The sequence below is a fragment of the Rathayibacter festucae DSM 15932 genome, assembly GCF_004011135.1.
Classification (GTDB): Bacteria; Actinomycetota; Actinomycetes; order Actinomycetales; family Microbacteriaceae; genus Rathayibacter; species Rathayibacter festucae.
In genome coordinates this window covers 2428029-2485699 of the sequence record NZ_CP028137.1, presented here as the reverse complement: position 1 = coordinate 2485699, position 57671 = coordinate 2428029, and the positions used below count along the sequence as shown (strand labels likewise).

Genomic DNA, 57671 nt, shown 5'->3' with positions numbered 1-57671 from the left:
GCCTGTCGGCGGTGCCGCGTAGCCTCGGCCCGTGAGCGACACCGCATCAGTTCGAGAGCCCATCGCTGGCAGACCCGTATGGGAGGTGGCCGACAGCGGCAAGGAGTGGATTGGCCTCGGCGGCAACCTCGAAGTACCGATGGCCGTCAACATCTCGCGGATCTCCGACGAGGAGTGGGACTACTACGTCGACGCCTCGGTGACTTTCGATGTCGCATCGATGCGCTACGAGATCACGACGGTCGCGCTGCACTCGTATCGAGTCGACGGTCGGCCCACTCCGGTGACCGCTCGTGCGCTGCGGTCGATGCTGCTGAGCAAGCTAGAGGCGAAGATCTTCACCGAGGGCTTCCCGATCATCGTCGGCCCCAACCAGGAGCCGGGATTCGGCCAGTTCGGATGGAAGGGACTCGACCGCGTTGGCGACGATCTGCGCGGAAACGGCCCGACTCCGCAGGCACTCGAGGCCGCTGCGGCGATCTACTGCGCCTACTTCGCAATCCGCGGAAACCCAACTCAGAAGATCTCGGAGGCATTCGGCCTACCGCATCGCACGGCCAGTCACTGGGTCAAGCTCGCTCGCGAACGCGGGCACCTGAGCAAAGACCCGACGAAGAGCATCGACACGCCCAAGCGATGGATAGTAAGTGGCTAGCTCGCCCGGCAGGCGCGCGAATAACGCAGGAACGGTCGCCAGCTACACGACTACCGCCGGGCGTGTCTTATGGCGCTTGGCGTACTGGGTGGAGCTCGAGAACGGCGAGCGGGCGCGGAAGTTCAAGCGCGGCTTCGAGAGCGAGCAGGACGCGCACACGGCGCTCGAGGACATCCGCGTCGACATGCGCCGCGGCTCGCACGTCGAGGAGATTCGCGACAAGCTCGACGACTACGCGGGGGAGTACCTCGCGACTATCCGCGTCCGTCCGACGACGCTGGCCGGCTACCGGAAGCACTACCGGGTGCACGTGCAGGGGTCGACGATCGGCAAGATGCCAATCTCGGCGATCACGAAGGATCACCTGAATCGGTTCTACCGCGTTCTCGAGCAGTCGGGGCGTAAAGACAAGGGGCACGAGGGGGAGCCGCTGGGGCTGGCGACTGTCCGGCATGTGCATGTGCTGCTCTCGCAGATCCTCTCTCACGCTCTCGACGACGGGAAGATCAAGACCAACCCCGCTAAGAAAGCGTCGCCGCCGCGAAAGGTCGACGCTGCACCGCCAGAAATGCATGTGTGGACTGCGCAGGAGACGAAGCAATTCCTCGACTGGTCCCGCGAGAGTGGGGACTACCTGTATCTCGCGTGGCGCACGCTACTCGCCACGGGTTTACGCCGGGGGGAGATCCTGGCGCTGCGCTGGCGGGACATCGACTTCTCGGCAGGGACGATCGTCGTGCGGCGCGCCATGCAGTACGTGAAAGAGGCTGGGACGGCCCCTGTGACGACGTTCGGACCGCCGAAGAACGGGAAGCCGCGGAACGTCGACATCGACCCGCAGCTCGTCACTGAGCTTCGCGTGCGACGCGACGGCATCCGGTCGGTCGCCCCGGAGCACGCCGCGGCCGACTCGCTGGTGTTCTCGAACCGGTACGGCCGGCCGCACAATCCGGTGCAGTTCTCTCGGCAGTGGCGCGAGCGGGTCGTGAAGGCGCAGGAGAGCCTGCCTGACCTGCCGACGATCAAGCTGCACGAGGGGCGCCACACCCACGCGACGACGCTGCTCAGCGCGGGCGTGAACGTGCGGGTCGTTTCGGAGCGACTGGGGCACACGTCCGCCGCGGTCACGTTGACGATCTACGCGCACGCGATCAAGTCGCTGCAGCGCGCTGCCGCGGACATGATGGGCGACCTGTTCGCCTGACTGTGCCTCCTGCTGTGCCACTAGCGCTGCGCGAGGCCGCCAGGGTAAAAGAAAACGGTGCCCATGCTGGCGAGAGCAATGGGCACCGTTCGCGGAGGATGGGGGATTCGAACCCCCGAGGGCTTGCACCCAACACGCTTTCCAAGCGTGCGCCATAGGCCACTAGGCGAATCCTCCTGGCGCGACCGTGGCCGCGACTCATCGATACTAGCCGGTGCCGGCGCCCTCCGCTGACCACGGCCCCGCGACGGCCGTGCCCGCCCCGCCGCCGGCGTCGGTTAGACTGTCTCCCGGCTCCCCGCGTGGCGCCATCCAGGCCAACTCCCCCAGGGCGGAAACGCAGCAAGGGTAACCGGGCTCTGGCGGGTGCGCGGGGGGTCTTTCCTTTTAACGGGTCGCGCACTCAGCCCACCTCTCCTCCACAGCCCGCCGCTCCTGCACGCTCTCCCATCCGGGGCACCCGCCCAGCCTCCGGAGGGCGCCCGTCGCTAGGCTTGCGCCGATGGTTCAGAGCATCTACATCTCGTCCGCCGAAGGTCATTCGGGCAAGTCCACGGTCGCCCTCGGCGTCCTCGACCTGCTCAGCAGTCAGGTGCAGCGGGTCGGCGTCTTCCGCCCGATCGCCCGCTCCACCTCCGAGCGCGACTACGTGCTCGAGATGCTGCTCGGCCACTCCGACTCGGGTCTCGCCTACGACGACTGCATCGGCGTCACCTACGAGGACGTGCACGCCGACGGCGAGGCCGCCCTCTCCCGCATCGTCGAGCGCTACAAGGCCGTCGAGGCGCAGTGCGACACGGTCGTGATCCTCGGCTCCGACTACACCGACGTCGGCAGCCCGACGGAGCTCGGCTACAACGCCCGCATCGCGGCGAACCTCGGCGCGCCCGTCCTCCTCGTCCTCACCGGTCGCGACCCGTCGCGGAGCGAGCAGCTCGGCCAGGCCCCCGCTCGCACGCCCGACGAGATGCGGCAGATCACCGAGCTCGCCGCGGTCGAGCTGCGCACCGCGCACGCGAGCCTCATCGGCGTCGTCGCCAACCGCGCCGACCCGGGCACCTCGGAGCAGGCCGTCGCCGCGATCCGCGAGGCTCTGCCCTCCGGCGCCCCGGTCTGGGCGATCCACGAGGACCCGTCCCTGGTCGCCCCGAGTGTCTCCCGCATCATCGACGCCGTCGACGGCGTCTTCGTCGCGGGCGACCCGGAGCTGCTCGGCCGCGAGGCCCTCGGCGTGGTCGTCGCGGGCATGTCGATGGTCAACGTCCTGCCGCGCCTGATGGAGGGCGGTGTCGTCATCGTCCCCGGCGACCGCCCCGAGGTCGTGCTCGCCGTGATCATGGCGCACGCCTCGGGCAACTTCCCGACGGTCTCCGCGATCATCCTCAACGGCGGCTTCGAGCTGCAGGAGCCGATCGTCCGCCTGATCGAGGGCGTCGACAACCGCCTGCCGATCGTGATGACCGAGCTCGGCACCTACGACACCGCGGTGCGGGTCACCGCCGCACGCGGTCGCCTCGCCGCCGACTCGCCGCGCAAGCGCGACACCTCCCTCGCCCTGTTCGCCGAGGCGATCGACCCGGTCGAGCTGCTCACCCTCCTCGACGTCGGCCGCTCCGAGGTCGTCACCCCGCTGATGTTCGAGTACGGCCTGATCGAGCGCGCCCGCATCGCCGACCGGCACATCGTGCTGCCCGAGGGCGGCGACGACCGCATCCTCCGTGCCGCCGCGACCGTGCTCAAGCGTGGCATCGCCCGCCTGACGATCCTCGGCGAGGAGGTCGAGGTGCGCTCCCGCGCCGCGAGCCTCGGCCTGGACATCGACGGCGCCCGCGTCCTCAGCGTCCTCGACCCGGAGCACCGCAACCGCTTCGCCGAGGAGTACGCCCGCATCCGCGCGCACAAGGGCATCACCTTCGACCACGCCTACGACACCGTCACCGACGTCTCCTACTTCGGCACGATGATGGTGCAGCTCGGCCTCGCCGACGGCATGGTCTCGGGCGCCGCGCACACCACCGCGCACACCATCCGCCCCGGCTTCGAGATCATCAAGACCAGCCCCGGCGTCTCCGTCGTCTCGAGCGTGTTCCTGATGGCGCTCGCCGACCGCGTCCTCGTCTACGGCGACTGCGCCGTGAACCCCGACCCGACCGAGGCGCAGCTGGCCGACATCGCGATCTCCTCCGCCGAGACGGCGCAGCAGTTCGGCATCGACCCGCGGATCGCGATGCTCTCCTACTCCACCGGCGAGAGCGGAGCGGGCGCCGACGTCGAGAAGGTCCGCGCCGCCACCGCGCTGGTTCGCGAGCGCCGCCCCGACCTGCTCGTCGAGGGCCCGATCCAGTACGACGCCGCAGCGGACGCGGCCGTCGCCGCCTCGAAGATGCCCGGCTCGCAGGTCGCAGGACGTGCGACGGTGTTCATCTTCCCCGACCTCAACACGGGCAACAACACCTACAAGGCCGTGCAGCGCTCGGCCGGCGCCGTCGCCATCGGGCCGGTCCTGCAGGGCCTGCGGAAGCCGGTCAACGACCTCTCCCGCGGCGCCCTCGTGCAGGACATCGTCAACACCGTCGCGATCACCGCGATCCAGGCGGCGACGCAGGCCATCGTCCCGCCGACCTCCGCCATCCCCGTCGTGCGCTGAGGGCCACCCGCCCGAGCGCTCCGTCCGACCCCGAACCCCCAGGAGTCCCACCGTGTCCGTCGTCCTCGTCGTCAACAGCGGCTCGTCGTCCTTCAAGTACCAGCTCATCGAGATGACGACGGAGGAGACGCTCGCCAGCGGCCTCGTCGAGCGGATCGGCGAGGAGACCGGCCGCACGAAGCACAGTCACGACGGCGACACCGTCGAGTTCGAGACGCCGATCCCGGATCACACGGCCGGCTTCGACGCGATGATCCGCGCCTTCGCCGAGCACGGCCCGAGCCTCGACGAGTTCCCGCCGATCGCCGTCGGCCACCGCGTCGTGCACGGCGGCAAGCGCTTCTACGAGCCGACCGTCGTCACCGACCTCGTCAAGATCAACATCGAGGACCTCAGCGACCTCGCTCCGTTGCACAACCCCGCCAACCTCGAGGGCATCGAGGCCGCGCAGAAGGCCTTCCCGAGCGTCCCGCACGTCGCCGTCTTCGACACCGCGTTCCACCACACCATCCCCGCGGCGGCCTCCACCTACGCGATCCCCGCCGAGCTCGCCGACAAGCACCGCATCCGCCGCTACGGCTTCCACGGCACCTCGCACAAGTTCGTCTCCGAGGCGGCCGCCGCGTTCCTCGGCCGCCGCCGCTCCGACCTCAAGACGATCGTCCTGCACCTCGGCAACGGCGCCTCCGCCTGCGCGATCGACGGCGGCGCCTCCGTCGAGACCTCGATGGGCATGACCCCGCTCGAGGGCCTCGTGATGGGCACCCGCTCCGGCGACCTCGACCCCGCCGTCGTCTTCCACCTCGCCCGCAAGGCCGGCCTGTCCACCGACGAGCTCGACACCGTGCTCAACCGCCGCAGCGGACTCCTCGGCCTCTCCGGCCGCGGCGACATGCGCGACGTGCAGGACGCGGCCGAAGCCGGCGACGAGACCGCCGTCGCCGCGCTCGAGGTCTACTACCACCGCCTCCGCCACTACGTCGGCGCCTACTACGCCCAGCTCGGCCGCGTCGACGCGATCGTCTTCACCGCCGGAGTCGGCGAGAACGTCCCCGCCGTCCGCGCCGGCGCCCTCCGCGGCCTCGAGGGCCTCGGCATCGAGCTCGACCCCGAGCGCAACACCGCCCGCGACCGCGGCCCCCGCCGCATCTCCACCGACGACTCCCGCGTCGCCGTCCTCGTCATCCCCACCAACGAGGAGCTTGAGATCGCGCGGCAGTCCTTGTCCGTCGTCTAGCAGCTTCGCTGCTAGACGACTCGCGGTCGGCTTGCACGGGTGGGAGCGTTCTGTGGAGCGGGTCGCGTCGGGCTGCCCTGAATCGCTGCCACGCGATTCCGGGTCGTGCCCTCTGCCCTGCCCGTGCAAGCCCGGTGCGGCCGACGCCTTCGGTGGTCCCCTGAGCAGCGGTGGGGCCGCGCTGGCGCGCGAGCTGCTCTCGGAGACGGCGCCGAACGTGCGAGCTGCGGAAGGGCCGCGCTGACGCGCGAGCCACCACCCCATGTTGGTCGAGTAGCCCCGCAGGGGCGTATCGAGACCCGCCGTTCAAAGCAGGGCGGGTCTGCAGACTCAGGTTCTGACGTGGGTGGATCTCGATACGCCCGCTGCGCGGGCTACTCGATCAGCGGAGGGGGCCGCGCTGGCGCGCGAGCTGCCGAGTCCCGCGGCCACCGCGCCCTGCATGCTGGTCGAGGAGCCGCGGAACGCGGCGTATCGAGACCCGCCCGCGTCAGTCCGCGAGGCGGGCGTCGCCCGCGTAGACGTTGAAGCCCGCGCCGCGGCTGAAGCCGATGAGGGTGAGACCCGAGTCGCGGGCGAGGTCGACGGCGAGCGAGGACGGGGCGCCGACCGCCGCGAGGAGGGGGACGCCCGCCATCACGGCCTTCTGCACGAGCTCGAACGAGGCGCGGCCCGACACCTGCAGCAGCGCGCCGCGCAGCGGCAGCCGGCCCTCGCGCAGGCCCCAGCCGACGACCTTGTCGACGGCGTTGTGCCGCCCCACGTCCTCCCGCAGGGCCAGCAGCGAGCCGTCGGCGTCGAAGAGGCCGGCCGCGTGCAGGCCGCCGGTCCGCTCGAACACCGCCTGCGCCTCGCGCAGCCGGTCCGGCAGCGACACGAGCAGCTCGGTCGAGACCCGCAGCGGATCCTCCGCCACGCTCCACGCCGACTCCGTCGCGACGGCCTCGAGCGACGCCAGCCCGCACACCCCGCAGGAGCTCGACGTGTACACCGAGCGCTCGCGGTCGAGCAGGATCTCCGCGCGGCCCCCGCGCACCGTCGCGTCGATCACGTTGTAGGTGTTCTCGCTCGGCCCCGCGCCGCTCGCGCAGTAGCGCATCGCGGCGAGCTGCTCCGTCGAGGTGAGCACCCCCTCCGACACCAGGAACCCGGCGACCAGGTCGAAGTCCTCCCCGGGCGTGCGCATGGTGACGCTGAGGCGCCGCCCGCCCACGCGGATCTCGAGCGGCTCCTCGACGGCGAGCACGTCCTCGCGGCGCCGGGTCGGCTCCCCGGCGCGGACGGCGATCAGGCGGGTCCGGGCGACGGCACGGCTCATGGGGTCCTCCTCGACGCGACTGGCGCACCGCCCCACGACCTGAGAGCCCGGACGGCAGGCGCTCATCCTCCCACCCGCTCCCCGACGTACGATGCAGGAATGGTCGATGACGCCGAAGCCCGCGAGAACCCGATCGACGAGAGCGCCGTCACGGTCGGCGCCCCGAAGCGGAGGGCCGTCGGCATCCCCGGCGTGGCACACGCGCTGCAGATCTCGCTCAAGCAGATGGGTCCGCTGCGCAGCGCCGAGACGCTCCTGCGGGTGAACCAGAAGACCGGCTTCGACTGCCCCGGCTGCGCCTGGCCCGAGGCCGACAAGCGGCACGTCGCCGAGTTCTGCGAGAACGGCGCGAAGGCGGTCGCCGAGGAGGCGACGCTGCGCACCGTCACGGCCGACTTCTTCGCCGCGCACTCGATGATCGAGCTCGAGGGCTGGGACGACTACCAGCTCGGCCAGCAGGGCCGCCTCACCGAGCCGATGCTCCTGGACGAGGGCGCGACGCACTACCGCCCGGTCGGCTGGGACGAGGCCCTCGACGTCGTGGCGGACGAGCTGCGCGCCTGCGCCGACCCGGACGAGGCGATCTTCTACACCTCCGGCCGCACCTCCAACGAGGCCGCGTTCGTCTACCAGCTGCTGGTGCGCGGCTTCGGCACCAACAACCTGCCCGACTGCTCCAACATGTGCCACGAGTCCAGCGGCTCGGCGCTGACCGAGACGATCGGCATCGGCAAGGGCACGGTCAGCCTCCGCGACGTCGAGCGGGCACCGCTGCTGATCATCGCCGGCCAGAACCCCGGCACTAACCACCCGCGGATGCTCACCGCGCTCGAGCGGGCGAAGCGCGCGGGCAGCACCATCGTCGCCATCAACCCGCTGCCCGAGGCGGGCCTGCTGCGCTTCGAGAACCCGCAGACCGTCCGCGGGATGATCGGCGGCGGCACGGCCCTCGCCGACCACTTCCTCCAGGTGCGGCTCGGCGGCGACCAGGCGCTCTTCCAGGGCTTCGGCAAGGCGCTCCTCGACGCGGAGGAGGCGAGGGGCGGCGTCTTCGACCGCGCCTTCATCGCCGAGAGCACCGACGGCCTCGAGGGCTACCTCGACGAGATCCGCGGCACCGAATGGTCCGAGATCGAGCGGGCGAGCGGGATCGACGAGGCACGGATCCGCGCGATCGCCGAGCTGATCGCCGCGAGCGAGGGCACCATCGTCTGCTGGGCGATGGGGCTCACCCAGCACGCGCACTCCGTCGCGACGCTCAAGGACGTCGTCAACGTCCTGCTGCTGACCGGCAGCATCGGAAAGCCGGGCGCGGGCGTCTGCCCGGTCCGCGGCCACTCCAATGTGCAGGGCGACCGCACGATGGGCATCTTCGAGCGGATGCCCGACTCCTTCCACGACGCCCTCGACCGCGAGTTCTCCTTCACCTCGCCGCGCGAGCACGGCACCGACACGGTCGCCGCGATCCGCGCCATGCGCGACGGCAAGGCCCGCGTCTTCATGGGCCTCGGCGGCAACTTCGCCCGCGCGACGCCCGACACCGGCGTCACCGAGGCCGCGATGCGCTCGCTCGCGCTCACGGTGCACGTCTCGACCAAGCTCAACCGCTCGCACGTCGTCACCGGCCGTCGCGCGCTGATCCTGCCGACCCTCGGCCGCACCGACTCCGACAGGCGCGCCACGGGGGAGCAGCGGGTCACCGTCGAGGACTCGATGAGCGCCGTGCACGCCTCCCGCGGGCGGCTCGCGCCGCCGAGTCCGGTCCTGCAGTCCGAGGTCGCCATCCTCACCGGTATCGCCCAGCGCCTGCTCGCCGACCGCCCGAACGCACCGGTCGTCGACTGGGCGGCGTTGCGCGAGGACTACCGCCTGATCCGCCGGCACATCGCCGCGGTCGTCCCCGGCTTCGAGGACTTCGAGCGCCGCGTCAACGAGCCAGGCGGCTTCGTCCTGCCGAACCCGCCGCGCGACGAGCGGCGCTTCGCCACCGCGACCGGCCTCGCCCGCTTCACCGCGAATCCGCTGCAGTACCCGAAGGTCCCTGAGGGGCGCCTGCTGCTGCAGACGCTGCGCTCGCACGACCAGTTCAACACCACGATCTACGGCAAGGACGACCGCTACCGCGGCATCCACGGCGGCCGTCGCGTCGTCTTCGTGCACGCCGACGACATCGCCGAGCAGGGCCTCGCCGACGGCGCGATGGTCGACCTGGTCTCGGAGTGGGAGGACGGCCTCGAGCGCCGGGCCCCGTCCTTCCGCGTCGTCGCCTACGACACCCCGCGCGGCTGCATCGCGGCCTACTACCCCGAGACGAACGTGCTCGTCCCGCTCGACTCCACGGCGGCCGTCAGCGGCACCCCCACCTCGAAGTCCGTCGTCGTCCGCCTTGAGCCGGCCGCCTGACCCGCCGGCCGCCCGTTCTGGTCGAGCGGCTGCGCTGCATGCTGGTCGAGTAGCCGCGCAGCGGCGTATCGAGACCCACCCTTCCTGACGGTGGTGGATCTCGATACGCCCGCTGCGCGGCCTACTCGATCAGCATGGATCGCCCGCCGGGCGAGCTGCTGACGGAACATGCTGGTCGAGTAGCCGCGGAGCGGCGTATCGAGACCCGCCCCGTCAGCAGTCCGGTCGCGCTCACCACGGCAGCCGCAGCAGCCGCAGCCGCTCGCCGGCCGCGGCACCGCCCGCCGGAACGACGGCGACCGCCTCCGCCACCGTGAGCCCCGAGAGCATGTGCGAGCGGATCCCGTGCACCGCCCGCCAGACGCCGTCCGCCTCGACGACCGGCACGAGCACGGTCGACCCGGCGCGGCCGAGCGGCTCGCCCAGCACGCCCTGACGCGGCACCGGCGCGGCGGCCCCGCTCGCCGCGTCCAGCGCCGGCGGCAGGAACGACAGCGCCGCGAGGAACGCGGCGAGCGGATTCCCGGGCAGCGCGAGCACGACCGCCCCGCCGGGCAGCGACGCGATCACCGTCGGATGCCCCGGCCGCATCGCGACCCCGTCGACGACGAGGGTCGCTCCCGCGATCCGGAGCGCCCGCCGCACCGCGTCCACCCGCGACCGCCCGGTCCCGCCCGTCGTGATCTGCAGCGGAGCCGTGCTCGCGAGCAGCGCGCGGGCGATCGCCTCATCGTCGTCGCCGAGCCGCCGCACCGATCCCACCGCACCCCCGCCGCGCGAGACGAGCGGCGGCAGCAGCGGCGTGAACGCGTCGCGGACGCGGCCGGACCCCGGCATCCCCGCCGTGTCGACCTCGTCACCGGTGAAGAGCAGATCGACCGTCGCCGGCCTCCGCACGACGAGCTCGTCGAATCCCGCGATCGCGAGCAGCGCCAGGTGCGCCGGCCGCAGCCGCACGCCGGAGTCGACGAGCGCGGTTCCGGCCGGGGCCTCGTCCCCCGCGTTGCGGATGTGCCGCCCGAGCGGCACCGGATGCTCCGAGGAGAGCACGTCCCCGGTCACCCGGCCGCGCTCGCTCGGGAGGACGCTTTCGCACCACTCCGGCACGACCCCGCCGGTGACGATCGGCTCGGCGCTGCCCGGTCCGAGCCGCCAGGGCGACGTGCCGCGGACCGCCCAGCCGTCCATCGCCGAGGAGTCGTAGTGGGGGAGCGGTCGCGGCGCGAGCACGGCGCCCGCCGTGACGCAGCCCTCCGCCTCGAGCAGCGGGACCGTCGCGAGCGGCCCGGGAGCGGTCGCCGCGGCGATGCGCGCGCGAGCGCCGTCCCAGTCGATGTCGCTCATCCGTCCATTCTGGTCGCGCCCAGGGCGGGCGAGCGACGGCGCCGGATCCGAGGACCCGGCGCCGTCGACGGGCTCAGCCGAGGTACCCGTTCGGGTTGAGCACGAACTTCTTCGCGGCGCCCTTGTCGAAGTCGGCGTAGCCCTGCGGCGCCTCGTCCAGCGTGATCGCCGTGGCCTGCACCGCCTTCGCGATCTGCACCTTGTCGTGCAGGATCGCCATCATCAGCGAGCGGTTGTACTTCATCACCGGGCACTGGCCGGTCGTGAAGGACAGCGACTTCGCCCAGCCCAGCCCGAGGCGGATCGAGAGCGAGCCCTCCTGCGCGGCCTCGTCCACTCCGCCCGGGTCACCGGTGACGTAGAGCCCCGGGATGCCGAGCGCGCCGCCCGCCGCGGTGATCGACATCAGCGAGTTCAGCACCGTGGCCGGCGCCTCGGTGCCCGAGTCGGCGCCGTTGCCGTGCGCCTCGAAGCCCACGGCGTCCACGCCGCAGTCGACCTCCGGCACGCCGAGGATCTGCTCGATCTGCCCGGCCGGGTCGCCCTTGGAGACGTCGACGGTCTCGCAGCCGAACGAGCGGGCCTGCACGAGCCTCTCCTCGTTGAGGTCCGCGACGATCACGACGGCCGCGCCGAGCAGCTGCGCGCCGACGGCCGCGGCGAGTCCGACCGGGCCCGCTCCGGCGACGTACACGGTCGAGCCGACCCCGACGCCCGCGGTGACCGCGCCGTGGAAGCCGGTCGGGAAGATGTCCGAGAGCATCGTGAGGTCGAGGATCTTCTCGAGCGCCTGGTCGCGGTCGGGGAAGACGAGCAGGTTCCAGTCCGCGTAGGGGACCATCACGTACTCGGCCTGGCCGCCGACCCAGCCGCCCATGTCGACGTAGCCGTAGGCGCTGCCCGGGCGGTCCGGGTTCACGTTCAGGCAGATGCCGGTCTTGCGCTCCTTGCAGTTGCGACAGCGGCCGCAGGCGATGTTGAACGGCACGGAGACGATGTCGCCGACCTTGACGAACTCGACGTCCGGCCCCACCTCGACGACCTCGCCCGTGATCTCGTGCCCGAGGACGAGGTCGGCGGGAGCGGTGGTGCGCCCGCGGACCATGTGCTGGTCCGAGCCGCAGATGTTGGTCGAGACGGTGCGGAGGATCGCGCCGTGCGGCAGCTTCCTGCCGATGTTCGCCGGGTTCACGCCCGGCCCGTCCTTCAGCTCGAAAGTCGGGTAGTCGATGTCGATGACCTCGACGACGCCGGGGCTCTTGTAGGCGACTGCTCTGTTGCCTGACATGCGGTTCTCCTTCACGGGATGCGACCGCGGTGCGTGAGTGCCCGCGGGAGCCGCGCCGCGATCGTCCGGAGGAGCGCCGCGGCGTCGAGGCTCGAGCGAAACGTACGCCCGAAGCCTGGTGCCGGATCGAGGGGGAGGGAGTAGCGTCTCAGGATTCGTGCGTTCGCATGCGAATGGCCTCGAGCGACGTCCGCACCGCCCCGTCGAGCGCCGCCCGGTCGCCGCCCTGCAGTCCCGCCGCGTAGCCGGCGAGGAACGTCGTCAGCGGAGCGGCCGGCCGCACCACGCCGTGCGCCGCGTCGCCGGCCAGGGAGAGCAGGGCGTCGCGCTCGACCGGAACGTCGGCGAGGCCGAGGGCGGCGCTCAGCTCGTCCCACCAGGCGGCGAGCAGTGCGGCGGTGTCCTCGCGGGCGTCCGGGGCGGAGGAAGGGGTCGCGTTCGTGTCGTGGGTCACGCGTTCAGTCTGCGCCCGGTTCGGATCCTGCGCCCGGCGCGCTCTCCGCGCCCGGCACGGCGATGCCGTGGCGGCGGGCGTCGGCGCGGTCGTCGACGTCCGCGGTCGATCCGGCCGGCACCTCGACGAGCCGCACGGCCAGCCCCGCCAGGAGTGCGCGGACGGAGGCGCCGTCGACCGAGGGGAGCCGGGTCACGGCGGCGGTCAGTGCGGTTCGGCGGTGCAGACCCAGCAGGAGCTGCGCGCGGCCGTCCCCGTCGACGGCGAGCAGGGCGTCGGTCGCGGGATCGGCGGAGGCGGCGTCCGCCAGCAGTCGGTCGAGCGCGGGGGCCGGATCGACCAGGTCGGCCGCGAGCACGGCGATCCAGTCGGCCGCGTCGTCCCGCGCGAGCAGGGGCAGCGCCGCCGCGAGACCGGCAACCGGTCCGCCGAACGCCGGCTCCTCCTGGACGAGGAGCGCCGCTCCGACGCCGCCGCGGAGCTCCGGCGGTCCCGCGACCACGACGCGCCGGGCGCCGACGACTGCGGTCAGGGCGTGCTCGAGCAGCGTCGAGCCGCCGTGCTCGAGCAGCGGCTTGGCCGCGCCGCCGAGGCGCTCGCCGCGTCCGCCGGCGAGGATCACGGCGTCGAACGGGGGAGTGCTCGTGCGGTCGGTCACGGCCTCGAGGCTACGGGAGGCGGCGGCTCCGGCGACCCGCGTCCGGTGTCGGAGGTCGCGGCTACTCTTGTCGGGTGGTAGCAGCCCTGTATCGCCGGTACCGGCCGGAGACGTTCGCCGAGATGATCGGCCAGTCCCAGGTGACCGATCCGCTGATGACGGCGCTGCGCACCAACCGCGTCAATCACGCCTACCTCTTCAGCGGTCCGCGCGGCTGCGGCAAGACGACCTCGGCGCGCATCCTCGCCCGCTGCCTCAACTGCGCCCAGGGCCCGACGGACACCCCGTGCGGCGTCTGCGACAGCTGCGTCGAGCTCAGCCGCGACGGCCAGGGCTCGCTCGACGTCGTCGAGATCGACGCCGCGAGCCACAACGGCGTCGACGACGCGCGCGACCTGCGCGAGCGGGCGATCTTCGCCCCGGCCCGCGACCGCTTCAAGATCTTCATCCTCGACGAGGCGCACATGGTGACGCCGCAGGGCTTCAACGCGCTGCTCAAGATCGTCGAGGAGCCGCCGGAGCACGTGAAGTTCATCTTCGCGACGACCGAGCCCGACAAGGTCATCGGCACGATCCGATCGCGCACGCACCACTACCCGTTCCGGCTCGTCCCGCCGGCGCAGATGCTCGACTACACGCAGGAGCTCTGCGAGCGCGAGAAGGTGGGCGTCGCCGCGGGCGTGCTCCCGCTGGTCGTCCGGGCGGGTGGCGGCTCGGTCCGCGACACGCTGTCCCTCCTCGATCAGCTGATGGCCGGCTCCGAGAACGAGACGGTCGAGTACGAGCGCGCGGTCGCCCTCCTCGGCTACACCCACGGCGCGCTGCTCGACGAGGTCGTCGACGCCCTCGCCGAGCACGACTCCGCCGAGGCGTTCGGCGCCGTCGACCGGGTCATCCAGACCGGTCAGGACCCGCGCCGCTTCGTCGAGGACCTGCTCGAGAAGCTCCGCGACCTCATCGTCGTCGCCGCCACCGGAGGCGCGGCCTCCGCGGTCCTGCGCGGCGTCTCCCAGGACGAGCTCGACCGGATGGCCGGCCAGTCGCGCGCCCTCGGCCTCGGCGAGCTCTCCCGCATCGCCGACATCGTCAACGACGCGCTCACCGAGATGACGGGCGCGACCTCGCCGCGGCTGCACCTCGAGCTGATGATCGCGCGCACGCTGGTGCACGGCTCCGGCGCCGCGGCCGCTCCGGCGTCCGTCGTGGTGCCGGCGCCGTCGCAGGCCGCCCCGGCACCGACGCGGCCGTCCGCCGACTCGCGTGCTCCGGAGCCGCGCGCGCCCGAGCCCCGTGCCGCCGCCTCCCGCGCACCCGAGACCCGCGCACCCGAGTCGCGCATGCCCGAGCCGCACCTCCCGTCGCACGCCGCGACGCCGGAGTCGGTGCCGGAGTCGATCGCGGCGGCCCCGCGCGTCGAGGCCCCGGTCGTCTCCGCGACGTCGGTCGAGGCCGGCTCCGGCACGCCCGACGCCGCCCCGAGCGAAGCCGCCGACGCGACTCCCGCTGACTCGACTCCCGCCGACACCACGGCGTCCCGCCCGGCCGCCCCGGCCCCGGCGACCCACCCCTCCGCGGCCGATGAGCCCGGCGGCGTCACCCTCCAGCGGATGAAGGACAGCTGGCCCGAGATCCTCGAGGTCGTGCAGAAGGCCCGGATGACGGCCTGGCTCGTCGCCTACACCGCGCAGGTGCGGGCGCTGAAGGACGACGTCCTCACCCTCTCCTTCCCGAGCCAGAACGACGTCGACTCGTTCAAGATGGCCGGCAGCGCCGGTCAGCCCGGCGTGAGCGAGCACCTGCGCCAGGCGATCCAGCAGGTCCTCGGCCTCCGGGTGAAGTACATCGCCCGCGTCGAGCCCCGCGCGACCGCGCCCGAGGCCGAGCGCGCCGCGGTCGAGGCGGCCCCGCCGCCCGCCGCCGAGCAGCCCGCAGCGCAGCAGCCCGCGGCGGCGTCCACCCCCAGCGACCCCGACGAGTGGGCGACGGTCGCCATCCCGGCCGACCCGGCCCCCGCCGAGGTCGCCGCCGAGCCCGCGATCGAGTCGGTCGTCGCCCCGGAGCCGACCGACGTGCCGGTCCTCGCCCCGTCGCCGCGCTCGGCGCCGGTCGTCCCCGAGCAGGAGCCGCCGGTCCGCGCGGCCGCCGCGTCGGCCGGACCCTCGGACGACGAGCCGCCGTTCGACGAGGAGCCGCCCGAGGAGGACATGCCGCCGGTCGAGCCGCCGATGCCCGACTCCTGGGCCACCGTCGCGCCCCCCGGCGAGCCGTCCGCACCCCCTGCCCCCGTCGCACCCGCGCCGGTCCGCGCTCGCGAGCGGCCCGAGCCGGCCCCCGCCCGGTCACCCGCACCACCCGCTCGGCCACGGCCGACGGCCGCCAGCGCTACGGCGAGGCGGTGGTGCGCGAGATCCTCGGCGCCCAGTTCATCGAGGAGCAGCCGCACGTCCCGCGCGGTCCCCGGGTGACCGGCGCATGACCGCCGCCCCGCTCCTCGCTCCCGCTCTCCTCACCACTGAACCCGCATCCCGAGAGGAGGCGACCGCATGTACGAAGGCATCGTCCAGGAGCTGATCGACGAGCTCGGCCGGCTCCCCGGCATCGGCCCGAAGTCGGCCCAGCGCATCGCGTTCCACATCCTGCAGACCGAGACCTTCGACGTGACGCGCCTCGCCGAGATCCTGCTGGAGCTGCGCAACCGCGTGCACTTCTGCGACATCTGCGGCAACGTCGCGGAGGAGGCCACCTGCGGCATCTGCCGCGACCCGCGCCGCAGCCGCGCCGTCATCTGCGTGGTCGAGGAGGCGAAGGACGTCCCCGCCATCGAGCGCACCCGCGAGTTCCGCGGCCTGTACCACGTGCTCGGCGGCGCGATCAGCCCGATCGACGGCATCGGCCCCGACCAGCTCCGCATCCGCCAGCTGCTGCAGCGCCTGGCCGACGGCGAGGTCCAGGAGGTCATCATCGCGACCGACCCCAACCTCGAGGGCGAGGCCACCGCGACCTACCTCTCTCGCATGCTGAGCACCCTCGGCATCCGCATTACCCGCCTCGCCTCCGGCCTCCCCGTCGGCGGCGACCTCGAGTACGCCGACGAGATCACCCTCGGCCGCGCCTTCGAGGGCCGCCGCCTCGTCGAGAACTGACGCGGACCCGCCCCTCCCTTCTCCACCTCCGGCTCGCGGACTCACCTCCGGCTCGTGGTTTCGGTCGGTTCCGGCGTGCCGGGCCTGTTTCCGCGTGCCAGACGTCTCCGGATCGGACCTCCGGCTCGCGCAATCACCTTCGGCTCGTCGAATCCGCCCGTTCCCGCGTGCCGGAGCCGGTTCCGCGTGCCGGACGCGCCCCGCCGTGCTCGGAGGACACCCGCACAGTCGCCGCCGCAACATGACCCCTCGCGCATGCGCCCGCCGGTAGACTCCTGCGTCGGGTCGCCACGGCCCGAGCCACTGACCCGGGAGTAGCGCGTGAGCCTGATCGTCCAGAAGTTCGGCGGGTCCTCCGTCGCCGACGCGGAGAGCATCAAGCGGGTCGCGAAGCGCATCGTCGCGACGAAGCAGGCGGGCAACGACGTGGTCGTCGCCGTCTCCGCGATGGGCGACACCACCGACGACCTGCTCGAGCTGGCGCACCAGGTCACGCCGATCCCGGCGCCGCGCGAGCTCGACATGCTGCTCTCCTCCGGCGAGCGGATCTCGATGGCGCTGCTCGCCATGGCGATCAAGAGCATGGGCTACGACGCCCGCTCCTTCACCGGCAGCCAGGCCGGCATGATCACCGACGCCCAGCACGGCGCCGCCCGCATCGTCGACATCACCCCGGTCCGCCTGCGCGCCGCGCTCGATGAGAACGCGGTCGTCATCGTCGCCGGCTTCCAGGGCTTCAACCGCGACACCAAGGACATCACCACGCTCGGCCGCGGCGGCTCGGACACCACCGCCGTCGCGCTCGCCGCCGGCCTCGGCGCCGACACCTGCGAGATCTACACCGACGTCGACGGCGTCTTCACCGCCGACCCGCGGGTGGTCAAGAAGGCCCGCAAGCTCGACCGCATCTCCAGCGAGGAGATGCTCGAGCTCGCCGCCGCCGGCGCGAAGGTCCTGCACATCCGCGCCGTCGAGTTCGCCCGCCGCCACGGCGTCACCCTGCACGTGCGCTCGTCGTTCAGCCCCAACGAGGGCACCATCGTCTACAACGCCGTGCCCGGCGAGGACGCCCCCGGAAGCACCGAGAAGAATGGACAGCCCGTGGAAGAGCCGATCATCGCCGGAGTCGCCGCCGATCTCAACGAGGCCAAGATCACCGTCGTCGGCGTGCCCGACATCCCGGGCAAGGCCGCGCAGATCTTCACGATCGTCGCCAAGACCGGCTCGAACATCGACATGATCGTGCAGAACGTCTCCGCCGCCGCGACCGGCCGCACCGACATCTCCTTCACGCTGCCCAAGGCCGACGGCCAGACCGTCCTCACGGCGCTCAACGCCGAGAAGGACGAGGTCGGCTTCGAGTCGCTGCAGTACGACGACCAGATCGCCAAGCTCGCGCTCGTCGGCGCCGGCATGCGCACCAACGCGGGCGTCTCGGCCAAGCTGTTCCGCTCGCTCTACGAGGCGGGGATCAACATCGAGATGATCTCCACGAGCGAGATCCGCATCTCGGTCGTGACCCGCGCCGACACGGTGAACGACGCCCTCCGCGTCGTGCACACCGCCTTCGGCCTCGACGCCGAGGACGAGGCCGTCGTCTACGCCGGCACCGGGCGCTGACCGCCGAACGCCCTCGCGATCCCGCCGATCGCATACTCCGGCCCCGTCGACTCCGCCGTCGTTCGGTACCGTCTCCGGGGAGCCCGCCCCGGCCCTCCCGCCAGCACCCCTTCGTGCCGCTCCTCCCGCGAGCGGCCCACGGACGAAAGAGCCCAGCATGAGCAGCACCCCCCTCCACGTCGGAGTCGTCGGCGCCACCGGCCAGGTCGGCACCGTCATGCGCCGCCTCCTCGAGGAGCGCGACTTCCCGATCGCGTCGATCCGCTTCTTCGCGACCGCCCGCTCGGCCGGCACGACCCTGCCGTTCCGCGGCGAGGACATCGTCGTCGAGGACACCGAGACCGCCGATCCCTCGGGCCTCGACATCGCGCTCTTCTCGGCCGGAGCGACGGGGTCGCGCGCGCAGGCGCCCCGCTTCGCCGCCGCGGGCGCCCTGGTCATCGACAACTCCAGCGCCTGGCGGATGGACCCCGAGGTCCCGCTGGTCGTCAGCGAGGTGAACCCGCACGCGATCGAGCAGGCCGTGAAGGGCATCATCGCGAACCCCAACTGCACCACGATGGCCGCGATGCCGATCCTCAAGGTCCTCGACCATGAGGCCGGGCTCACCCGCCTCATCGTCAGCACCTACCAGGCCGTCTCGGGCAGCGGGCTCGCCGGAGCGAACGAGCTGGCCGGCCAGGTCCGCGCCGCCGTCGCCGACGAGCACCTGCTCGACCTCGTGCACGACGGCTCGGCGGTCGCCTTCCCGGCGCCGGACAAGTACGTCGCGCCGATCGCCTTCGACGTCATCCCCTTCGCCGGCAGCCTCGTCGAGGACGGCCTGAACGAGACCGACGAGGAGAAGAAGCTCCGCAACGAGAGCCGCAAGATCCTCGAGCTCCCCGGCCTGCTGGTCTCGGGGACCTGCGTGCGCGTGCCGGTCTTCACCGGCCACTCGCTCTCGGTCAACGTCGAGTTCTCCGCGCCGCTCAGCCCCGAGCGTGCCCGCGAGCTGCTCGCCGACGCCCCCGGAGTCGCGCTGCGCGAGGTGCCGACGCCGCTCGAGGCCGCCGGCAGCGACCCGAGCTACGTCGGCCGCATCCGCGCCGACGAGGGAGCCCCCGAGGGCCGCGGCCTCGCCCTCTTCATCAGCAACGACAACCTCCGCAAGGGCGCGGCGCTCAACGCCGTGCAGATCGCCGAGCTGATCGCGGCGAAGCAGCCCGTCGCCTGACCCGGCGGAGCGCCATGCCGGTCGAGTAGCCGCGGAGCGGCGTATCGAGACCCACGCCTTCAGGACGGTGGCTTCCGGCCGCCGTCTCTCCGACGGTGGATCTCGATACGCCCTCTGCGAGGGCTACTCGATCAGCATGGGGCGCCCGCCTGCGCGCCGCGGCACCTGCATGGGGTGCGCCCCCGCGCGCCGCGGCACCTGCAGGGGGTGCTCCCGCCTGCGCGCCGCGGCACCTGCATGGGGTCCGCCCGCCTGCGCGCCGCGGCGGTTGCATGGGGTGCGCCCGCCTGCGCGCCGCGGTGGTTGCATGCTGGTCGAGTAGCCGCGCAGCGGCGTATCGAGACCCACGTGTCCGAGCAGCGGCCGCCGCCGCCGCCCCACGACGGGAAAAGCCGTCAATTTGATGGGCGAGCGACCCCCCGGCCCGCCTCCCGCCCGGCGCCCGACGGTAAACTCGACTCTCGTGAACTCCTCGGAACCGGTCGACGTCGCCCTCATCGGTGGGGGCATCATGAGTGCCACCCTCGGTGCACTCCTCACCAAGCTCCAGCCCGACTGGACCATCGCCGCGTACGAGCGCCTCGGCGACGTGGCGCAGGAGTCGTCGAACCCCTGGAACAACGCGGGCACGGGCCACGCCGCCCTCTGCGAGCTGAACTACATGCCCGAGGCGGCCGACGGCTCCGTCGACCCCGCCAAGGCGATCCAGATCAACGAGCAGTTCCAGATCTCGCGGCAGTTCTGGTCGAGCCTGGTCGAGGCCGGCGACATCCGCGAGCCCTCGAGCTTCATCAACTCCGCTCCGCACATGACCTTCGTGCACGGCGAGGCCAACGTCGAGTACCTCCGGAAGCGCTACGAGGCGCTGAAGGACCAGCCGCTCTTCGCCGGCATGGAGTTCACCGAGAGCACGAAGACCATCCACGAGTGGGCGCCGCTGCTGATGGAGCAGCGCCCCGCCGGCGGTGGACCCTACGCCGCGACGCGCATCCCGGCCGGCACCGACGTCGACTTCGGCGCGCTCACCCACCAGCTCTTCGACCACGTCGTCGCGCACGGCGGCACGCTCGACACCGGCCACGAGGTCACCGGCATCACCCGGCAGAAGGACGGCACCTGGCGCCTGGACCTCAAGCAGAAGGTCGGCGGCACGCCCAAGAAGGTCGTCGCCCGCTTCGTCTTCGTCGGCGCCGGCGGCGGTGCGCTGCACCTGCTGCAGAAGTCCGGCATCCCCGAGATCAAGGGCTTCGGCGGCTTCCCCATCTCGGGGCAGTTCCTCCGGACCGACAACCCGGCGATCGTCGCCCGGCACCAGGCGAAGGTCTACGGCAAGGCCGCCGTCGGCGCCCCGCCGATGTCGGTCCCGCACCTCGACACCCGCGTCGTCGACGGCCAGGCCTCGCTGCTGTTCGGCCCGTACGCCGGCTTCACCCCCAAGTTCCTCAAGCGCGGCTCGTGGCTCGACCTGCCGCTGTCGATCCGCCCGCACAACATCGGCCCGATGCTCGCCGTCGCCCGCGACAACCTCGACCTGATGAAGTACCTGCTCGGCGAGGTGCTGGCCGGCCGCGACAAGAAGATGAAGGCGCTGCGGGAGTTCCTGCCCACCGCCCGCTCCGAGGACTGGTACCTGATCACCGCCGGCCAGCGCGTCCAGGTGATGAAGAAGGACGAGAAGAAGGGCGGCGTGCTGCAGTTCGGCACCGAGGTCATCACCGGCGCGGACGGCACGATCGCCGGCCTGCTCGGCGCCTCGCCCGGCGCCTCGACGGCCGTGCCGATCATGCTCGACATCGTCAAACGCTGCTTCCCCGACCGGATGAAGGCCTGGGAGCCGCGGATCCGCTCGCTCGTCCCCAGCTACGGCTCGACTCTCAACGACGCCCCGGAGACGGCCGAGCGCACCGTCGCCGCCACCTCCGAGGCGCTCGCGCTCCGCGCCTCCGTCTGAGCACCGAGGGCGCGAAGCCGCATGCTGATCGAGTAGCCCGCGCAGCGGGCGTATCGAGATCCGCCATCGTCAGAAGAAGGGTCTGCAGACCCGACCGGCTGGGGACGGCGGGTCTCGATACGCCGCTTCGCGGCTACTCGACCAACATGCGTCCACCGGAAACGTTCGAACACATGTTCTAATGGACGCATGAGGTGGAGCGGACAGGCGATCGGCGCGGCGGACGAGGCCGCGCTCCCGGGCCTGGTGAAGCTCACCGAGCTGGTCCGCACCGTCCGCACCCCCGAGTTCGACGGCATCACCTTCTACGAGGTGCTCGCCAAGTCGGCGCTGAACCGGGTGCACTCCTCGTCGAAGATGCCGTTCGGCTGGACGATCAACCCGATGCGCGGCTGCACCCACGCCTGCACCTACTGCTTCGCCCGGCCCACCCACGAGTACCTCGAGTTCGACGGCGGGCGCGACTTCGACTCGCAGATCGTCGTGAAGGTGAACGTCGCCGAGGTGCTCACCCGGGAGCTCGCCCGGCCGAGCTGGGAGCGGCACCCCGTCGCGCTCGGCACCAACACCGACCCGTACCAGCGGGCGGAGGGCCGCTACCGGCTGATGCCCGGCATCATCGCCGCGCTGGCCGCCTCCGGCACCCCGATCTCGATCCTGACCAAGGGCTCGCTGCTCCGGCGCGACCTGCCGCTGCTGCGCGAGGCGGCCGAGCACGTGCCCGTCGACCTCGGCGTCTCGATCGCCGTGTTCGACGAGGATCTGCAGCGCTCGATCGAGCCCGGCGCTCCGTCGGCCGCGGCCCGGCTGGCGACCGTCACGGCCGCCCGCGAGGCGGGCTTCGAGTGCTCGGTCTTCCTGATGCCGATCCTGCCGTTCCTCACCGACACCCGCGCCCACCTCGACGCCTCGCTCCGCGCCTGCCGCGAGGCGGGGGCGAGCACGATCATGTACTCGACCCTCTACCTCAAGCCCGGGGTCAAGGAGTGGTTCCTGCAGTGGCTCGCGCAGGAGCACCCCGAGCTGCTCGACCGCTACCGCTCCCTCTATCCCGGGCGCTCCGCCTACGCGCCCGCCGAGTACCGCCGCTGGCTGTCCGCGCGGATCCGCCCGCTGATGCGCGACCACCGGCTGGAGGAGGGGGAGGCCGACCCGGCGACCGGCTCGATGCGCTCCTCCGCGCTCGGGCCGACCGCGCGCGGCGCCTCGGCGCTGCCCTCGCTCGGCGTGCTGCGGACCCTGGGCGGCGAGCACGGCCGCCCGCAGGACGGCGACGAGCCGGCCCGGCACCTCGGTCTCCGCGGCGGCGGTCTGATCCTCCGCGAGCTGGGCGAGGACGGCGCCTCGATGCTGCCCGGCGTGGGCCAGCCGACGCTGTTCTGAGAGGGCCGCGGAGGCGATCCGGCCCCGCGGCTAGGATCGTCGCATGCTCCCTCGCCCCGGTGAGCCGACGTCCGGCTCCTCCGCCCGGGCCGCCGAGTCCCGGTCCGTCGAGGCCCGGTCCGCCGAGACCCCCTCCGCCGACGGCGGCCCGCGACCGGTCCGGCTCGGCATCCTCGACGACCACGAGCTGCTCCTGGACAGCATGAGCAGCTGGATCGCCGCCAACGCCCCGGACTTCGAGCTCGTCGTCAGCGCCGGCACCTGGATGGAGCTGGTCACCAGCACGGTGTTCCCGACGCAGGTCGTCCTGATGGACTTCGAGCTGAGCGAGCCGATCTCGATCGAGGCGCGGATCCGCACCTGCCGTGCCGCGGGCGCGACCGTGATCGTCCTCGCCGAGCGCGAGGACGACGAGATCCGCGAGCGCTCGCTGCGGGCCGGCGCCGCCAGGCATCTCACGAAGGCGCAGTCGATGCAGGACGTGATGGAGGCGGCGCGCTCGGCCATGGCCATGCGCTCCACCGCGGGGTCCGCCTCGCAGTGGCGCCCGCTGCCGATCGGGGTGGCCGCGCAGCAGCGTCCGCGCCTGAGTGCGGGGGAGCTCGAGGCGCTGCGCCACTACGTCGCCGGCGCCAGCACTCCCGAGGTCGCCGCGAGAATGAACGTCCAGTTCGAGACGGCGAAGACCTATCTGCGCCGCGTCCGGCAGAAGTACGCCAAGATCGGCCGCCCGGCCAGCCGGCGCGCCGACCTGATTCGGCGGGCGGCGGAGGACGGCCTCCTCGAGTGACCGGCACGACCGCGGCCGGCACGACGATCACCACGACCATCACGACCACGACCACGACCACGAGGACCGCGCCGGGCGCGGTCCGCGGGCACCGCCCGCCCACGAGCAGAGACAGGACCTGATGGCGAAGCTCTACTTCCGCTACGGCGCGATGAACAGCGGCAAGAGCACCTCGCTCCTGCAGGCCGCGCACAACTACGAGGAGCGCGGGCACCGGGTGCTGCTCGCGAAGCCGGCCGTCGACACCAAGGGCGACGAGCTCATCGTGTCCCGCCTCGGCGTGACCCGTCCGGTGGACATCCTGTTCGAGCCCGACGGCGATCCGGTCGCCGTCTTCTCCGCCGCGCGCGCCCGCGTGCTCGCCGAGACGGCTCGCGACGTCAGCGCGCTGCTCGTCGACGAGGCGCAGTTCCTGCCCGAGTCGCACGTCGACGATCTGCTCCGGATCGCAATCCTCGAGAACGTCCCCGTCCTCGCCTACGGCATCCGGACCGACTTCCGGACCGCCGCGTTCCCCGGAAGCAGGCGGCTTCTCGAGATCGCGCACAGCCTCGAGGAGCTCAAGACGATCTGCCGCTGCGGGCGGAAGGCGATCTTCAACGGCCGGGTGGTCGACGGCCGATTCGTCTTCGACGGCGACCAGGTCGCCATCGACGGGGCCGAGGTCACCTACGAGTCGCTCTGCGGCTCGTGCTACCTGCAGGAGAGCCGCGGCCGACTGCGCGGCTAGCAGTGTCGAGCAGTGCTCATCAGGCGTGACCCGAATGAAACAGGGAAGTGGGTAGCCTTGCGGGCGTGACATCACCGGAAACGCACGCAGGCCTTCCGACGCAGCACGCGAGACCGGGGGGTTCGATGGCTTCGCAGGAGACTCCGCCGAAGCGCCGTCCGTCCTGGGAGCAGGACTACCGCCGGCGCCTCCTCGCCACCGACGTCGTCGCGATCCTCGTCTCGGTCTTCGGCACGCAGCTGTTCTGGTTCGATCTCAACCTGAACTCCGACGTGGGCTTCAACAACCCCGTGGACATCGCCGTCAGCTACACCTGGGTCTCGGTCGTCCTCTCGATCGGCTGGCTCCTCGCCCTGCAGGTCTTCGACACCCGCGACCGCCGCATCGTCGGCACCGGCTACGTGGAGTACCGGCGGATCGTCGACGCCTCCATCTGGCTGTTCGGCATCGTCGCGATCATCGCCTACCTCCTGCAGATCCTGCTGGCGCGCGGCTACATCATCACGGCGTTCCCCGCCGGGATCCTGCTGATCTGCGTCGGCCGCCTCGTCTGGCGCTCCTGGCTGACCCGGCAGCGCAAGGTCGGTCGCTTCTCCAGCCAGGTCGTCCTGCTCGGCTCCCGAGCGAGCGTGCTGCACACGGCGCGCGAGCTCCGCCGCGGCACCGAGGCCGGCTACAAGCTGGTCGGCGCGGTCTCCACCTCCGTCGGCGGCGCCGAGGCGCTCACCAGCGAGGCGGAGCTCGCGGGCCTCTCGCTGCACGGCTTCTCCGGGATCGACGGCGTGCGCGCCGTGATGGACGCGACCGGCGCCGACACCGTCGTGGTCACGAGCTCCGACGAGCTGGCGCCGCAGCGGATCCGCGAGCTCAGCTGGACCCTCGAGCCCGGCCGCGAGCACCTCGTCGTGGCGCCGAGCCTCACCGACATCGGCGGCCCGCGCATCCACACCCGGCCGGTCGCCGGCCTGCCGCTGATCCACGTCGAGACCCCGCGCTTCGACGGCCGCCAGCGCTTCGCGAAGCGGCTCTTCGACATCGCCGCATCGACGATGCTGATCATCCTCAGCGCTCCCGTGCTGATCGTCGTCGCGGTGCTGGTGAAGACGACCAGCCCGGGCCCGATCCTGTTCCGCCAGGAGCGCATCGGGCTGAACGGCTCGACCTTCGAGATGCTGAAGTTCCGCTCGATGGTGGTCGACGCCGAGGCGCGCCTGGCCGAGCTCGCTGCCCAGCAGCGCGACGAGGGCAACAGCATCCTGTTCAAGATGGCGAAGGACCCCCGGGTCACCAAGGTCGGCACCGTCCTCCGCCGCTTCAGCCTCGACGAGCTGCCGCAGTTCCTCAACGTCTTCCGCGGCGACATGTCGCTGATCGGACCCCGCCCGCCGCTGGCGCGCGAGGTGGAGCAGTACGAGGAGCACGTGCACCGCCGCTTCCTGATGAAGCCCGGCATCACCGGCCTCTGGCAGGTGAGCGGACGCTCCAACCTGTCGTGGGAGGACACCGTCCGCCTCGACCTCTACTACGTCGAGAACTGGTCGATGACCGGCGACATCGTCATCCTCTTCAAGACCGCGCGCGCGGTCCTGGCGAGGGACGGGGCGTATTGAGCTCCTCCGTGCAGACGGGTGCCGACCGGCCCGGTGACGAGCGATCCGGGCCGGAGCGATCCGGACCGCGCAGCATGTCGCTGGCGATCCTCGAGGTCCCGTTCCGCGTCGAGTTCGGGCCCGAACTGTCCGACGAGGACGTCGCCCGGATCCGGAGCAGCTGGCGCTCCTGCGCCGCCGCCGACAGCGCCGACGCTCGCGTGATCTCGGCCGAGGTGTCGCTCCCCGGCGCGGTCCCGCCGGGCGGTGTGCGGGTCGTCTCGCACTCCGTCGCGCAGCTCGAGGAGTCGCTCACGTCGACGCTCACGCTCGAGGCCATCGGTGAGCGCCGCAGCGACCTCCTGATGCTGCACGCCTGCGGCGTCGCCGCCGACGACGGCCGCGTGCTGGCGTTCGTGGCCGCCTCCGGCACCGGCAAGACGACCGCCTCGCGGGTGCTGGGGGAGCGCTTCGGCTACGTGACGGACGAGACGGTCGCCGTGACTCCCTCCGGCGCCGTGCTGCCCTATCCGAAGCCGCTGTCCGTGAAGCCCGCGAGCGGAAGCGCACCGAAGGCCCAGCTCTCGCCGGTCGACCTCGGTCTGCGCCCCGTTCCGCAGGCGCCGCTCGTGCTGGCCGGGATCGTCCTGCTCGAGCGCCGTGACGGCGTCGACGCGCCCCGCCTCGAGCAGGTCGAGCCGACCGTGGCGATCGACGCCCTGGTGCCCCAGACCTCCTACCTCGCCGCCCGGCCGAGGGCGCTCTCCGCGCTGGTCCGCACGATCACCTCGGTCGGTGGCGCGAAACGACTGGTCTACTCCGAGGCGGCCGACGCGCTCGATCTCGTCGACGGTCTGCTCGCCGCTCCGGTCGAGCCGGCGCCGGCGGTCTGGCAGGACGTCGTCGCGCTCCCGCTCGAGGCGGAGGACGCTGCCCCCGGCGGCTCCCTGCGCCGAGCGGACGTCGACGACGCGCTCGCGCTGCCCAGCGGCGAGCTGCTCGTCTTCCGCCAGAACACGGTGATCCGGCTCGCCGGCATCGGTCCGGTCCTCTGGCGCTCCGCCGCCGGCGGCGCCGATCTGCCCGACCTCGTCGCCGCGGTGCTGGCCGAGCTCGGCGGACCGCCGGAGGGGATCGACGCCTCGGCCGCGGTGTCCGCCGCCGTCGACGAGCTGCTCGGGCTCGGCGTGATCGCGAGAGCGACTCCGCTCCCGCCCACCCCGGAAGGGGTGCACGTCTGACGGTCCCCGAAACGGGGTCGATACACCGGCGTGCAATGATTCTGAAGCCCGTCTCCGGCAGTCGCCGATCGGTCCGGACCAGTGAAGGAACTTGACACTGTGGAACTTAGAGACGTCCTCCGACTTCTCCGCGATCACTGGATCGCCATCGTCGCAGCCGTGCTCCTGGGCACCCTCGTCGCCTACGGCTGGTCGCTGACCCAGAAGCCGCGCTACGCCGCGGAGGCGCAGGGCCTCGTCTCGGCGGCGGTCGCCGACGCCGGGGGAGACCCGAGCCAGGCGATCTACCTCCGCCAGATCGCGGACTCCGTCGCGAAGTCGAGCACCCTCACCTACGTCCCGATCGCGAAGTCGCGGAACGTCGCCGAGATCGTCATCGGCAACCTCGGGCTCGACGTGACCGCGGAGTCGCTGATCACCGCCGTCCAGGTCACTCCCGACCCGGAGTCGCCGATCCTCAACGTCCGCGCGACGGCGTCCACCCCGGAGGGCGCCCGCACCCTCGCCGACGCCTGGATCGACGCGATCGCCGTCCGCATCCAGCAGGTGAACCAGGAGTCGGGAGCGGGCGACACCGTCAGCCTCTCCGGCGTCCAGTCCGCTGCTCTGCCGTCCTCCCCGGAGTTCCCGAACGTGCGCCTGGTGCTCGGCGTCGGCGCACTGGCCGGCCTCGTGCTGGGCCTCGTCTACGCCTTCGTCCGCAACACCCTCGACCGCCGCATCCGCACCGCCGAGGTGGTCGAGCGGCTGTTCGACCTCCCCGTCGTCGGCACGCTCCCCGTCGACAAGCGCCTGAACGAGACCAACCGCATCGTGCCCGAGGCGGACACGACCGACTACGTGAAGTCCGACGGCAAGCACGCGCTCGCCGAGGCGCTGCGCGAGCTGCGCACGAACCTGCAGTTCATGAACGTCGACAGCCCGCCGCGGATCATCGTCGTGACCAGCCCGCTGCCCTCCGACGGCAAATCGACCGTGACAGCGAACCTCGCGGTGACGCTCGCCGCCTCCGGTCAGCGCACGGTCGTCGTCGACGGCGACCTCCGCAAGCCCACCGTCGCGAAGTCCTTCGGTCTCGTCCCCGGTGTCGGCCTCACCGACCTGCTGATCGGCAAGGCGGAGCTGCAGGACGTGCTCCAGCCCTGGGGTCCCTCCGGCAACCTCTGGATCCTCGGTGCGGGCTCGATCCCGCCGAACCCGAGCGAGCTGCTCGGCTCGAACGGCATGGACATGCTCCTGCACGAGATCGCCCGCGAGGCCATCGTGCTCGTGGACGCCCCGCCGCTGCTGCCCGTGACCGACGGCGCGATCCTCACCGCCCGCACCGACGGCGCCCTCGTCGTCATCTCGGCGGGCCGGACGACGACCGACGAGCTCGGCAAGGCGATCCAGAACCTCGAGCGCGTCAGCGGCCACACCCTCGGCGTCATCCTCAACCGCGTCCCCCCGCGGGGCCAGGTCGGCCGGGGCTACGGCTACTACTACACGAGCTACTACGGCTCGCAGAAGTCGGGCGCGCGTCCGGACGCGGCAGCCGCTCCGGCTCCTGCTCCGGCCCCCAGCGCGGTCTGAGCGGCCGCGGATGACGTTCCCGGGGGACGACGGCCTGCGGCGCGCCCGGCGCGGGTGGCGCCCCGGTGAGGCGGCCTCGGCGCCCGCCGCTCCGGTCTTCACCGTCCTCTCGGTCTGCACCGGCAACATCTGCCGGTCGCCGATGGCGGAGCAGCTCCTGCGGGCGCAGCTGGGCGACCTCACTGCACCGAGCGGAGCGGCGCTCCTCGCCTTCCGCAGCGCGGGCGTGCAGACGCGGGACGGCTACCCGATGGAGCCGACCTCCGCGCGCCTGTCCGCCGAGCTCGGCGGCGACCCGTCCGGTCACCTCAGCGCGAAGCTCTCCGACGCCGTCGCGGGCGAGGCCGACCTGATGCTCGCGATGACCCGCGACCACCTCGTCGACGCGTCGCGGAGCCACCCGCCGCTCCTGCTGCGGGGCTTCACCCTGCGCGAGTTCGCCCGCGTGCTCCCCTTCGTCCTCGCCGAGGTGCCGATCCCCGCGGTCGAGGACCCCGCCGCTCGACTGCGCTCGGTGGTGCGGCTGGCCGCGGCGAACCGGGGCCGGGCGCCCCGCGGCGAGGGCGACGACATCGACGATCCGATCGGCCGCAGCGAGAGCACGCACGTCCGCGTCGCTCAGGAGATCGCCGCGGCCGTCCACGACATCTCCCGGGATCTGAGAGCATTGGCGCGGAGCTGACCTCGCGCGTGCCGCGCGGGCTCCCTCCGCTCCACCCGTTCCTTCCTCCTGCAGTCGCCGACGCGACATCGACCCGCCTACGATTCGGAGAAATCCCGTGAAGCTTTCTGTCATTGGTTGCGGCTACCTCGGAGCCGTCCACGCCGCCGCGATGGCCGAGCTCGGCCACGACGTCATCGGCATCGACGTGGACCCCGCGAAGATCGAGGCGCTCTCCGCCGGCACCGCTCCGTTCTTCGAGCCAGGTCTGCCCGAGCTGCTCTCCTCGGGCGTGGCCTCCGGCCGCCTCCGCTTCTCGACCGACACGGCCGACGCCGCCGACGCCGCCGTGCACTTCATCGCGGTGGGAACGCCGCAGAAGAAGGGCGAGAACGCGGCCGACATGGCCTACGTCGACGCCGCGATCGACGGCATCCTGCCGCTGCTGACGGCGGACTCGCTCGTCGTCGGCAAGTCGACCGTCCCGGTCGGCACCGCCGCCCGCCTCGCCGAGCGGATCGCCGCCAGCGGCGCGACGCTCGCCTGGAACCCGGAGTTCCTCCGCGAGGGCTTCGCCGTCGAGGACACGATCAGCCCGGACCGCCTCGTCTACGGCGTGCCCGCCGGTGCGGCCGGCGAGGCCGCCAAGGCGACCCTCGACGAGGTCTACGCGACGGCTCTGGCCGCCGAGACCCCGCTCGTGGTCACCGACTACGCGACCGCGGAGCTCGTCAAGGTCTCGGCCAACGCCTTCCTCGCCACCAAGATCTCGTTCATCAACGCCATCGCCGAGATCGCCGAGGTCACCGGCGCCGACGTCACCCAGCTGGCCGACGCCATCGGCTACGACGTCCGCATCGGCCGCCGCTTCCTGAACGCCGGCATCGGCTTCGGCGGCGGCTGCCTGCCCAAGGACATCCGCGCCTTCTCCGCCCGCGCCGACGAGCTCGGCGTGGGCGACTCGGTCGCCTTCCTCAAGGAGGTCGACGCGATCAACCTGCGCCGCCGCCAGCGCGTGGTCGACCTCGTCACCGAGGGCCTCGGGGGCTCGGTCGAGGGCAAGAAGATCGCCGTTCTCGGCCTCGCGTTCAAGCCGGAGTCGGACGACGTCCGCGACTCGCCGTCGCTCGACGTGGCGACCCGCTTCCACGACCTCGGCGCCGACGTGGTGGCGACCGACCCCGAGGCGATCGAGAACGCCCGCCGTCGCTACCCCGACCTCACCTACACGACCGACGTCGACGAGGCCCTGCGCGATGCCGACGCCGTCGTGGTCGTCACCGAGTGGAAGCAGTTCCGCGCGATCGACCCCGTCGCCGCGGGCGAGAAGGTGGCCGGGAAGCTCGTGGTCGACGGCCGCAACTGCCTCGACCAGGACGCCTGGCGCGCCGCAGGCTGGGAGTACCGCGGCCTCGGCCGCTGATCCACGGCGAGTGACGGCCGCCCGCTGACCGGCGGCCGCTCCGTTCCACCCGGGGGATCGACCCCCGTCACGCCGGAGGGCGGCGGAGCGGGACACGTGCGCGAGCGCGGTCCCGCTCCGCCGCCCTCCGGCGTCGTCGTGCCAGGACTCGTCGGCGCAGGACGACGCCGAGGACCGCGCCGATCGCGGCGCCCGCGGTGTTCGCCAGCACGTCGTGCACGTCCGCGTGGCGCTGGGGCAGCAGCAGGAGCTGCACGGTCTCCACGGCGGCGCTCGTCGCCGCGCCGAGCAGGACGGCGAGCCACGCCCGGTGCCCGCGGAGGTGCAGCGCCGCGAGCAGTCCGAGCGGGACGAAGAGCAGCACGTTCGCCGTCGCCTCGATCCCGCCGTAGCCGGGGAGCCCGAGGCCGTCGGCGCGGGGCTGTGCGAGGACCTGCTTCAGCTCGCCCGCGTGCCCGCCGTCGACCGGTGTCGGCCAGAAGACCACGGCGGCCAGGACCAGGGCGTAGGCGAGGGCGACGACGACGGTGAGCCGGGTCGGGGGTCGAGGCATGGTGCTCGTCTCGGCGAGGGTCGCTGCGGCGACGGGAGGGAGCGCGTCGGCAGCGACGGCGAGAGCGCCCCAGTCTTCCCGGCTGCGTCGGGCCCCGACGGCCCTGGCGCCGGAACACCGGCGCTCTGGCGCCGCCCGTCCGTCCGCACCGCGGCGTCGCCTGCCCGCCCGCACTGCGACGTCGCCTATCCGTCCGCACTGCGACGTCGCTCTGTCCGTCCGCACCGCGGAAACGACGAAGCCCGGCCGGATCATCGATCCTGGCCGGGCTTCTCACCGGTCGGGGTAGCGGGATTCGAACCCACGACCTCCTCGTCCCGAACGAGGCGCGCTACCAAGCTGCGCCACACCCCGGTGGACTCTTCGCGGTGAACCGCTCACGAGCCTCGTCAATAGTAGCCGATTTCCGCGGCGGTGTCGGACACCGGTCGCGGCGCCTCGAGCCTGACCGCTCAGGCCACCGGCTCGAGCGTCAGCAGGCTGACCTCGGGTCGGCAGGCGAAGCGCACCGGCGCGTAGATCGAGGTGCCCACTCCCGCGGAGACGTTGAGGAAGGAGCTGTGCAGGCCGTTGTCCCAGGTGGAGAAGCCGGAGACCTTGTCGCGGGGGATGTCGCAGTTGGTCACCAGTGCGCCGAAGCCGGGCACGCAGACCTGGCCGCCGTGGGTGTGGCCCGCGAGGATCACCTCCGCCCCCCGCGCGACGAAGTCGTCCAGGACGCGCTGGTAGGGCGCGTGCGCGACGCCGATGCTCACGCCGGCCGGATCCTCGGCCGAGGCCCGCAGCTCGTCCACGGCGCCCGCCACGAGGTCGATCCGGTCCAGGCCGATGTGCGGGTCGTCGACGCCGAAGAGCTCGACGCGGGTGCCGCGGACGGTGAGGGCGTGCGCGGTGTTGTTGAGGTCCTGCCAGCCCAGCTCGTCGGTGAAGAACCCGGTCAGTGCGGCGGTGTCGAGGTCGCTGGCGTTGCGCGCGGGGTTCTTCGACGGACCGCGGAAGTAGCGCAGCGGGTTCTTCACCCGGGGGCCGAAGTAGTCGTTCGAGCCGTGGACGAAGACGCCGGGCACGCCGGCGAAGGGCTCGAGGGCACGGCGGATGCCGAGGACGCCGTCGCGGTGCCCGAGGTTGTCGCCGGTGCCCACGACGAGGTCGGGGGCCAGGGCGGTGAGCGAGCGCAGCCAGTCCTGCTTCTTCGTCTGCCACGGCGCCATGTGCAGGTCGGAGAAGTGCAGGATCCGGAGCGGTGCGGAGCCCGCGGGCAGGACGGGCACCGACTCGTGGCGGACCGTGAACATCGTCCGCTCGACGGCGATGCCCCAGACGGCGGCGGCGCTCCCGACGGCGGCGACGGCCGCGAGGGCCGTGGTGAGGGGGCGAGCGCTGCTGCGTCCGGTCATGGATCCTTCTCTCGTCGGGGCGGTGCCGCGGGAGCGGCCGCGTACAGTCTGCCCGACGCGGCCCGGGGGACCGCCCGGGTTCAGCCGCCCGGCGGCGGGGTGGACGGACCGGCGCTGATCTGCAGTGAGATCGCCGCGCCGCGGGCGAGTCGGGATCCGGCCGGCGGGTTCGTCTGGGCGACGGAGCCGGCGGGCCGGTCGGACGGCACCCGCGTCGGGTCGACCGAGACGACGAAGCCGAGCTCGCGCAGGCGCGCGGTGGCGGCGGCCGGGTTCTGGCCGGTCACCTCCGGGACCGCCTGCTGCGGCGCGTCGACGAGCGACTGCTGGGGCGAGGGGAAGGCCGAGCCGCCGTACTTCTGATCGGCGACGCGCATGATCCGCGGCCAGATCTGGTGGCGCACCTGCCCGGCGTTGACGCGGTTGAGGCTGAAGCCGCGCATCGAGGTGAAGCCGCTGACGTTGCCGACCCAGGTGGCGGTGGCGACCTCGGTGCTGGCGCCGACCATCCAGGTGTGGACCGCGTTGTCGGTGGTGCCGGTCTTGCCGATGTGCGGGACGCCGGTGCCGGTCGCGGAGGCGCGGCCGGTGCCGCCCGTCATCACCTGCTGCAGGGCGAAGTCGGCGGTCGCGGCGACCTCCTCCGACAGGCCCTGCGTGCAGGCGCTCGCGGGCGGAGCGACGTCGGCGCCGCTGCGGTCGACGATCCGGTCGATCGCGATCGGCGTGCAGACGGTGCCCTTGTTCGCGAAGCCGGCGAAGGCGGTCGCCATGGTCAGCGGCGCGATCTCGTTGGTGCCGAGGATGGTCGGCGCGAACTTCTGCAGCTCGGTGCCGTCGGCGCGGTGCACGCCCATCGCGAGCGCGGTGTTGCGGATGCCGCAGAGGTCGAGCTGCTGCGCCATCGCGGCGAAGCCGGTGTTGATCGAGCCCTTCGTCGCGTCGAGCGCGGAGTAGACGCCGCCGTTGCCGCCCTCATCGTTCTTGGGGTCCCAGGGCTCGCCGCCGTAGTAGGTGCCGTCCGGCTCGCAGCTGTCGCGGAAGGTCGTGTACGCGCGACGGGTGCCGTCGACGGTCTCGTTCAGGGCCCGGCCCTCCTGCAGCCATTCGGCGAGGGTGAAGACCTTGTAGGTCGAGCCGACCTGGAAGCCGCTGGAGCCGCCGTAGCCGAAGTCGGTGCTGTAGTTGACGCTGGTGTAGTTGGCGCCGCTGACGTCGGGGTCGTTCGAGTAGTCCTTGTTCTGCGTCATCGCGAGGATGCGGCCGGTGCCGACCTCGACCGAGACGCTCGCGCTGCCGATGTTGACCCGGGCCATCGACTTCGGCACCCAGTCCTCGGTGGCGGCGACCGCGGCCTCCTGCAGATCGGAGTCGAGGGTCGTGTAGATCTGGTAGCCGCCGCGCTTGAAGGTCGCGTCGCGCTCGTCCTGGCTGGCGCCGAAGGCGTCGTCGTTCTTGATCACCCAGGTCACGTAGTCGCAGAAGTAGGCCGCGATGCCGGCGGTCTGGCAGCCGGTGCTCGGCTCCGTGATCGCGGGGACGACCGGCGTCGCGGACGCCTCGGCGATCTGCTCCGGGGTGACCTTCGACTCGATCCCCATCCGGGTCAGGATGTAGTTGCGGCGGTTGAGGGTCTCGGGGTAGCCATCGGCCGCGAGGTTGGCCGGGTCGTCGGGCCGGTCGAAGCGGAACTTCTCGGGGTTGTTCACGATCGCGATCAGGGCGGCGGACTGCGCGAGGGTGAGGTCGCGCGCGCTGGTGTCGAAGTAGTACCGCGCCGCCGCCTCGATGCCGTAGACGGTGCCGCCGAAGAGCGCGATGTTGAGGTAGCCGAGCAGGATGTCGTTCTTCGGGTACTCCTTCTCGAGCCCGATCGAGAGGCGCATCTCGGCGACCTTGCGCTCGGCCGTGGTCTCGGTGGCCTCGCGGTAGGCGGCGTCGCGCTCGATCGGGTCGGAGAGCGCCTCCGCCTTCTGCACGAGCACGTTCTTGACGTACTGCTGGGTGATCGACGAGCCGCCCTGCACGTTGCCGCCGGAGGCGACCGTGGCCGCGGCGCGGATCGTGCCGAGCAGGTCGATGCCGCCGTGCTCGTAGAAGCGCGGGTCCTCGGAGGCGACGACCGCGTCCTTGACGAAGGGGGAGATGTCGTCCCAGCCGACCTCCACGCGGTTCTGCGCGTAGAACGAGGCGAGGAGCACGTCCTGGCCGTCCGCGCCCTTCGCGTAGACGTCGCTCTTCTCGGCGAGCGTGCCGATCTCGAGGTAGCCCGGGAGGTTGTCGAACATGGTGACCGTGTTGTTCGCGGCCATCCCGCCGAGCGCGATCGCCGGAGTGACCGACGCCGCGACGAGGACTCCGGCGATGACGCTCATGGCGACGATCCCGATCAGTCCTCCGACCGCGGCGCCGATGGACGTGACGACCCTGTTCCCGACTGCCCCCGACATAGAATCAGCGTAACCGCCGCTCCTGACACCGGACGCGGCGCTCGACCCGCCGGCGCCGGCTCCTCCGGGTGCGGACCGCCCGGCACCCGCACCCCTGCCTCACGAGGAGAGCCATGTCCGTCCCCCGCTGGGAATACATCACGACGCCGCTGATGATCCACAACACCACCGCGATCCTGAACACCTGGGGCTCCGAGGGCTGGGAGCTGGTCCAGATCGTCACCGGTCCCGAGGGCGGGCTCGTGGCGTACCTCAAGCGCCCGGTCGCCGAGGCCGGCGCGTGATCGCCGAGCGCCTGGCCGAGCTGGGCATCGAGCTCCCCGCGGTCGCGGTGCCGGCCGGCGCCTACATCCCGGCCGTGGTCGAGGGGAACCTGGTCTTCACGGCCGGGCAGATCCCGTTCGTCGACGGTGCCCTGCCCGCGACCGGCAAGGTCGGCGCGGGCGTCGAGCCCGAGGTCGCGAAGGACCTGGCCCGCATCTGCGCCCTGAACGCGCTCGCGGCGATCGCCGACGTGATCGGCTCGCTCGACCGCGTGACCCGGATCGTCAAGGTGACCGGCTTCGTCGCCTCCGCCCCCGGCTTCAACGGCCAGCCCGGCGTCATCAACGGCGCCTCCGAGGTGCTCGGCGAGATCTTCGGCGAGGCGGGCAAGCACGCGCGCTCGGCCGTCGGCGTGGCGGAGCTCCCGCTCGACGCACCGGTCGAGGTCGAGCTGATCGTCGCCTTCGCCTGAACCGGGTCCCGGCTCGACGCCGAAGGGCGCCGCTCTCCCTCGGGAGGCGGCGCCCTTCGGCGTTCGAGGCTCAGCACGCTGCGGCTCGGCCCTCAGCGGCTCGGCCGTCCGGGGCTCAGTCGTCGGCGGCGACCGCGGAGGAGATGACGGACATCACCTGCGTGTCGGCGAGCGTGGTCGTGTCGCCGACGGCCCGGCCCTCGGCCACGTCGCGCAGGAGCCGGCGCATGATCTTGCCGGAGCGGGTCTTCGGCAGCTCCTGGACGATGAAGATGCGCTTCGGCCGGGCGATCGCGCCGATGTGCTCGGCGACGTGCGCCTTGAGCGTCGCCTCGAGCTCGTCGTGGCCGCTCGCGAGCGCCTCCGCCTGGCTCGCCTTGGCGATGACGAAGGCGACGACGGCCTGGCCGGTGGTCTCGTCCGCCGCGCCCACCACGGCCGCCTCGGCGACCACCGGGTGCGAGACGAGGGCCGACTCGATCTCGGCCGTCGACAGGCGGTGGCCGGAGATGTTCATCACGTCGTCGACGCGGCCGAGCAGCCAGAGGTCGCCGTCCTCGTCGAGCCGGGCGCCGTCGCCGGCGAAGTAGCGGTCGCCGAACTTCGACCAGTAGGTCTCGACGTAGCGGTCCGGGTCTCCCCAGATGCCGCGCAGCATCGACGGCCAGGGCTCGGTGATGACCAGCAGCCCGCCGGAGCCCGCGCCGACCGGGGCGCCGGAGTCGTCGACGACGTCGATCGAGATCCCGGGGACGGGGACCTGCGCCGAGCCCGGCTTCAGGGTCGTGACGCCGGGCAGGGGCGAGACCATGATCGCGCCGGTCTCGGTCTGCCACCAGGTGTCGACGATCGGGGTGCGGCCGCCGCCGATGACGTCGCGGTACCAGATCCAGGCCTCGGGGTTGATCGGCTCGCCGACCGAGCCGAGCAGGCGGAGGCTCGAGAGGTCGAAGCGCTGTGGGATCTGCCGGCCGAGCTTCATGAAGGTGCGGATCGCCGTGGGGGCGGCGTAGAGGATCGTGACGCCGTGCTTCTCGATGATCTCCCACCAGCGTCCGGCGTGGGGGGTGTCGGGGGTGCCCTCGTACATCACCTGGGTGGCGCCGTTCGCGAGCGGGCCGTAGACCACGTAGCTGTGTCCGGTGATCCAGCCGACGTCGGCGGTGCACCAGTAGACGTCGGTCTCGGGCTTGAGATCGAAGACCGTGCGGTGGGTGTACGCGACCTGGGTGAGATAGCCGCCGCTGGTGTGCAGGATGCCCTTCGGCTTCCCGGTCGTGCCGCTCGTGTAGAGGATGAACAGCGGCTGCTCGGCGGGGAACGGCCGCGCGACGTGGTCGGCGTCCACCGCGACGATCTCCTCGTGCCACCACAGGTCGCGGCCGGCGCTCCACTCGACGGTGTTGCCGCCGCGGCGGACGACGAGGACGTGCTCGACGCTCGACGCGCCGCCGTCCAGCGCCAGCGCCGCGTCGACCGCGGGCTTGAGCGGGAAGACCGAGCCCTTCCGCCAGCCGCCGTCGGCGGTGACGACGAGCTTCGCCTCGGCGTCGTCGATCCGCGCGCGCAGGCTCTCGGCGCTGAAGCCGCCGAAGACGACCGAGTGCACGGCGCCGAGCCGGGCGACCGCGAGCATCGCGATGACGGCCTCGGGGATCATCGGGAGGTAGATCGCGACGCGGTCGCCGGCCTGCACGCCCAGGCTGGTGAAGAGGTTGGCCGCGCGCTTCACCTCGGCGGTGAGCTCGGCGTAGGTCAGGTCGCGGCTGTCGCCGGGCTCGCCCTCCCAGTGGATCGCGACGCGGTCGCCGTGGCCGGCCAGCACGTGCCGGTCGAGGCAGTTGTAGGCGACGTTGAGCTCGCCGTCGTCGAACCAGCGCGCGAAGGGCGGCTCGCTCCAGTCGAGGGTGCGCGTGAACGGCCGGTGCCAGTGCAGCAGCTCGCGGCTGCGGTCGGCCCAGAAGGCGAGGCGGTCGGCGGCGGCCTGCTCGGCCTGCCCGGCGGTCGCGGCGGCGTCGGCGGCGAACTCGGCGGGCGGCGGGAAGCGGCGCGTCTCCTGCTGGAGGCTGTCGATGGCGCTCGAGCCTGCGGCCCCGGACGCGTCGAGGGGTGTGTACATCTGCGATTCGCTCCTTCGCGAGTGCGACGTGCGCCGGCCGGCGTGGTCGGTTCCGGACCACCGTAGCGTCCGGCTCACGGGTGGGGAGGGGACGACGCGAAGCTGACCGTCCGGCGGGGTTTCGTGAAGAGTCGGCTCAGAACGCGGATCCGACTTGGCGAAATCGCCTCCGTGCCCTAACGTTGCATACGGCCGAATGAACTTCGGCTCAGCGGCGCGAGTGATTCCCCCCAATCCAGCGCCGCCGAGGCGGCACCTGTTCCCCCCAATGGGTGCCGCCCCCTTCTCTTCCCTCCGCTGGTCGAGCGTCCCGCTCCCCGGAGGATCCGGACGGCCGGGCCGCATCGGCCGGTTGCACCTTCGGCTCGCCCGAACACGCTGGGCACGCTGAACAGGCCGATTCCGGCATGCCGGAGCACGGATCGCGTGCCCGAGTGTCGACTGCTGGAGCTCCAGCTCGCGGAAACACATCCGGCACGCCCGATCGGCCGGTTCCGGCGTGCCGGGGCTCGAATCGCGTGCCCGAGCTCCGACCGGTGGACCTCCGGCTCGCGGAAACGCTTTCGGCACGCTGGATCGGCTGGTTCCGGCGTGCCGGGGCTCGAATCGCGTGCCCGAGCTTCGACCGGTGGACCTCCGGCTCGCGGAAACGACGCCGATCCCGAGCTCGTCGCTCCTCCCCAGGGACGTCCTCGGCGCTGACGTCCACCGATGCGGCCTTCGGCGCGCCACCGGAGGGCGCGCGCTCCTAGCGTTCCCGGATGACCACCGGTTTCGTCCCGCTCATTCCCGCCGCCTACCGCCCGGATGCACCTCGCCCGCCGGGAGAGGATGCCGGCGAGGCACTGCGGCCCGCGCCGGTCCGTCCGGCGGCGGCGGCGCTCGGCCTGCTCGCGCCGTTCGCCGCCGACCCGGCGGTGACCGACCTCTTCGTCAACGGGGATTCGGGCCTCTGGCTCGACCGCGGCGGCGGCGCGGTGCGGGAGCCGTCCTGGACCCTCGACGCCGCGGGGGCCCGGCGGCTCGCGGTGTCGCTGGTCGCGGCCGGCGGACGGCACGTCGACGAGGCGAGCCCGTGCGTGGACGTGCGGCTGAAGCACGGGGTCCGCGTGCACGTGGTGCTGCCGCCGGTCGCGACCGCGGGGACGCTGATCTCGGTGCGCGTGCCGCGGGCCGATGCCTGGAGTCTGGACGAGCTGCACGCGGCGGGGATGCTCGACGACGCGGGCCGCGGCCTGCTGCGCCGGGCCGTCGCCGCGCGCTGGAACCTGCTCATCACCGGCGCCGGGGGATCGGGCAAGACCACGCTCCTCGGCGCCCTCCTCGGCTGCGCGCCGTCGCACGAGCGCCTGGTCGTGATCGAGGACGTCGGCGAGCTTTGGCCCGCGCATCCGCACGTCGTCTCGCTCGAGGCGCGCCAGCCGAACCTCGAGGGAGCGGGCGGGGTCGGCCTCGACCGTCTCGTCCGCGAGGCCCTGCGGATGCGGCCGGACCGGCTCGTCCTCGGCGAGTGCCGCGGAGTGGAGCTGCGCGATCTGCTCTCGGCGCTGAACACCGGGCACGACGGCGGCGCGGGGACGCTGCACGCGAACTCGCTCGCCGACGTGCCCGCGAGGCTGGAGGCGCTCGGCTCGCTCGCGGGCATGGGCCCGGAGGCGGTCGCGCGGCAGACGGTCAGCGCGATCGACCTGGTGCTGCACCTCGAGCGACGGGGCGGTCGGCGCCGGCTCGCCGCGTCGGGCTGCTTCCGGCTCGATCACGCCGGGCGGCTCCGGATCGAGGAGGGCGCCGTGCCGCAGCGGGGCTCGCCGTGAAGCGCGGGGAGGGGGTCGACGAGGTCGCGGCCGTGGTGCACCGCCTCTCGGTGCTGCTCGCGGCGGGCGTCGCGCCGGCGTCGGCGCTGGCGCACCTCGCGGCGTCGGACGACTCGGAGGCGGCGGGTGCCGCACGACGTCGTCGGCTGCTGCGCGCGGTGGCGGTCGAGGCGGCGCGCGGCGGGGACGTGACGGCGGCGCTCCTGGCGGGCGTGCCCGCCTCCCGCCGAGGAGAGGGGCGGCGGGAGCGGGAGCGGGTCCCTCGCCGCAGGGGAGGCGCCGCGCGGCCTTCGCGTGATCGCGGCGAGGAGACGGCCTGGGCGGCCCTGGCCGCCTGCTGGCGGGTCGCCGCGGACTCCGGGGCGCCGATCGCCGCGGCCCTCGGCGAGCTGGCCGAATCCCTGCGGGAGCTCGGCCGGGCGCGGCGCGACATCGAGGTCGCCCTGGCGGGGCCGCTCGCGACGAGCCGGGTGGTCGGCGGGCTGCCGCTGGTGGCGCTCGGCTTCGGCACGCTGCTGGGCTTCGATGTGCTGGGTGTGCTGATCGGGACGGTGCCGGGACTCGTCTGCCTGGTGGGCGGACTCGGGCTGATGCTCGGTGCCGCGGCGTGGACGCGCCGGCTCGTCCGCGGCGCCGGCCCGGGGGACCCGGCACCGGGGCTGGCGCTCGACCTGCTCGCGGTCGCGCTCGCGGGCGGGGGATCGATCGGGGGCGGGCGGGAGCGGGTGCTGGCGGCGCTCGCCGAGTGCGGGCTCGCGTCGGGGCCGCCCGCGCTGGCCGCGGCGGAGCCTGTGCTCGCGCTCTCGAGCGCGGCAGGGGTGCCCGCGGGCCGGCTGCTGCGCAGCGAGGCGGCACTGGCGCGGGTGCGGGCCGCGTCCGAGGCGCGGGAGCGGGCGGCGAGGCTCGGTGTGACGCTGCTGCTGCCGCTCGGAGTCTGCGTGCTGCCGGCGTTCCTCCTGCTGGGCGTGGCTCCGATGATGATCTCGGTGCTGCTGTCGACGTTCGCGGGGCAGCGGTGAGCGGTCCCGCGGGAGCTCTCCACAGGCCGCTCCTCTCTCCTCTTGTCCACCGTTCGCGAGCTCGCCACCCCGACCCGCTCCGTGCTCGGCGATCCTCGAGTGGGGGCAGTGACGACGAACGGAGCGAGCGGATGAACGGCAGTCGGAGCAGTGGTGCGGGGACGATCGGACGAGGGACGGGCGGTGCCGGGCGGGAGCGCTTCCCGGACCCTGCCTGGGATGCGGGGCCGCTGAGCGGATGGCGCGACGAGGAGGGCTCGGCCACGGCCGAGTACGCGATCGCGACGATGGCCGCGGTCGGCTTCGCAGGTCTGCTGGTGGTGATCCTCAAGGGCGACGAGGTGCGCGGGATCCTCACGGACCTGGTCACCCGGGCGCTCACCGCGGGCGGATGAGCGGTGCGGTTCCCGAGTGGTGCCCGCGTGGCGACGGGAGCGGAGGAGGCCGGGATGCGGACCGGCGACGGCCGTCGAGGTGAGGACGGCTCCGCGACGGCCGAGCTGGCGGTCGTGCTGCCGGCGGTGGTGGTCGTGCTGGCGCTCTGCCTCGGCTCGGTGGCGGCCTCGGCGCAGTACGTCCGGCTGGTCGACGCAGCGGCGGACGGCGCCCGGTCGCTGGCGCGGGGGGACGATCCGGGTCGGCCCGTCGCGCGGGTCGATGCGGGAGCGAGTGTCGCGACCTCCGCGGACGGCGAGCTCGTCTGCGTGGACGTCGCCGCGCGGCTCCGGCCGCTGCCGGCGCTGGAGCTGCCGGTCTCGGTCCGGTCCTGCGCGCTGGGCGGAGGGCGGTGATCCCCCGGCGGGAGCCGGACCGCGCAGGGGAGGACGGCTCGGCGGCGGTCGTCGCGGTCGGCGTCGTCGCGGGGACGATCCTCGTGACCGCGGCCGTGCTCGCCGGTTGCGGGGGAGTCGCGGGGCACCAGCGTGCCGTGGCCGCGGCGGATGCGGCGGCGCTCGCCGCGGCGGACGTGGCCTCCGGGCTGCTGCCGGGCGAGCCGTGCGGGGCGGCCGAGCGCGTCGCGGGGGCGATGACGGCGACCGTCGCGGGCTGCGCGGTGGAAGGAGGAGTGGCGATCGTCGAGGTCGTCGTGTCCGTCGGGCCGCTCGCGCTCCCCGCCCGGTCGCGCGCCGGGCCGCCGCCGTGACGCTCCTCCCGCGACGGGGACGGCGGCCACGGCTCCCGCCGCGCCCGGGGCGCAACGGCAGCGTGCGCCCGCGCTCGGTCGGGTCGCCGGCGTCCGATCCGCCCGGTGGGACCGGGGCTCAGTCGGCGCTCACCCGCAGGTAGCGGTAGGCCGCCGCGGTGGGCAGCGCGCCCGCTCCCTCGTCGTGCTCGAGAGCGCCGGCGAGGAGATAGAGGTAGCGGGTGCCCTCGCGGGCGGCCGGGATCTCGAGGCGGCCCGCCGGGGCCGTCGCCTCGCCGTAGGAGCGGCGGAGCGTCTTGCCCTCGAGCGGCCCGTCGAGGAACTTCGCGGTGTAGGCGGAGGTGGTCGGAGCGGAGGTGGTGTGCGTCGTTGCCATGCCCCTCATCATGCGCCGATCGCCGCGATCCGTCACCGGGTGCGGTCCTCCCGATTCGGCGGATTCCCGGGCGGCGGCCGGAGTGCTCCCAGCGCGCGGCGAGCGGACGACGGCGAGGGACGCCCGGAGTCAGTGTGTATGGTGTGCCTGTCGGGCGCCCCGAAGCCGACGCGAACGGATCGTCGTTCCTCCTGCGGACGCCGCGCACCGCCTCCCCGCCGAAGGGGACCCGTCGGACTCGCTGAGCGTCCGATCCGACAGCATCAATCGAGGAGAACTGTGTCCGGCACGAAGAAGCTGGTGATCGTCGAGTCGCCGGCGAAGGCCAAGACCATCGCCCAGTACCTGGGCGAGGGCTACGAGGTGCTCGCCTCCGTCGGGCACATCCGCGACCTCATCGAGCCGAAGAACCTGCCGCCCGAGCTCAAGAAGGGCGGGCTGGGCAAGTTCTCCGTCGACGTCGACAACGGCTTCGAGCCCTACTACGTCGTCTCCGATCAGAAGAAGAAGACGGTCGCCGACCTCAAGCGCGCGCTGAAGAACGCCGACGAGCTCTTCCTCGCGACGGATGAGGACCGCGAGGGCGAGGCCATCGCGTGGCACCTCCTCGAGGAGCTCAAGCCCAAGGTCCCCGTCAAGCGAATGGTCTTCCACGAGATCACCAAGGACGCGATCCAGACGGCCCGCGACAACACCCGCGACATCGACACCTCCCTCGTCGACGCGCAGGAGACCCGCCGCATCCTCGACCGCCTCTACGGCTACGAGATCTCCCCGGTCCTCTGGCGCAAGGTCGGGCCCGGCCTCTCCGCCGGCCGCGTGCAGTCCGCCGCCACGCGCCTCGTCGTGGACCGCGAGCGCGAGCGCCTCGCCTTCGTCTCCGCCTCCTACTGGGACCTCGCCACGGTCCTCGCCCCCGAGGCCGACGCCTCGGCGGCGTTCGACGCCCGCCTGGCGCGCCTGGACGGCAAGCGGATCGGCAGCGGCCGCGACTTCGACGACCGCGGTCAGCTGAAGGGGGACGTCACCGTCCTCGACGAGGCCTCCGCCGGCGCCCTCGCCGAGGCGCTGCGCGACCCGAAGACGCTCGTCCGCGTCTCGAACCTCGAGTCCAAGCCCTACTCGCGGCGCCCCGCCGCCCCGTTCACCACCTCGACGCTCCAGCAGGAGGCGGCGCGCAAGCTCCGCTTCTCGGCGCGCCAGACGATGAGCGTGGCGCAGTCGCTCTACGAGAACGGCTTCATCACCTACATGAGGACCGACTCGCCGAACCTCTCGCAGCAGGCGCTGAACGCCGCCCGCTCGCAGGCGGCCTCGCTCTACGGCGCCGAGACGGTCCCGGACAAGCCGCGCCTCTACTCCGGCAAGAACAAGAGCGCGCAGGAGGCGCACGAGGCGATCCGCCCCGCGGGCGAGACCTTCCGCACCCCGGACCAGCTCGCCGGCACCCTCCGCGGGAACGACCACCGCCTCTACGACCTGATCTGGAAGCGCACCGTCGCCTCGCAGATGGCCGACGCCAAGGGGTCGACCGCGACGGTCACCCTGCTCGCCAACCCGGCCGGCGACACCGAGCGCACGGCCGAGTTCACCGCCTCGGGAACGGTCATCACCTTCCGCGGCTTCCTGCTCGCCTACGAGGAGGGCCGCGACGAGGAGCGCCACGGCGCCCGCGACGAGAAGGACGCCAAGCTGCCCGTCCTCGAGGTCGGCCAGAGCCTCGTCGTCGCCGAGGTCGAGGCCAAGGGCCACGAGACCTCGCCGCCCCCGCGCTACACGGAGGCGAGCCTCGTCAAGTCCCTCGAAGAGCTGGGGATCGGGCGCCCCTCGACCTATGCCTCTATCATCACGACGATCGTCGACCGCGGCTACGTCACGCCGCGCGGCACGGCGCTCGTGCCGAACTGGATCGCCTTCTCGGTGGTGCGCCTGCTCGAGGAGTTCTTCTCCGACCTCGTCGAGTACGACTTCACCGCCGCGATGGAGGGCGACCTCGACCGCATCGCCGGCGGCGAGGAGGACCGGGTCGACTGGCTGAACCGCTTCTACTTCGGCGGCGGCGACCAGCCGGGCCTGCGCCACGTCGTCGACAACCTCGGCGAGATCGACGCGAAGAGCATCAACTCGGTCCGGATCACCGACGACATCACCCTGCGCATCGGCAAGTACGGGCCCTACCTCGAGGTCGCCCAGGAGGAGGGGCAGGAGACGCCGCGCCGGGTCAACCTGCCGCTCGAGCTGGCCCCGGACGAGCTCACGCCCGCGAAGGCGCAGGAGCTCGTCGACGCCCCCGTGCAGACCGACCGCGTGCTGGGCAGCAACCCGGACTCGGGCAAGACCGTCGTGGTCAAGGACGGCCGCTTCGGCCCGTACGTGACCGAGGTCGACCCGGAGCCCGAGACCACCGCCGACCCCGCCACCGGTGAGGTCGTCGAGCCCGTCTCCGCTCCTGCTGCGAAGCGCGGCGCGAAGAAGGCGGCCGCGGTCAAGCCGCGCACCTCCTCCCTCTTCAAGTCGATGGACGTCGCGACCGTCGACCTCGCCACCGCGCTGCGCCTGCTCGACCTGCCGCGCACCGTCGGCGAGGACCCGGAGTCGGGTGAGCCGATCACCGCGCAGAACGGCCGCTACGGCCCGTACCTGAAGAAGGGGACGGACAGCCGCTCGCTCACCAGCGAGGACCAGATCTTCGAGGTCGACCTGCCGACCGCGCTCGAGGTGTTCGCCCAGCCCAAGTACGGCGCCAAGCGCGCCACGAGCGCCCTCGCGGAGTTCGAGGCCGACCCGGTCAGCGGCAAGCCGATCCGGATCCGCGACGGCCGCTTCGGCGCCTACGTGACCGACGGCGAGACCAACGTCACGATCCCCAAGGGCCAGCCGATCGAGGAGATCGACTTCGAGCAGGCGGTGCAGATGCTCGCCGACAAGCGGGCGAAGAGTCCGGCGCCCAAGAAGGCCCCGGCCAAGCGCGCCCCGGCCAAGAAGCCCGCCGCGAAGACGACGGCGGCCAAGGCGACGGCGACGAAGACCACCGCCGCGAAGACCACCGCCGCGAAGACCACCGCCGCGAAGACCACGGCGGCGAAGGCGACCACGGCCAAGACGACGGCGGCCAAGACCACGGCGGCGAAGACGACGGCCGCCAAGACGACGGCGGCGAAGACCACCGCCGCGAAGAAGCCGGCCACCACCCGCGCCCGCAGCACTGCGGCGGAGGCGACGGGCTCGACGGAGTCGTGACCGGGCTGTTCGTCACCCTCGAGGGCGGGGACGGCGCGGGCAAGACCACGCAGGCCCGGCTGCTCGAGGAGTGGCTGGGCTCGCGCGGTGAGACCGTGCGGCGCACCCGCGAGCCCGGCGGCACCGAGGTGGGCGTGCAGATCCGCGAGATCGTGCTGCACCACCGCGGCGAGATCGATCCGCGGGCCGAGGCGCTCCTCTACGCCGCGGACCGCGCGCAGCACATCGGCACCTTCGTCCGGCCCGCGCTCGAGCGGGGCGAGGTCGTCGTCCAGGACCGCTACATCGACTCCTCCGTCGCCTACCAGGGCGCCGGCCGGGTGCTGGACGCCGCGGAGGTCCGCTCCCTCTCGGAGTGGGCGACCCGCGACCTCCGCCCCGACCTCACCGTCCTGCTCGACCTCGACCCCGCCGTCGCCCGCACCCGGCTGGACGCCGCGCGCACCCGCTACGACCGGCTCGAGGCGGAGAAGGCAGAGTTCCACGGCCGCGTCCGGCAGGCCTTCCTCGACCTCGCCGCGGGCGACCCGGAGCGCTTCCTCGTCCTGGACGCGAGCCGTCCCGTCGAGGAGCTCGCCGCCGCGGTCCGCGCCCGCATCGAGCCCCTGCTCGTCCCCGGTCCCCGCGACGCCCGGCCCGCTGTCGGACCTCGCGGTTAGCCTGGACCCGTGACCGTCTGGAGCCAGCTCGTCGGCCAGGAGCACGCCATCGGCGCCCTGCGCGACGCCTCGACCCCCCGCGACGAGAGGGGGCACGAGTCGACCTCGATGACCCACTCCTGGCTGATCACCGGGCCGCCCGGCTCCGGCCGCTCCAACCTCGCCTACGCGTTCGCCTCCGCGCTGCTCTGCCGCCGCGGCGGCTGCGGCGAGTGCCCGGACTGCGCGCAGGTCGCCGCCCGCTCGCACCCCGACCTCGCGGTCCTCGCCACCGAGCGCGTCATCATCTCGATCGAGGAGGTGCGCCGTCTCGTCTCGTCCTCGCAGTACTCGCCGTCTGTCTCGCGCTACCGGGTGATGGTCATCGAGGACGCCGACCGGATGAGCGAGCGCACCTCGAACGTGCTGCTGAAGGCGCTCGAGGAGCCACCCGAGCGCACCGTCTGGATCCTCTGCGCGCCCAGCGAGGCCGACCTGCTGCCGACGATCCGCTCGCGGGTGCGCTCGGTGCGCCTGCGCGTCCCCAGCGTCGAGGACGTCGCCGGCCTGCTCGAGCGCCGCGACGGCGTCGACGCGGAGACGGCGGAGCGCGCCGCCCGCCAGGCCCAGAGCCACATCGGCATGGCGCACCGGCTCGCGACCGATGCGAACGCCCGCGAGCGGCGCGAGGAGACCCTCCGGATCGCGCTGAGCCTGCGCGGGGTGTCCGACGCGGTGCTCGGCGCCGCGCGGATGATCGAGGTCGCCACCGAGGACGCGAAGGCCTACACGCTCGAGCGCGACGAGGTCGAGCGCCAGCAGGCGCTCCGGTCGCTCGGCGTCGAGCCCGGCGGCACGATCCCCGCCCAGCTCCGCTCGCAGCTGCGCACCCTCGAGGAGGACCAGAAGCGCCGGGCGACGCGCAGCCTCCGCGACGGCCTCGACCGCATCCTCGTCGACCTGCTCTCGCTCTACCGCGATGTCGTGCGCCTCCAGCTCGGCGCCCCCGGCGGCGTGATCAACGAGGAGGTGCGGAGCGAGATGACGGCACTCGCCTCGGCCACCGCCCCCGAGCGCACGCTCGCGGTGCTCGACGCCGTGGCGGAGGCCCGGCAGCGCATCGACGCGAACGTCTCGCCCGTCCTCGCCCTCGAGGCGATGCTCGTGGTCGCCGCACGGCGCCCGGTGGCCGCGTGAGGCGCCCGGGCCGCTGGTCGGCGCTCGCCGCGGTCGGCGCAGCGGTCGCACTGCTCTCCGGCTGCTTCGCTCCCGGACCCTCGCCCGAGCGCACCTCCACCCCCGCCCCGCAGGCCGTCGACGCCGCTCTCGAGCAGTACTACGGCCAGGTCCTGGTCTGGGACGACTGCGGCGAGGGCATGCAGTGCACCGACGCGACGGTCCCGCTCGACTGGGACGACCCGGCCGGCGAAACCGCCTCGATCGCCCTGGTCCGCCACCCGGCGACGGGCGGGGACGCGATCGGCTCCCTCCTGGTCAACCCGGGCGGGCCCGGCGGCTCCGGGGTCGACCTCATCCGCGACAGCCTGGACTTCGCCGTGGACGACGAGCTCGCCGCCCGCTTCGACGTGGTCGGCTTCGACCCGCGCGGCGTCGGCGCCTCGACCGCGGTGTCCTGCCTCGACGCCGCCGGACTCGACTCCTACCTCTACGACATCGTCCCGGGCGAGCGCGGCAGCGACGAGTGGATCGCCGCGCAGCGCACCGCGTCCGCCGCCTTCGCCGCCGCCTGCGAGGAGCGCAGCGGAGCGCTGCTGCCCGAGGTCGGCACCACCAGCGCGGCCCGCGATCTCGACGTGCTGCGCGCGGCGCTCGGCGACGAGTCGCTGCACTACCTCGGCTACTCCTACGGCACCTTCCTCGGCGCCACCTACGCCGGCCTCTTCCCCGATCGCGTCGGCCGGCTCGTGCTCGACGGCGCGATCGACCCGGCCGCGACCTCGCTCGACGTCGTCCGCGAGCAGGCGATCGGCTTCGAGAGCGCCCTGCGCGCGTATCTCACCGCCTGCCTCGGCGGCGAGGGCTGCCCCTTCACCGGCACGGTCGACGAGGCGATGGCGCAGGTCGCCGCGATGCTGGAGCGGGTCGACGCCTCGCCGATCCGCGCCCAGGACGGCCGGCAGCTCGGATCGAGCACGCTGCTCACCGCGATCGTCTACCCGCTCTACTCCGCCTCCTCCTGGGGCGGGCTGAGCGAGATGCTGACGGACGTGCGGCAGGGCGGCGCGGAGATCGCCTTCCAGTACGCGGACGCCTACAACGGCCGGACAGCCGACGGCGACTACTCCGACAACGCGACCGAGGCCTTCCTCGCGATCAACTGCGTCGACTACGCCTATGACGCCGAGACGGAGTCGATGCGGGCGGACGCCGCGGAGCTCGAAGCGGCGGCGCCGACGCTCGGCCGCTACCTCGCCTACGGCGACATCCTCTGCGGCGAATGGCCGGCCGCCTTCGAGGGCTCGCGCGCGCCGATCACGGCGGAGGGCTCGGGCCCGATCCTCGTGGTGGGCACCACCAACGACCCGGCGACCCCCTACGTCTGGGCGCAGGCGCTGGCGGAGGAGCTGTCCGACGGGCACCTCGTGACCTTCGACGGCGAGGGCCACACGGCCTACAACAAGTCGAACTCGTGCGTGAACGACGCGGTCGACGCGTACCTGCTCGAGGGCGTCGTCCCCGAGGAGGACCCGCAGTGCTGACCGAGCAGGAGCGCCGCGGCGCGCCGGAGCAGCCGGGACTCCGGGAGCGCAAGCGCCTCGCGACCCGGCGCGCGATCGAGACCGCCGTGCTGCGGCTCGCGAGCGAGCGCGGGCCGGACCGCGTCACGATCGAGGACGTCTCGCGGACGGCCGACGTCTCCACGCGCACCTTCTTCAACTACTTCGCCTCGAAGGAGGACGCGCTGGTCGGCGGCCTCCCGGTGATCTCCGACGAGACGGCCGCCGCGTTCCTGGCGGGCGACGCGCCGCTCCTCGTCGATCTGCAGGCGGTCTTCGTCGCGGCGGCGGAGGTCCCGGGGGAGGAGGACCGCGAGCTGCACCTGCTGCGGCGCAGCCTCTTCCGCGAGCACCCGCAGCTGGTCGGCCTCAAGATCGCCGGCATGCGGGAGTTCGAGCTCGCGATCGAGGATCTGGTCGCCGAGCGCCTCACCCGCGGCGGGACGGACGCCGAGGCGGTGCGCAGCCGGGCCCGGATGCTCACCCTGCTCGGCCTCGCCGCCATGCGGCACGCCTGGGCCGGCTGGGTCGACCACGACGGTCGCGACGCGCTCCCGGGACTCATCGTGCACTCGTTCGAGGAGCTGCGCGGCGCGCTCGCCGAGTAGCCGGCGGGCTGCGCGCACCGATTCACGCCCCGGCCCGCGAGCAGGCTATGCTGTGTAATCGTGTCCGGGGCCAGCGCCTCGCGAGCACGCCGCCTTAGCTCAGTCGGTAGAGCGTCTCACTCGTAATGAGAAGGTCGTCGGTTCGATTCCGACAGGCGGCTCCGCATTCCTTCCCGTGGTGCAGCCGCACGTGCAGCCGACGCCTCGGATCCCTCGAACGGATCCCTCGCCCCCAGGCCCCGTCGATCCCGTCCGGCTACCCTGGTTCGGATGACCGACACCCCGCCCCGCCGCCGACCGCGCGCCCTCGTGGCCGCCGCAGCCGTCGTCGCCGTGCTGCTGGGCGTCGGAGCCTTCGGCGCAGGGACGGCGATCGGCCGCACGGCGACTCCCGCCGCGGCGCCCACCGCCTCTGCACCCGCCACCGCGACGACGACGGCCACGCCGACGCCGACGCCGACGCCGACCGCCCGCCCGGCCGGCACCGAGACAACCGAGGCGCTGCGCACCTGCTCCGTCGCCGAGCTCGCGGCGGATCCGCGCCTCGGCTCGATGCAGGCGCGGGTCGTCGATGCGGCGACCGGCGAGGTGCTCTTCGACCGCGGCGGCACGACCGCCTCGCGCACCGCCTCCGCCCTGAAGATCCTCACCGCCGCCAGCGCGCTCGCCGTCCTCGGCCCCGACACGCGCATCGCCACGACGGTGGTCGCGGGCGACGCTCCCGGCAGCGTCGTGCTGGTCGGCGGGGGCGACCTCACGCTCAGCCGCCTGCCGAGTGGTCAGGAGTCGGTCTACGCCGGCGCCGCGCACCTCGACGACCTCGCCGCGCAGGTCGAGGCCGCCTGGGACGCCGACCCGGCGACCGCGGGCACCGCGATCTCGTCCGTCATGCTCGACGCCTCGCTCTACTCCGGCGACACCTGGCAGCCGAGCTGGAACCGCAAGGAGCAGACCGACGGCTACATGCCCGAGATCACCGCCCTGCAGGTCGACGGCGACCGCGCGGATCCGACCGCCGCTACCTCTCGCCGCGGCGAGGACCCGATCGGCCGGGCGGGCGACGCCTTCGCGGACGAGCTGTCCGGCTCGCCGATGGTGAGCACCGGCACCGCCCCGGCCGGAGCGCGAGTGCTCGGCACCGTCGAGTCGGCCCCGGTGAGCACGCTCGTGCAGCAGATGCTGCTCGTCTCGGACAACGCGATCGCCGAGATGCTCGCGCGGCTGGTCGCGATCCGGACGGGCTCCGGCAACGACTTCGGCGCGGAGCAGGCGGGTGTCCTCCAGGGTCTCGCCGGCTACGGAGTGGACACGGCCGGCATCACGATCGTCGACGGCTCGGGACTCAGCGACGACAACGCGGTGGCTCCGGCCTACTTCACGAGCCTGCTGCGGAAGGTCCAGGCGCGGGAGGGGCCGCTCGGCGTCCTCCTCGACGGCCTCCCGGTCTCGGGGCGCACCGGCTCGCTCTCCTACGCCGACCGGTTCGCCGGCGACAACGCGGTGGCCGACGGTGCCGTCCGCGCGAAGACCGGCTGGATCGACACCGGCTACACGCTCGCCGGCGTCGTCGACGCCCAGGACGGCACGGCGCTCACCTTCGCGGTCTACGCGCTCGGCGACGTCTCCGACTCGGCGAAGTCCGCCATCGACACGCTCGTCACCGGCGTCTACCGCTGCGGCGGCGCGCTCTCCGATTCCTGACCGGCCCGCCCGCACCGCTCCCGCACCGCCCCGCTCCCGCTCCCGCTCCGAGAGGACCACCATGACCACGGCACTCCTGATCGTCGACGTTCAGAACGACTTCACCGAGGAGGGCGCCCTCGCCGTCGCCGGCGGCACGCGCGTCGCGGAGGGGATCACCGCCCACCTGGCCACGAGCGCCGGCCGCTACGCGACGGTGCTCGCCTCGCGCGACTGGCACGACGGCGACTCCGACAACGGCGGGCACTTCGCCGCCGAGCCCGACTTCGTCGATACCTGGCCGGTGCACTGCGTGGCGGGGACGGCCGGTGCGGAGTACCACCCGGCGCTCGCGGTCGACGCGGTCGACGTGCACATCCGCAAGGGCCAGGGGAAGCCGTCCTACTCGGCCTTCGAGGGGACCGCTGACGACGGCGCGCCGGTTCCGGCGCTGCTCGAGCGCCTGGGCGTGACCGAGCTCGACGTCGTCGGGCTCGCCACCGACTACTGCGTCCGGGCCTCGGCCCTCGATGCGCGCGCGGCCGGCCTGGAGGTGCGCGTGCTGTCCGACCTCGTCGCCGGGGTCTCGCCCGAGGCGAGCGCCGCGGCGCTGCGCGAGCTGGCCGAGGCGGGCGTGCGCGTCGAGATCTCCTCCACCGTGCTTCCCTCCTCCACAGGGGCTCCGTCGTCCACAGGGGTGACCGGCTCCTGAGGTGAGTCAGGGGGCGGTCGTAGACTGAGAAGCATCGTCGTGCGGGGTCCGCGCGACTCGATCCGCACAGGAAGAGTGTTCTCGTGAGTGATTCCGTCGTTCGAAGCGCCGCCGAGGCGGCCCTGCTCGCCCGCGTCCCGTCGCAGCTGCTCATCGGCGGCGCCTGGGTCGACGGCTCGGGCGGCGGCACGATCGACGTCGAGGATCCGGCCACCGGCGAGGTGATCCGCACCATCGCCGACGCGACTCCGGAGGACGGCCTGCGGGCGCTCGACGCCGCCGTCGAGGCCGGGCCGGCCTGGGCCGCGACGGCGCCGCGGAAGCGCGCGGAGATCCTCCGCCGCGCCTTCGACCTGCTGCAGGAGCGCAAGGACGACTTCGCGCTGCTGATGACGCTGGAGATGGGCAAGCCGTTCGCGGAGGCGCTCGGCGAGGTCGCCTACGGCGGCGAGTTCCTCCGCTGGTTCAGCGAGGAGGCGGTGCGCATCTCGGGTCGCTACGGCGTGAACCCGGAGGGCACGGGGCGGATGATCGTCTCGCAGCACCCGATCGGCCCGTGCTATCTGATCACCCCGTGGAACTTCCCGCTCGCGATGGCGACGCGCAAGATCGCCCCGGCCCTCGCCGCCGGCTGCACCGTCGTGGTGAAGCCCGCCGAGCTCACGCCGCTGACGACGCTCGCCTTCGCGGCCCTGCTCGCCGAGGCGGGGGTGCCGGACGGCGTCGTCAACGTGGTCACCACCTCCGCGGCCGGAGCGGTGTCGGAGCCGATCCTGTCGGACCCGCGGCTGCGCAAGCTCTCCTTCACCGGCTCGACGCCGGTCGGGCGGACGCTGCTGCAGCAGGCGGCCGAGGGCGTCCTGCGCACCTCGATGGAGCTCGGCGGCAACGCGCCGTTCGTGGTCTTCGAGGACGCCGATCTCGACCGCGCAGTCGAGGGCGCGATGCTCGCGAAGTTCCGCAACATCGGCCAGGCCTGCACGGCCGCCAACCGCTTCTTCGTGCACGAGTCGCTCGCCGAGGAGTTCGCAGCCCGCGTCACGGAGCGCGTCCGCGCGCTGACCGTCGGCCGCGGCACCGAGTCGGGCGTCACGATCGGTCCGCTGATCGACGACCGCGCCGTCGAGAAGGCCTCCTCGCTGGTCCGGGACGCCGTCGAGCGCGGCGCCGAGGTCCGGGTCGGCGGGCACGGCATCGACGGAGCGGGGCACTTCTACGAGCCGACGGTGCTCGCGGGGGTCGCGGCCGGCAGCGAGATCCTGCGCACCGAGATCTTCGGCCCGGTGCTCGCGATCGTTCCGTTCCGCGACGAGGACGAGGCGGTCGCCCTCGCGAACGACACCGAGTTCGGGCTCGTCTCGTACGTCTTCACCCGCGACCTCGCCCGCGGCCAGCGGATGATCGAGCGGCTCGCCACCGGGATGATGGGCCTGAACGTCGGCGTCGTCTCGAACGCCGCGGCGCCCTTCGGCGGCGTCAAGCAGTCGGGGCTCGGCCGCGAGGGCGGGCTCGAGGGCATTCACGAGTACCTCAGCACGAAGTACACGCTCACCCCCGACCCCTTCGCCTGATCCGTGGAGCTGATCGAGGTCCGCTCGCTCGAGGATCCCCGGCTGCGCGACTACGCGCACGCCACGGACGTCGCGCTGAAGAACGCCCGCGGCCCGCACGGGCTCTACCTCGCGGAGTCGGCGCTGGTCCTCGAGCGGGCGCTCGCCGCCGGTCACCGGCCGCGCTCGGTGCTCTCGCTCGGGGGCTCGGTCGAGGAGGCCGAGCGGCTGCTCGGCGACCGCGACGTGCCGGTGTTCACCGGGCCCGGTGAGCTGCTGGCCGAGCTGACCGGCTACACGCTGCACCGCGGCCTGATCGCTGCGCTGGACCGTCCCGTCCTGGCCGACCCGGCGGCGCTGCTCGCCGACGCGCGCCGCGTGGTCGTGCTCGAGAACGTGGTCGACCCGACCAACGTCGGCGCGATCTTCCGCTCGGTCGGCGCGATCGGCGCCGACGCCGTGCTGGTGACCCCGCGCTGCTCCGACCCCTTCTACCGCCGGGCGATCCGCGTCAGCATGGGCACGGTGCTCCAGGTGCCGTGGACGCGGGTGGGCGACTGGCCGAGCACGCGCGCGCTGCTGCACGGGGCCGGCTTCTCGATCGCCGCGATGGCGCTGACGCCGGAGGCGGTGCCGCTGCGTGACTTCGCGGTGGACGCCCCGGAGCGGGTCGCGCTCGTCCTCGGCACCGAGGGGGAGGGGCTCACCGCCGAGGCGCTGGCCGCCGCGGACGTCGCGGTGCAGATCCCGATGCGGCACGGGATCGACTCGCTGAACGTCGCGGCGGCGAGCGCGGTGGCGATGTGGGCGCTCGCGGCGCCCTGACCCCCCGTCAGGGCCGCGGCCCGTCGTTCCGCGCACCCCGGACGCCCCGGTCCGAGCGCCTGCGCTACGCTCGCCACGAACCCGGCCGGCACCGCTCCTCCGGCGCCCTGCCGTCCTCCGCCGTCATCCACTCCCGAGGTCGTCCATGCCCGAGCGCTCCCGGCTCCGCGCCGCCCGCCTGCCGTCGGCCGTCGCGGCCGTGCTGCTGCTGGCCCCGCTCGCGGGCTGCACGCTGGACCCGGCCGAGGTGCCCGACTCCGGTGCCACGCCCGCGCGGACCATCCGGGCGACCGAGCCGACGCCCGTCGCGACCGGAGCGGTGACCGAGGGCGACACGGTCTCGCAGCTGATCACCCGGTGCCTCGCGCGCTACGGCCTCAACGAGCGGCCCCCGGCGCCGGACGGCTCGCTCAGCGAGACGGAGTGGCTGGCCGCGCAGGAGGCGATCGCCGACTACGACCGCACCCTCACCGACTGCTCCGCCGAGGCGCTCTCCACCGACGCGCCCGCGCCGACGATCGCCCCCTGATGCGCGTCGAGGGCTGCGCGGCGCTGGTCTCCGGGGGAGCCTCGGGGCTCGGGGCCGCAACGGCGCGAGCCCTCGCCGAGGCCGGAGCGCGAGTCGTCGTGCTCGACCTGCCGGCGGCGCTCGACAGCGCCGACCTGCCGGAGTCGGTCCTGCGGATCTCGGGCGACGTCCTCGACGCCGATGCGGTCCAGCGGGCCGTGACGGCTGCCGAGGGACTGCGGATCGCGGTGACCTGCGCCGGCGTCGCCACGCCGGGTCGGCTCCTCGGCCGTGACGGGCCGCTGGCGCTCGACGCCTTCGAGCGCGTCCTGCGGATCAACACCGTCGGCACGCTGAACGTCCTGCGGCTCGCGGCGGCCGCGATCGCCGAGGGCGAGCCGGTCGACGGAGAGCGCGGGGTCCTGATCACCACGGCGTCGATCGCCGCCTTCGAGGGGCAGATCGGGCAGGCGGCCTACGCCGCCTCGAAAGGCGCCGTGGCCGCGCTGACCCTGCCGCTCGCGCGCGAGCTGGCGTCCGCGCTGATCCGCGTCGTCTCGATCGCGCCCGGCACCTTCGACACCCCCCTGCTCGCCGGGCTGCCGGAGGCGGCGCGCGCCGCCCTCGGCGAGGCGGTGCCGCACCCGGCCCGGCTCGGCCGGCCGTCGGAGTTCGCCGCGCTCGTGCGCCACGTGATCGAGAACCCGATGCTCAACGGCGAGGTGATCCGCCTCGACGGCGCGCTGCGGATGCCGCCGCGCTGACCGGGCCGGGGCCGCGCTCAGACCAGCAGCTGGTGCTTGGCCAGGTCGCGGTAGAGCGGCGTCGACTCGACGAGCTCGGAGTGCGTGCCGATCCCGACGACCTCGCCCTTCTGCAGCACCACGATCTGGTCGGAGTCGACGACCGTCGAGAGGCGGTGCGCGATCACGAGCAGCGTGCGGTTCTCGGCCACGGCGTCGATCGCGAGGCGCAGGCGCTGCTCGTTGAGGCCGTCCAGGCTCGAGGTGGACTCGTCGAGCAGCAGGATCGGCGGGGCCGCGAGGAGCGCGCGCCCGATGGCGAGGCGCTGGCGCTCTCCGCCCGAGAGCATGACGCCGCTCTCGCCGACGGGCGCGTTCAGTCCGAGCGGGTTGCGCTCGAGCACGTCGGTGAGGTTCACGGCCTCGAGCACCCGCAGGCAGTCCTCGTCGGAGGCGTCCGGTCGGCCGAGCACGAGGTTCTCGCGGAGGGTGCCGGCCAGCACCGGCGCGTCCTGCTCGACGTAGCCGATCTGGGCGCGGAGGGCGTCGCGGTCGATGGCGGTGATGTCGACGCCGCCGAGCCGGACGACGCCGGCCTCGGGGTCGTAGAAGCGCTCGATCAGCGCGAGGATCGTGCTCTTGCCGGCGCCGGACGGGCCGACCAGGGCGGTGCGCTTGCCGCGCGGGACGGTGAACGAGACGCCGCGCAGGACGGTGCGGTCGCGGGCGTCCTCGTCGGCGTCGAGGGCCTTCTCGTCGTAGGAGAAGACGACGTCGTCGAAGGCGATCGCGGAGTCCGCGACGCCCGGGCCGAGCCCGCCGCCGTCGCGCTCGCCGTCGCCCTCGATCGGCAGATCGATGATCTCCTGGATCCGGCCGAGCGCGCCGAGCGCCGAGTTGACCGAGGTGATCGCGCCGATGAAGTTGCCCAGCGGCATCACCATCATGAAGAGGAAGAGGATGAACGAGACCAGCTGCGCGATGTCGATCGCGCCCGAGGCGACGCGGTAGCCGCCGACGCCGAGGACGGCGAGGAAGGCGACCTGCATCGCGATGCCGGCCACCGGGACGACGAGCGCGGAGATGTGCGCGACGCGGATGCCGAGGCGGTAGGCCTCGGTCGCGTGGGTGTCGACGACGGCGATCTCGCGGTCGGTCGCGCCGGCGGCGCGGATGGTGCGGACGGCGCTGATCGCGCGCTCGACGGCGGCGGCGAGGTCGCCGACCTTCTCCTGCGCCTTCCGGCTGGCGACGCGGATGCCGCGACCGAGGGTCAGCGCGGCGCCGAGCGCGACGGCGACGACGACCACGATGATCAGCAGCAGCACCCAGTCGATGATCGCCATGGCGACGATCGCACCGACGAAGAGCAGCGAGCCGGCGATCGAGTCGACGAGGCCCTGGGTGAGCACGGCGCGCAGCAGCGTGGAGTCGGAGCCGACGCGGGAGACGAGGTCGCCGGTACGGCGGGCGTCGAACTCGCGGATCGGCAGGCGAAGCAGCCGCGCGACGAGCCGGCGGCGGCTGGAGAGCACGATGCCCTCGCCGGTGCGCTGGAGGAGGTAGTGCGCGAAGCCGGAGATGAGGCCGGAGGCGACGACGAGCACGAGGAGCGCCCAGACCAGCGGGCCGAGGTCGAGACCGTCCTGCACGCGGGTGATGACCTGGCCGACGACGAGCGGCTGGGCGAGGCTGGCGGCGGCGCCGAACAGGCTGAGCACGACCACGACCGAGAGGATGCCGCGGTGCTCGAGCAGATAGGGGACGAGCTGCGAGAAGGAGGCGCGGGGTCCGTCGTCCTTGCCGCGGCGGGGGCGCCGTCCGCCGCGCGTGCTCTCCGTGGTGCTGCTCATCGCTCGTTCGTCCTCGCTCACGCCTTGCCGTACTTCTTGTGGACCGCCGTCCATCTTGCCCCTTCGTGGCTGCGAACCGGCCCTCGATCGGGACGGGAAGCCGTGCTGATCGAGTGGCCCGCGGAGCGGGCGCATCGAGATCCACCGGCGTCTGAACGCGAGTCCGCAGACCGGCCCTGTCGGGGACGGTGGGTCTCGATACGCCCCTGCGGGGCTACTCGACCAGCATGAAGGGTCGACCAGCATCAAGGGTCGACCAGCATCAAGGGTCGACCGGCATGAAGGGTCGACCGGCATGAAGGGTCGACCGGCATGAAGGGCCGGCGCCGCGTCCTTTCGCACGGGCCCGGAGACAGGTCCGGCCCGCCGGGGGGACCGACGGGCCGGACGTGCAGGGCAGGAGCGTCCTACGACACGTTGTCGTGGTACGCCGTGTGCTGG

49 protein-coding genes, 3 tRNA genes and 1 other RNA gene (1 of these 53 only partly in view) are annotated in these 57671 nt (G+C 73.0%); 39 read left to right on the top strand and 14 right to left on the bottom strand.

The genetic code is table 11. The annotated features are described in order from the left end of the window. Positions 1-31: 31 nt before the first annotated feature. A complete protein-coding gene (locus C1I64_RS11515) occupies positions 32-655 on the top strand; it encodes a hypothetical protein (protein WP_127887296.1) in 624 nt (207 codons plus the stop codon). Then, a complete protein-coding gene (locus C1I64_RS11510) occupies positions 648-1859 on the top strand; it encodes a tyrosine-type recombinase/integrase (RefSeq protein ID WP_127887295.1) in 1212 nt (403 codons plus the stop codon). Before C1I64_RS11515 ends, C1I64_RS11510 begins: the two co-directional genes overlap by 8 nt. Positions 1860-1951: 92 nt before the next feature. On the opposite strand, the gene C1I64_RS11505 is transcribed toward C1I64_RS11510, so the two are convergent. Then, a tRNA-Ser gene (locus C1I64_RS11505) sits at positions 1952-2036 on the bottom strand. Positions 2037-2148: 112 nt separating this feature from the next. Between C1I64_RS11505 and ffs the strand changes: the two genes are divergently transcribed. The 3 genes from ffs (at position 2149) to C1I64_RS11490 (ending at position 5743) form a co-directional block, all read left to right on the top strand. Continuing rightward, an RNA gene (gene ffs / locus C1I64_RS11500) (signal recognition particle sRNA small type) lies at positions 2149-2245 on the top strand. A 116-nt stretch (positions 2246-2361) separates the two neighbouring features. Continuing rightward, complete coding sequence (pta, locus tag C1I64_RS11495) at positions 2362-4506, top strand: phosphate acetyltransferase (RefSeq protein ID WP_123447710.1); 2145 nt, start codon at positions 2362-2364, stop codon at positions 4504-4506. Between the two features lie 52 nt (positions 4507-4558). Then, positions 4559-5743, top strand: a complete 1185-nt coding sequence (locus tag C1I64_RS11490; protein ID WP_127887294.1) for an acetate/propionate family kinase — start codon at positions 4559-4561, stop codon at positions 5741-5743. A 490-nt stretch (positions 5744-6233) separates the two neighbouring features. Here C1I64_RS11490 and fdhD read toward each other — a convergent pair whose 3' ends face one another. Further along, complete coding sequence (fdhD, locus tag C1I64_RS11485; RefSeq protein WP_127887293.1) at positions 6234-7061, bottom strand: formate dehydrogenase accessory sulfurtransferase FdhD; 828 nt, start codon at positions 7059-7061, stop codon at positions 6234-6236. Between the two features lie 99 nt (positions 7062-7160). Here fdhD and C1I64_RS11480 point away from each other — a divergent pair, with 99 nt between their 5' ends. Further along, entirely contained in the window at positions 7161-9464 is a 2304-nt protein-coding gene (locus C1I64_RS11480; RefSeq protein WP_127887292.1) for an FdhF/YdeP family oxidoreductase, read from the top strand. Positions 9465-9695: 231 nt separating this feature from the next. On the opposite strand, the gene C1I64_RS11475 is transcribed toward C1I64_RS11480, so the two are convergent. The 4 genes from C1I64_RS11475 to mobA all read right to left on the bottom strand — a co-directional run bounded on the left by C1I64_RS11475 (position 9696) and on the right by mobA (position 13208). Next, a complete protein-coding gene (locus C1I64_RS11475; RefSeq protein WP_127887291.1) occupies positions 9696-10808 on the bottom strand; it encodes a molybdopterin molybdotransferase MoeA in 1113 nt (370 codons plus the stop codon). Between the two features lie 73 nt (positions 10809-10881). Beyond that, the gene (fdhA, locus tag C1I64_RS11470; RefSeq protein ID WP_127887290.1) at positions 10882-12096 is read right to left on the bottom strand and encodes a formaldehyde dehydrogenase, glutathione-independent; all 1215 of its coding nucleotides are present in this window, start codon (positions 12094-12096) and stop codon (positions 10882-10884) included. A 148-nt stretch (positions 12097-12244) separates the two neighbouring features. Then, the gene (locus C1I64_RS20360; RefSeq protein WP_279630168.1) at positions 12245-12550 is read right to left on the bottom strand and encodes a DUF6457 domain-containing protein; all 306 of its coding nucleotides are present in this window, start codon (positions 12548-12550) and stop codon (positions 12245-12247) included. A gap of 4 nt (positions 12551-12554) precedes the next feature. Further along, the gene (gene mobA / locus C1I64_RS11460) at positions 12555-13208 is read right to left on the bottom strand and encodes a molybdenum cofactor guanylyltransferase (RefSeq protein ID WP_127887289.1); all 654 of its coding nucleotides are present in this window, start codon (positions 13206-13208) and stop codon (positions 12555-12557) included. Positions 13209-13282: 74 nt separating this feature from the next. Here mobA and C1I64_RS11455 point away from each other — a divergent pair, with 74 nt between their 5' ends. The 14 genes from C1I64_RS11455 (at position 13283) to C1I64_RS11395 (ending at position 30527) form a co-directional block, all read left to right on the top strand. Beyond that, positions 13283-15673, top strand: coding sequence for a DNA polymerase III subunit gamma and tau (locus C1I64_RS11455; RefSeq protein WP_127887288.1), 2391 nt, complete (start codon positions 13283-13285; stop codon positions 15671-15673). Positions 15674-15751: 78 nt separating this feature from the next. Next, positions 15752-16351 (top strand): recombination mediator RecR, encoded by a 600-nt coding sequence (gene recR / locus C1I64_RS11450; RefSeq protein WP_123447702.1) that lies wholly within the window; start codon positions 15752-15754, stop codon positions 16349-16351. A 321-nt stretch (positions 16352-16672) separates the two neighbouring features. After that, positions 16673-17971, top strand: coding sequence for an aspartate kinase (locus tag C1I64_RS11445; RefSeq protein WP_123447701.1), 1299 nt, complete (start codon positions 16673-16675; stop codon positions 17969-17971). Between the two features lie 157 nt (positions 17972-18128). Then, a complete protein-coding gene (locus C1I64_RS11440) occupies positions 18129-19187 on the top strand; it encodes an aspartate-semialdehyde dehydrogenase (protein ID WP_127887287.1) in 1059 nt (352 codons plus the stop codon). 403 nt (positions 19188-19590) lie between these two features. Then, positions 19591-21138 carry a malate:quinone oxidoreductase gene (locus tag C1I64_RS11435; protein WP_123737555.1) on the top strand — a complete coding sequence of 516 codons (1548 nt, stop codon included), beginning with the start codon at positions 19591-19593 and terminating at the stop codon, positions 21136-21138. Positions 21139-21327: 189 nt separating this feature from the next. Further along, the gene (locus C1I64_RS11430) at positions 21328-22521 is read left to right on the top strand and encodes an Rv2578c family radical SAM protein (RefSeq protein ID WP_127887286.1); all 1194 of its coding nucleotides are present in this window, start codon (positions 21328-21330) and stop codon (positions 22519-22521) included. Between the two features lie 43 nt (positions 22522-22564). Beyond that, complete coding sequence (locus C1I64_RS11425; RefSeq protein WP_127887285.1) at positions 22565-23311, top strand: response regulator transcription factor; 747 nt, start codon at positions 22565-22567, stop codon at positions 23309-23311. Beyond that, a complete protein-coding gene (locus tag C1I64_RS20770; protein WP_279630167.1) occupies positions 23308-23433 on the top strand; it encodes a hypothetical protein in 126 nt (41 codons plus the stop codon). Before C1I64_RS11425 ends, C1I64_RS20770 begins: the two co-directional genes overlap by 4 nt. Beyond that, entirely contained in the window at positions 23433-24041 is a 609-nt protein-coding gene (locus tag C1I64_RS11420) for a thymidine kinase (protein ID WP_123447696.1), read from the top strand. Before C1I64_RS20770 ends, C1I64_RS11420 begins: the two co-directional genes overlap by 1 nt. 125 nt (positions 24042-24166) lie before the next feature. Then, complete coding sequence (locus C1I64_RS11415) at positions 24167-25651, top strand: sugar transferase (RefSeq protein WP_127887284.1); 1485 nt, start codon at positions 24167-24169, stop codon at positions 25649-25651. 74 nt (positions 25652-25725) lie between these two features. After that, positions 25726-26871, top strand: a complete 1146-nt coding sequence (locus C1I64_RS11410) for a hypothetical protein (protein ID WP_127887283.1) — start codon at positions 25726-25728, stop codon at positions 26869-26871. Between the two features lie 99 nt (positions 26872-26970). Next, the gene (locus C1I64_RS11405; protein WP_159422222.1) at positions 26971-28443 is read left to right on the top strand and encodes a tyrosine-protein kinase domain-containing protein; all 1473 of its coding nucleotides are present in this window, start codon (positions 26971-26973) and stop codon (positions 28441-28443) included. A gap of 10 nt (positions 28444-28453) precedes the next feature. Next, entirely contained in the window at positions 28454-29125 is a 672-nt protein-coding gene (locus C1I64_RS11400; protein WP_127887281.1) for an arsenate reductase/protein-tyrosine-phosphatase family protein, read from the top strand. Between the two features lie 97 nt (positions 29126-29222). Then, positions 29223-30527 carry a UDP-glucose dehydrogenase family protein gene (locus tag C1I64_RS11395; protein WP_127887280.1) on the top strand — a complete coding sequence of 435 codons (1305 nt, stop codon included), beginning with the start codon at positions 29223-29225 and terminating at the stop codon, positions 30525-30527. Between the two features lie 67 nt (positions 30528-30594). Here the strand turns inward: C1I64_RS11395 and C1I64_RS11390 are convergent, their stop codons facing one another. The 4 genes from C1I64_RS11390 to C1I64_RS11375 form a co-directional block, all read right to left on the bottom strand. After that, complete coding sequence (locus C1I64_RS11390; RefSeq protein WP_164874523.1) at positions 30595-31080, bottom strand: VanZ family protein; 486 nt, start codon at positions 31078-31080, stop codon at positions 30595-30597. Between the two features lie 280 nt (positions 31081-31360). Continuing rightward, positions 31361-31434, bottom strand: a tRNA-Pro gene (locus tag C1I64_RS11385). A 98-nt stretch (positions 31435-31532) separates the two neighbouring features. Beyond that, entirely contained in the window at positions 31533-32477 is a 945-nt protein-coding gene (locus tag C1I64_RS11380) for a metallophosphoesterase (RefSeq protein ID WP_127887278.1), read from the bottom strand. A gap of 80 nt (positions 32478-32557) precedes the next feature. Beyond that, the gene (locus tag C1I64_RS11375) at positions 32558-34927 is read right to left on the bottom strand and encodes a penicillin-binding protein (RefSeq protein WP_127887277.1); all 2370 of its coding nucleotides are present in this window, start codon (positions 34925-34927) and stop codon (positions 32558-32560) included. 113 nt (positions 34928-35040) lie between these two features. On the opposite strand from C1I64_RS11375, the gene sp36 reads away from it, so the two are divergent. Both sp36 and C1I64_RS11370 read left to right on the top strand, forming a co-directional pair. Next, positions 35041-35211: a Sp36 family protein gene (sp36, locus tag C1I64_RS20100; RefSeq protein ID WP_164861113.1), complete on the top strand. Its 171-nt coding sequence runs from the start codon at positions 35041-35043 to the stop codon at positions 35209-35211. Next, positions 35208-35663, top strand: coding sequence for a RidA family protein (locus C1I64_RS11370; RefSeq protein ID WP_208645116.1), 456 nt, complete (start codon positions 35208-35210; stop codon positions 35661-35663). Before sp36 ends, C1I64_RS11370 begins: the two co-directional genes overlap by 4 nt. A 115-nt stretch (positions 35664-35778) precedes the next feature. Here the strand turns inward: C1I64_RS11370 and acs are convergent, their stop codons facing one another. Continuing rightward, complete coding sequence (gene acs / locus C1I64_RS11365) at positions 35779-37782, bottom strand: acetate--CoA ligase (protein ID WP_127887276.1); 2004 nt, start codon at positions 37780-37782, stop codon at positions 35779-35781. 761 nt (positions 37783-38543) lie between these two features. On the opposite strand from acs, the gene C1I64_RS11360 reads away from it, so the two are divergent. From C1I64_RS11360 to C1I64_RS11340, 5 genes are all read left to right on the top strand, one after another. Further along, positions 38544-39596, top strand: coding sequence for a TadA family conjugal transfer-associated ATPase (locus tag C1I64_RS11360; protein ID WP_127887275.1), 1053 nt, complete (start codon positions 38544-38546; stop codon positions 39594-39596). After that, positions 39593-40615: a type II secretion system F family protein gene (locus C1I64_RS11355; protein ID WP_127887274.1), complete on the top strand. Its 1023-nt coding sequence runs from the start codon at positions 39593-39595 to the stop codon at positions 40613-40615. Before C1I64_RS11360 ends, C1I64_RS11355 begins: the two co-directional genes overlap by 4 nt. 131 nt (positions 40616-40746) lie before the next feature. Continuing rightward, the gene (locus C1I64_RS11350) at positions 40747-41010 is read left to right on the top strand and encodes a DUF4244 domain-containing protein (protein WP_127887273.1); all 264 of its coding nucleotides are present in this window, start codon (positions 40747-40749) and stop codon (positions 41008-41010) included. Positions 41011-41064: 54 nt separating this feature from the next. Then, complete coding sequence (locus C1I64_RS11345; protein ID WP_127887272.1) at positions 41065-41406, top strand: TadE family type IV pilus minor pilin; 342 nt, start codon at positions 41065-41067, stop codon at positions 41404-41406. Then, the gene (locus C1I64_RS11340; RefSeq protein ID WP_244209455.1) at positions 41403-41759 is read left to right on the top strand and encodes an Rv3654c family TadE-like protein; all 357 of its coding nucleotides are present in this window, start codon (positions 41403-41405) and stop codon (positions 41757-41759) included. The genes C1I64_RS11345 and C1I64_RS11340 overlap by 4 nt, the downstream gene beginning before the upstream one ends. A 118-nt stretch (positions 41760-41877) precedes the next feature. Here C1I64_RS11340 and C1I64_RS11335 read toward each other — a convergent pair whose 3' ends face one another. Beyond that, a complete protein-coding gene (locus C1I64_RS11335) occupies positions 41878-42135 on the bottom strand; it encodes a hypothetical protein (protein ID WP_123447682.1) in 258 nt (85 codons plus the stop codon). Between the two features lie 279 nt (positions 42136-42414). Between C1I64_RS11335 and topA the strand changes: the two genes are divergently transcribed. From topA to C1I64_RS11275, 12 genes are all read left to right on the top strand, one after another. Further along, positions 42415-45375: a type I DNA topoisomerase gene (gene topA, locus C1I64_RS11330; protein WP_127887271.1), complete on the top strand. Its 2961-nt coding sequence runs from the start codon at positions 42415-42417 to the stop codon at positions 45373-45375. Further along, complete coding sequence (gene tmk, locus C1I64_RS11325; protein WP_127887270.1) at positions 45372-46034, top strand: dTMP kinase; 663 nt, start codon at positions 45372-45374, stop codon at positions 46032-46034. The genes topA and tmk overlap by 4 nt, the downstream gene beginning before the upstream one ends. Before the next feature lie 9 nt (positions 46035-46043). Next, on the top strand, positions 46044-47210 hold the full coding sequence (locus C1I64_RS11320) for a DNA polymerase III subunit delta' (protein WP_123705195.1): 1167 nt from the start codon (positions 46044-46046) through the stop codon (positions 47208-47210). After that, positions 47207-48733, top strand: a complete 1527-nt coding sequence (locus C1I64_RS11315) for an alpha/beta hydrolase (protein ID WP_127887269.1) — start codon at positions 47207-47209, stop codon at positions 48731-48733. The genes C1I64_RS11320 and C1I64_RS11315 overlap by 4 nt, the downstream gene beginning before the upstream one ends. Further along, complete coding sequence (locus C1I64_RS20095) at positions 48727-49359, top strand: TetR/AcrR family transcriptional regulator (protein WP_164874522.1); 633 nt, start codon at positions 48727-48729, stop codon at positions 49357-49359. The genes C1I64_RS11315 and C1I64_RS20095 overlap by 7 nt, the downstream gene beginning before the upstream one ends. 88 nt (positions 49360-49447) lie before the next feature. Further along, a tRNA-Thr gene (locus C1I64_RS11305) sits at positions 49448-49520 on the top strand. A 109-nt stretch (positions 49521-49629) separates the two neighbouring features. After that, positions 49630-51060 (top strand): D-alanyl-D-alanine carboxypeptidase/D-alanyl-D-alanine endopeptidase, encoded by a 1431-nt coding sequence (gene dacB / locus C1I64_RS11300; RefSeq protein ID WP_127887268.1) that lies wholly within the window; start codon positions 49630-49632, stop codon positions 51058-51060. A 61-nt stretch (positions 51061-51121) separates the two neighbouring features. After that, a complete protein-coding gene (locus tag C1I64_RS11295; protein ID WP_127887267.1) occupies positions 51122-51751 on the top strand; it encodes an isochorismatase family protein in 630 nt (209 codons plus the stop codon). Positions 51752-51834: 83 nt separating this feature from the next. Further along, entirely contained in the window at positions 51835-53322 is a 1488-nt protein-coding gene (locus C1I64_RS11290) for an NAD-dependent succinate-semialdehyde dehydrogenase (RefSeq protein WP_127887266.1), read from the top strand. Positions 53323-53325: 3 nt separating this feature from the next. Then, the gene (locus tag C1I64_RS11285) at positions 53326-54126 is read left to right on the top strand and encodes a TrmH family RNA methyltransferase (RefSeq protein WP_127887265.1); all 801 of its coding nucleotides are present in this window, start codon (positions 53326-53328) and stop codon (positions 54124-54126) included. Between the two features lie 145 nt (positions 54127-54271). Next, positions 54272-54655, top strand: a complete 384-nt coding sequence (locus tag C1I64_RS11280) for a hypothetical protein (protein WP_127887264.1) — start codon at positions 54272-54274, stop codon at positions 54653-54655. Beyond that, positions 54655-55398: an SDR family NAD(P)-dependent oxidoreductase gene (locus C1I64_RS11275; RefSeq protein WP_127887263.1), complete on the top strand. Its 744-nt coding sequence runs from the start codon at positions 54655-54657 to the stop codon at positions 55396-55398. Before C1I64_RS11280 ends, C1I64_RS11275 begins: the two co-directional genes overlap by 1 nt. A gap of 17 nt (positions 55399-55415) precedes the next feature. On the opposite strand, the gene C1I64_RS11270 is transcribed toward C1I64_RS11275, so the two are convergent. Further along, a complete protein-coding gene (locus tag C1I64_RS11270) occupies positions 55416-57230 on the bottom strand; it encodes an ABC transporter ATP-binding protein (RefSeq protein ID WP_123447672.1) in 1815 nt (604 codons plus the stop codon). 407 nt (positions 57231-57637) lie between these two features. Beyond that, positions 57638-57671, bottom strand: partial view of an MFS transporter gene (locus C1I64_RS11265; RefSeq protein ID WP_123705187.1) — the final stretch only. It continues 1316 nt past the right edge of the window; only the last 34 of its 1350 coding nucleotides appear in the window; its start codon lies beyond the right edge, outside the window; it ends in the stop codon at positions 57638-57640.

Excerpts from the sequence above, each read along its gene's own strand:
- pta (WP_123447710.1), top strand. The coding sequence starts at position 2,362 with ATGGTTCAGAGCATCTACATCTCGTCCGCCGAAGGTCATTCGGGCAAG.
- fdhD (WP_127887293.1), bottom strand. The coding sequence starts at position 7,061 with ATGAGCCGTGCCGTCGCCCGGACCCGCCTGATCGCCGTCCGCGCCGGG.
- C1I64_RS11480 (WP_127887292.1), top strand. The coding sequence starts at position 7,161 with ATGGTCGATGACGCCGAAGCCCGCGAGAACCCGATCGACGAGAGCGCC.
- C1I64_RS11475 (WP_127887291.1), bottom strand. The coding sequence starts at position 10,808 with ATGAGCGACATCGACTGGGACGGCGCTCGCGCGCGCATCGCCGCGGCG.
- fdhA (WP_127887290.1), bottom strand. The coding sequence starts at position 12,096 with ATGTCAGGCAACAGAGCAGTCGCCTACAAGAGCCCCGGCGTCGTCGAG.
- recR (WP_123447702.1), top strand. The coding sequence starts at position 15,752 with ATGTACGAAGGCATCGTCCAGGAGCTGATCGACGAGCTCGGCCGGCTC.
- C1I64_RS11440 (WP_127887287.1), top strand. The coding sequence starts at position 18,129 with ATGAGCAGCACCCCCCTCCACGTCGGAGTCGTCGGCGCCACCGGCCAG.
- C1I64_RS11435 (WP_123737555.1), top strand. The coding sequence starts at position 19,591 with ATGGGCGAGCGACCCCCCGGCCCGCCTCCCGCCCGGCGCCCGACGGTA.
- C1I64_RS11430 (WP_127887286.1), top strand. The coding sequence starts at position 21,328 with ATGAGGTGGAGCGGACAGGCGATCGGCGCGGCGGACGAGGCCGCGCTC.
- C1I64_RS11425 (WP_127887285.1), top strand. The coding sequence starts at position 22,565 with ATGCTCCCTCGCCCCGGTGAGCCGACGTCCGGCTCCTCCGCCCGGGCC.
- C1I64_RS11420 (WP_123447696.1), top strand. The coding sequence starts at position 23,433 with ATGGCGAAGCTCTACTTCCGCTACGGCGCGATGAACAGCGGCAAGAGC.
- C1I64_RS11415 (WP_127887284.1), top strand. The coding sequence starts at position 24,167 with ATGGCTTCGCAGGAGACTCCGCCGAAGCGCCGTCCGTCCTGGGAGCAG.
- C1I64_RS11410 (WP_127887283.1), top strand. The coding sequence starts at position 25,726 with ATGTCGCTGGCGATCCTCGAGGTCCCGTTCCGCGTCGAGTTCGGGCCC.
- C1I64_RS11400 (WP_127887281.1), top strand. The coding sequence starts at position 28,454 with ATGACGTTCCCGGGGGACGACGGCCTGCGGCGCGCCCGGCGCGGGTGG.
- C1I64_RS11390 (WP_164874523.1), bottom strand. The coding sequence starts at position 31,080 with ATGCCTCGACCCCCGACCCGGCTCACCGTCGTCGTCGCCCTCGCCTAC.
- C1I64_RS11380 (WP_127887278.1), bottom strand. The coding sequence starts at position 32,477 with ATGACCGGACGCAGCAGCGCTCGCCCCCTCACCACGGCCCTCGCGGCC.
- C1I64_RS11375 (WP_127887277.1), bottom strand. The coding sequence starts at position 34,927 with ATGTCGGGGGCAGTCGGGAACAGGGTCGTCACGTCCATCGGCGCCGCG.
- sp36 (WP_164861113.1), top strand. The coding sequence starts at position 35,041 with ATGTCCGTCCCCCGCTGGGAATACATCACGACGCCGCTGATGATCCAC.
- acs (WP_127887276.1), bottom strand. The coding sequence starts at position 37,782 with ATGTACACACCCCTCGACGCGTCCGGGGCCGCAGGCTCGAGCGCCATC.
- C1I64_RS11360 (WP_127887275.1), top strand. The coding sequence starts at position 38,544 with ATGACCACCGGTTTCGTCCCGCTCATTCCCGCCGCCTACCGCCCGGAT.
- C1I64_RS11350 (WP_127887273.1), top strand. The coding sequence starts at position 40,747 with ATGAACGGCAGTCGGAGCAGTGGTGCGGGGACGATCGGACGAGGGACG.
- C1I64_RS11345 (WP_127887272.1), top strand. The coding sequence starts at position 41,065 with ATGCGGACCGGCGACGGCCGTCGAGGTGAGGACGGCTCCGCGACGGCC.
- C1I64_RS11335 (WP_123447682.1), bottom strand. The coding sequence starts at position 42,135 with ATGGCAACGACGCACACCACCTCCGCTCCGACCACCTCCGCCTACACC.
- dacB (WP_127887268.1), top strand. The coding sequence starts at position 49,630 with ATGACCGACACCCCGCCCCGCCGCCGACCGCGCGCCCTCGTGGCCGCC.
- C1I64_RS11295 (WP_127887267.1), top strand. The coding sequence starts at position 51,122 with ATGACCACGGCACTCCTGATCGTCGACGTTCAGAACGACTTCACCGAG.
- C1I64_RS11280 (WP_127887264.1), top strand. The coding sequence starts at position 54,272 with ATGCCCGAGCGCTCCCGGCTCCGCGCCGCCCGCCTGCCGTCGGCCGTC.
- C1I64_RS11275 (WP_127887263.1), top strand. The coding sequence starts at position 54,655 with ATGCGCGTCGAGGGCTGCGCGGCGCTGGTCTCCGGGGGAGCCTCGGGG.
- C1I64_RS11270 (WP_123447672.1), bottom strand. The coding sequence starts at position 57,230 with ATGAGCAGCACCACGGAGAGCACGCGCGGCGGACGGCGCCCCCGCCGC.